Annotated in this window: 44 protein-coding genes; 26 read left to right on the top strand and 18 right to left on the bottom strand. The window is 69.4% G+C overall.

Annotation, left to right across the window (positions count from 1 at the left end; translation table 11 throughout):
• Nucleotides 1-135: 135 nt before the first annotated feature.
• The 3 genes from tsaB to tsaD are packed head-to-tail and all read left to right on the top strand — an operon-like array spanning nucleotide 136 to nucleotide 2319.
• Entirely contained in the window at nucleotides 136-816 is a 681-nt protein-coding gene (gene tsaB, locus IEY88_RS41255; RefSeq protein ID WP_189160340.1) for a tRNA (adenosine(37)-N6)-threonylcarbamoyltransferase complex dimerization subunit type 1 TsaB, read from the top strand.
• A complete protein-coding gene (rimI, locus tag IEY88_RS41250; RefSeq protein WP_189160339.1) occupies nucleotides 813-1271 on the top strand; it encodes a ribosomal protein S18-alanine N-acetyltransferase in 459 nt (152 codons plus the stop codon). Before tsaB ends, rimI begins: the two co-directional genes overlap by 4 nt.
• Nucleotides 1264-2319 (top strand): tRNA (adenosine(37)-N6)-threonylcarbamoyltransferase complex transferase subunit TsaD, encoded by a 1056-nt coding sequence (gene tsaD, locus IEY88_RS41245; RefSeq protein ID WP_189160338.1) that lies wholly within the window; start codon nucleotides 1264-1266, stop codon nucleotides 2317-2319. Before rimI ends, tsaD begins: the two co-directional genes overlap by 8 nt.
• 42 nt (nucleotides 2320-2361) lie before the next feature.
• Here tsaD and IEY88_RS41240 read toward each other — a convergent pair whose 3' ends face one another.
• Nucleotides 2362-3867 (bottom strand): alkaline phosphatase D family protein, encoded by a 1506-nt coding sequence (locus IEY88_RS41240; protein WP_189160337.1) that lies wholly within the window; start codon nucleotides 3865-3867, stop codon nucleotides 2362-2364.
• A 176-nt stretch (nucleotides 3868-4043) separates the two neighbouring features.
• On the opposite strand from IEY88_RS41240, the gene groES reads away from it, so the two are divergent.
• Together groES and groL are read left to right on the top strand one after the other, a co-directional pair.
• Nucleotides 4044-4337 (top strand): co-chaperone GroES, encoded by a 294-nt coding sequence (gene groES, locus IEY88_RS41235; protein ID WP_030478362.1) that lies wholly within the window; start codon nucleotides 4044-4046, stop codon nucleotides 4335-4337.
• Nucleotides 4338-4421: 84 nt separating this feature from the next.
• Nucleotides 4422-6047: a chaperonin GroEL gene (groL, locus tag IEY88_RS41230; protein ID WP_189160336.1), complete on the top strand. Its 1626-nt coding sequence runs from the start codon at nucleotides 4422-4424 to the stop codon at nucleotides 6045-6047.
• A gap of 132 nt (nucleotides 6048-6179) precedes the next feature.
• Here groL and IEY88_RS41225 read toward each other — a convergent pair whose 3' ends face one another.
• Entirely contained in the window at nucleotides 6180-6476 is a 297-nt protein-coding gene (locus IEY88_RS41225) for a WhiB family transcriptional regulator (RefSeq protein WP_086663892.1), read from the bottom strand.
• A gap of 180 nt (nucleotides 6477-6656) precedes the next feature.
• Here IEY88_RS41225 and IEY88_RS41220 point away from each other — a divergent pair, with 180 nt between their 5' ends.
• The 5 genes from IEY88_RS41220 (at nucleotide 6657) to IEY88_RS41200 (ending at nucleotide 10956) form a co-directional block, all read left to right on the top strand.
• On the top strand, nucleotides 6657-7595 hold the full coding sequence (locus IEY88_RS41220; protein WP_189160377.1) for a MerR family transcriptional regulator: 939 nt from the start codon (nucleotides 6657-6659) through the stop codon (nucleotides 7593-7595).
• A 14-nt stretch (nucleotides 7596-7609) separates the two neighbouring features.
• Nucleotides 7610-8506 carry a hypothetical protein gene (locus IEY88_RS41215; protein WP_189160335.1) on the top strand — a complete coding sequence of 299 codons (897 nt, stop codon included), beginning with the start codon at nucleotides 7610-7612 and terminating at the stop codon, nucleotides 8504-8506.
• 81 nt (nucleotides 8507-8587) lie between these two features.
• Nucleotides 8588-9184 carry a response regulator transcription factor gene (locus IEY88_RS41210; RefSeq protein WP_030471988.1) on the top strand — a complete coding sequence of 199 codons (597 nt, stop codon included), beginning with the start codon at nucleotides 8588-8590 and terminating at the stop codon, nucleotides 9182-9184.
• A gap of 308 nt (nucleotides 9185-9492) precedes the next feature.
• Nucleotides 9493-10065, top strand: a complete 573-nt coding sequence (locus IEY88_RS41205) for a sigma-70 family RNA polymerase sigma factor (RefSeq protein WP_030471987.1) — start codon at nucleotides 9493-9495, stop codon at nucleotides 10063-10065.
• Nucleotides 10066-10956, top strand: a complete 891-nt coding sequence (locus IEY88_RS41200; protein WP_189160334.1) for an anti-sigma-D factor RsdA — start codon at nucleotides 10066-10068, stop codon at nucleotides 10954-10956.
• A 138-nt stretch (nucleotides 10957-11094) separates the two neighbouring features.
• Here the strand turns inward: IEY88_RS41200 and IEY88_RS41195 are convergent, their stop codons facing one another.
• Nucleotides 11095-11478 (bottom strand): DUF5319 domain-containing protein, encoded by a 384-nt coding sequence (locus IEY88_RS41195; protein WP_229694246.1) that lies wholly within the window; start codon nucleotides 11476-11478, stop codon nucleotides 11095-11097.
• A gap of 142 nt (nucleotides 11479-11620) precedes the next feature.
• Between IEY88_RS41195 and guaB the strand changes: the two genes are divergently transcribed.
• The 7 genes from guaB to IEY88_RS41160 all read left to right on the top strand — a co-directional run bounded on the left by guaB (nucleotide 11621) and on the right by IEY88_RS41160 (nucleotide 19052).
• Nucleotides 11621-13132, top strand: a complete 1512-nt coding sequence (gene guaB, locus IEY88_RS41190) for an IMP dehydrogenase (RefSeq protein WP_189160376.1) — start codon at nucleotides 11621-11623, stop codon at nucleotides 13130-13132.
• A gap of 52 nt (nucleotides 13133-13184) precedes the next feature.
• Nucleotides 13185-14318 (top strand): GuaB3 family IMP dehydrogenase-related protein, encoded by a 1134-nt coding sequence (locus tag IEY88_RS41185; RefSeq protein ID WP_189160332.1) that lies wholly within the window; start codon nucleotides 13185-13187, stop codon nucleotides 14316-14318.
• Nucleotides 14319-14328: 10 nt separating this feature from the next.
• Nucleotides 14329-14727 carry a hypothetical protein gene (locus IEY88_RS41180; protein WP_229694245.1) on the top strand — a complete coding sequence of 133 codons (399 nt, stop codon included), beginning with the start codon at nucleotides 14329-14331 and terminating at the stop codon, nucleotides 14725-14727.
• Nucleotides 14728-14766: 39 nt separating this feature from the next.
• Nucleotides 14767-15003, top strand: coding sequence for a hypothetical protein (locus IEY88_RS41175; protein WP_189160331.1), 237 nt, complete (start codon nucleotides 14767-14769; stop codon nucleotides 15001-15003).
• Nucleotides 15004-15150: 147 nt separating this feature from the next.
• Nucleotides 15151-16827, top strand: a complete 1677-nt coding sequence (locus IEY88_RS41170) for an FAD-dependent oxidoreductase (RefSeq protein ID WP_189160330.1) — start codon at nucleotides 15151-15153, stop codon at nucleotides 16825-16827.
• Nucleotides 16828-16839: 12 nt separating this feature from the next.
• The gene (locus tag IEY88_RS41165; protein WP_189160329.1) at nucleotides 16840-17799 is read left to right on the top strand and encodes an MBL fold metallo-hydrolase; all 960 of its coding nucleotides are present in this window, start codon (nucleotides 16840-16842) and stop codon (nucleotides 17797-17799) included.
• On the top strand, nucleotides 17796-19052 hold the full coding sequence (locus tag IEY88_RS41160; protein ID WP_189160328.1) for an FAD-dependent monooxygenase: 1257 nt from the start codon (nucleotides 17796-17798) through the stop codon (nucleotides 19050-19052). The genes IEY88_RS41165 and IEY88_RS41160 overlap by 4 nt, the downstream gene beginning before the upstream one ends.
• On the opposite strand, the gene IEY88_RS41155 is transcribed toward IEY88_RS41160, so the two are convergent.
• Both IEY88_RS41155 and IEY88_RS41150 read right to left on the bottom strand, forming a co-directional pair.
• A complete protein-coding gene (locus IEY88_RS41155) occupies nucleotides 19043-20488 on the bottom strand; it encodes an aldehyde dehydrogenase family protein (RefSeq protein ID WP_189160327.1) in 1446 nt (481 codons plus the stop codon). The genes IEY88_RS41160 and IEY88_RS41155 overlap by 10 nt on opposite strands.
• A 10-nt stretch (nucleotides 20489-20498) precedes the next feature.
• Nucleotides 20499-21248, bottom strand: coding sequence for an aminoglycoside phosphotransferase family protein (locus IEY88_RS41150; protein WP_229694244.1), 750 nt, complete (start codon nucleotides 21246-21248; stop codon nucleotides 20499-20501).
• 19 nt (nucleotides 21249-21267) lie between these two features.
• On the opposite strand from IEY88_RS41150, the gene guaA reads away from it, so the two are divergent.
• Nucleotides 21268-22827, top strand: coding sequence for a glutamine-hydrolyzing GMP synthase (gene guaA, locus IEY88_RS41145; protein ID WP_189160325.1), 1560 nt, complete (start codon nucleotides 21268-21270; stop codon nucleotides 22825-22827).
• 39 nt (nucleotides 22828-22866) lie between these two features.
• Here guaA and IEY88_RS41140 read toward each other — a convergent pair whose 3' ends face one another.
• Nucleotides 22867-23061: a hypothetical protein gene (locus tag IEY88_RS41140; protein WP_229694243.1), complete on the bottom strand. Its 195-nt coding sequence runs from the start codon at nucleotides 23059-23061 to the stop codon at nucleotides 22867-22869.
• Complete coding sequence (locus tag IEY88_RS41135; RefSeq protein WP_229694242.1) at nucleotides 23054-24241, bottom strand: PspC domain-containing protein; 1188 nt, start codon at nucleotides 24239-24241, stop codon at nucleotides 23054-23056. Before IEY88_RS41135 ends, IEY88_RS41140 begins: the two co-directional genes overlap by 8 nt.
• Nucleotides 24242-24373: 132 nt before the next feature.
• Between IEY88_RS41135 and IEY88_RS41130 the strand changes: the two genes are divergently transcribed.
• Genes IEY88_RS41130 through IEY88_RS41120 form a run of 3 tightly spaced genes read left to right on the top strand, consistent with a single transcriptional unit; the run spans nucleotide 24374 to nucleotide 26787 of the window.
• A complete protein-coding gene (locus tag IEY88_RS41130; protein WP_189160372.1) occupies nucleotides 24374-25543 on the top strand; it encodes a PspC domain-containing protein in 1170 nt (389 codons plus the stop codon).
• Complete coding sequence (locus IEY88_RS41125) at nucleotides 25540-26190, top strand: response regulator (protein WP_189160324.1); 651 nt, start codon at nucleotides 25540-25542, stop codon at nucleotides 26188-26190. The genes IEY88_RS41130 and IEY88_RS41125 overlap by 4 nt, the downstream gene beginning before the upstream one ends.
• 6 nt (nucleotides 26191-26196) lie before the next feature.
• Nucleotides 26197-26787: a phosphatase PAP2 family protein gene (locus IEY88_RS41120; RefSeq protein ID WP_189160323.1), complete on the top strand. Its 591-nt coding sequence runs from the start codon at nucleotides 26197-26199 to the stop codon at nucleotides 26785-26787.
• On the opposite strand, the gene IEY88_RS41115 is transcribed toward IEY88_RS41120, so the two are convergent.
• Nucleotides 26771-28060: a serine/threonine-protein kinase gene (locus IEY88_RS41115; protein WP_229694241.1), complete on the bottom strand. Its 1290-nt coding sequence runs from the start codon at nucleotides 28058-28060 to the stop codon at nucleotides 26771-26773. The two genes, IEY88_RS41120 and IEY88_RS41115, sit on opposite strands and share 17 nt — an antisense overlap.
• An 85-nt stretch (nucleotides 28061-28145) precedes the next feature.
• Between IEY88_RS41115 and IEY88_RS41110 the strand changes: the two genes are divergently transcribed.
• Entirely contained in the window at nucleotides 28146-28667 is a 522-nt protein-coding gene (locus IEY88_RS41110) for a hypothetical protein (RefSeq protein WP_229694240.1), read from the top strand.
• Nucleotides 28668-29221: 554 nt separating this feature from the next.
• Here the strand turns inward: IEY88_RS41110 and IEY88_RS41100 are convergent.
• Entirely contained in the window at nucleotides 29222-29641 is a 420-nt protein-coding gene (locus IEY88_RS41100) for an SsgA family sporulation/cell division regulator (protein ID WP_189160321.1), read from the bottom strand.
• 121 nt (nucleotides 29642-29762) lie between these two features.
• The gene (locus IEY88_RS41095; RefSeq protein ID WP_229694239.1) at nucleotides 29763-30689 is read right to left on the bottom strand and encodes a DMT family transporter; all 927 of its coding nucleotides are present in this window, start codon (nucleotides 30687-30689) and stop codon (nucleotides 29763-29765) included.
• Nucleotides 30690-30770: 81 nt separating this feature from the next.
• Between IEY88_RS41095 and IEY88_RS41090 the strand changes: the two genes are divergently transcribed.
• Nucleotides 30771-31673 carry a LysR family transcriptional regulator gene (locus tag IEY88_RS41090; protein ID WP_189160320.1) on the top strand — a complete coding sequence of 301 codons (903 nt, stop codon included), beginning with the start codon at nucleotides 30771-30773 and terminating at the stop codon, nucleotides 31671-31673.
• Between the two features lie 9 nt (nucleotides 31674-31682).
• Here IEY88_RS41090 and IEY88_RS41085 read toward each other — a convergent pair whose 3' ends face one another.
• The 6 genes from IEY88_RS41085 to IEY88_RS41060 form a co-directional block, all read right to left on the bottom strand.
• Complete coding sequence (locus IEY88_RS41085; RefSeq protein WP_189160319.1) at nucleotides 31683-33332, bottom strand: serine/threonine-protein kinase; 1650 nt, start codon at nucleotides 33330-33332, stop codon at nucleotides 31683-31685.
• A gap of 120 nt (nucleotides 33333-33452) precedes the next feature.
• Nucleotides 33453-34781, bottom strand: coding sequence for a serine/threonine-protein kinase (locus tag IEY88_RS41080; protein ID WP_229694238.1), 1329 nt, complete (start codon nucleotides 34779-34781; stop codon nucleotides 33453-33455).
• Between the two features lie 147 nt (nucleotides 34782-34928).
• On the bottom strand, nucleotides 34929-35780 hold the full coding sequence (locus IEY88_RS41075; RefSeq protein WP_189160318.1) for a hypothetical protein: 852 nt from the start codon (nucleotides 35778-35780) through the stop codon (nucleotides 34929-34931).
• 205 nt (nucleotides 35781-35985) lie between these two features.
• Complete coding sequence (locus IEY88_RS41070) at nucleotides 35986-36825, bottom strand: hypothetical protein (RefSeq protein ID WP_189160317.1); 840 nt, start codon at nucleotides 36823-36825, stop codon at nucleotides 35986-35988.
• 172 nt (nucleotides 36826-36997) lie between these two features.
• Nucleotides 36998-37846 (bottom strand): hypothetical protein, encoded by an 849-nt coding sequence (locus tag IEY88_RS41065; protein WP_189160316.1) that lies wholly within the window; start codon nucleotides 37844-37846, stop codon nucleotides 36998-37000.
• A 103-nt stretch (nucleotides 37847-37949) separates the two neighbouring features.
• Entirely contained in the window at nucleotides 37950-38276 is a 327-nt protein-coding gene (locus tag IEY88_RS41060) for a hypothetical protein (RefSeq protein WP_189160315.1), read from the bottom strand.
• Between the two features lie 70 nt (nucleotides 38277-38346).
• Between IEY88_RS41060 and IEY88_RS41055 the strand changes: the two genes are divergently transcribed.
• Nucleotides 38347-39399, top strand: a complete 1053-nt coding sequence (locus IEY88_RS41055; RefSeq protein WP_189160367.1) for an arginase family protein — start codon at nucleotides 38347-38349, stop codon at nucleotides 39397-39399.
• A gap of 22 nt (nucleotides 39400-39421) precedes the next feature.
• Here the strand turns inward: IEY88_RS41055 and IEY88_RS41050 are convergent, their stop codons facing one another.
• The gene (locus tag IEY88_RS41050) at nucleotides 39422-39682 is read right to left on the bottom strand and encodes a chorismate mutase (protein ID WP_189160314.1); all 261 of its coding nucleotides are present in this window, start codon (nucleotides 39680-39682) and stop codon (nucleotides 39422-39424) included.
• A gap of 305 nt (nucleotides 39683-39987) precedes the next feature.
• Between IEY88_RS41050 and IEY88_RS41045 the strand changes: the two genes are divergently transcribed.
• Complete coding sequence (locus IEY88_RS41045; protein ID WP_189160313.1) at nucleotides 39988-40482, top strand: hypothetical protein; 495 nt, start codon at nucleotides 39988-39990, stop codon at nucleotides 40480-40482.
• 73 nt (nucleotides 40483-40555) lie between these two features.
• On the top strand, nucleotides 40556-42868 hold the full coding sequence (gene pcrA / locus IEY88_RS41040; RefSeq protein ID WP_189160312.1) for a DNA helicase PcrA: 2313 nt from the start codon (nucleotides 40556-40558) through the stop codon (nucleotides 42866-42868).
• Here pcrA and IEY88_RS44705 read toward each other — a convergent pair.
• On the bottom strand, nucleotides 42865-43058 hold a 194-nt coding region (locus tag IEY88_RS44705), incomplete at its 5' end, for a hypothetical protein (RefSeq protein ID WP_229694236.1). The two genes, pcrA and IEY88_RS44705, sit on opposite strands and share 4 nt — an antisense overlap.

The following is a 43058-nucleotide window of genomic DNA, read 5'->3' as shown; positions in this document are numbered from 1 at the left end:
GGCCGAACGAGCCCTTCGGCCATCCCCCACGGCGGACCTCCCAGGACAGCTCCCGTCCGGCGCCCCCCATGACCGCCATCTTGCGGCCAGAGGCCACCGGATGGCGGTCACGACCTAGTACTACGCTGGCCAATCGTGCTAGTGCTCGCCGTCGACACGGCCACCCCCGCAGTCACCGCCGGTGTGGTCGAACTCGCGCCCGATTCCCCGCCGCGCCTGCTCGCGAAGCGGGTGACGCTCAACGCCAAGGCGCACGGCGAGCTGCTCACCCCGCACATCAGCGACGCCCTGCAGGAAGCCGGCAAGACCTTCGCCGACCTCGACGCGATCGTCGTCGGCGCCGGTCCCGGGCCGTTCACCGGCCTGCGGGTCGGTCTGGCCACCGCCGCCGCGCTCGGCCAGGCGCTCAACCGCCCGGTCTACCCGGTCGCCACCACCGACGCCATCGCCAAGGACGCCGCCAGCGGTCACCCGCTGCTCGTCGCGACCGACGCGCGGCGCAAGGAGGTCTACTGGGCCGCCTACGACGCAGCCGGTCGCCGCACGGACGGACCGCACGTCGAGCGCCCGCAGGACCTCGCCGAGAAGCTGCCGGCGATGGGCGTGCACCAGGCCACGGGCGAGGGTGCCGAGATATACCGGGAGGTCCTCGGCCTAGAGATCCTCGGCGCGAAGCACCCGAGCCCCGAGGGCTTGGTGGCCGCGGCCGCCGCCGAGGTGCTCGCGAAGGCCCGCCCGGCCGCGCTCACCCCGCTCTACCTGCGCCGTCCCGACGCCGTCGAGCCCACCGGGCGCAAGAAGGTGACCAGGGCATGACCACCGGCACCGTCACGCTCGCGCCCCTGCGGCACGCCGACGTGCCCAGGTGCCACGAGATCGAGCTGGCGTTGTTCCCCGGCGACGACCCGTGGAGCGAGAACGCGTTCCACAGCGAGCTCGACAACGGCAACTACTACCTCGGCGCGTACGCGGACGGCGAGCTCATCGGGTACGCCGGTCTCGGTGCCGGTCCGCACGAGGCCAGCGTCCACACGATCGCCGTCATCGGGCACTGGCAGGGCAGGGGCGTCGGCAAGACCCTCCTGCGAGACCTGCTGGCCCGCGTCGACGAGATCGGCGTACCGGTCTTCCTCGAGGTCCGCACGGACAACGAGCCCGCGATCGCCCTGTACAAGGCGCACGGCTTCGAGCAACTCGGCCTGCGCCGCCGCTACTACCAGCCGTCGGGTGCCGACGCGTACACGATGGGAAGGCCTGCGCAAAGTGTCTGACCGCTTGATCCTGGGCATCGAGAGCTCGTGCGACGAGACGGGCTTCGGCATCGTCCGCCTCGGTCCGGACGGCTCGCTCGAACTGCTCGCCGACGAGGTCGCCTCCAGCGTCGAGGAGCACGCCCGCTTCGGCGGCGTCGTGCCGGAGGTCGCCTCGCGCGCCCACCTCGAGGCGCTGGTCCCGACCATGCGCCGCGCGCTCGACACCGCGAAGGTCGAGCTCTCCCAGATCCACTCCATCGCCGTCACCGCGGGCCCCGGTCTCGCCGGTGCGCTGCTGGTCGGCGTGTCCGCGGCCAAGGCGTACGCGGCCGCGCTCGGCAAGCCGCTCTACGGAGTGAACCACCTCGCGGGCCACGTCGCCGCGGACACGCTGCAGCACGGCCCGTTGCCGCAGCGCTGCCTCGCGCTGCTGGTCTCCGGCGGCCACTCGCAGCTGCTGCTGATCGAGGGCGGCCTGGCGAACTCGATCACCGAGATCGGGTCCACCGTGGACGACGCCGCCGGTGAGGCGTACGACAAGGTCGCGCGGCTGCTCGACCTGCCGTACCCCGGCGGCCCGCCCATCGACAAGCTCGCCAAGCAGGGCAACGGGTGCGCGATCGCGTTCCCGCGCGGCCTCACCGGCCCGCGCGACGCGAAGTACGACTTCTCGTTCTCCGGCCTGAAGACCTCGGTCGCCCGCTGGGTCGAACGCGCCGAGCGGGCCGGCGAGGAGATCCCGCTGGCCGACGTCGCCGCGTCGTTCCAGGAGGCCGTCGCGGACGTGCTGACCGCCAAGGCGATCCGCGCCGCGAAGGACCTCGACGTCGGCACGCTGGTCATCTCCGGCGGTGTCGCGGCGAACTCGCGGCTGAGCGGCCTGGCCGCCGAACGGTGTGCCGAGGCCGGCATCGAGCTGCGCGTGCCGCGCCCACGGCTGTGCACCGACAACGGCGCCATGATCGCCGCTCTCGGAGCGCACCTGGTGGCGGCGGGCGCGAAGCCGTCGTCGATGGACCTGTCGACCAACCCCGGCCTGCCGGTCAACGCGGTCCAGATCCTCTGACCCGGACCTGGGGGAGACCGGGCCTCACCAGGGTCAGCTCCGCTAGACCTCGTTGAGGCCCGGCCTCCCGTCCTCCACCGCGAAAGTCGCCTTCGTGCGCACGGGCGACCCCGGCGTCGTCACGTAGTCGAGGCCGCGGAAGTCCGTGCGCAGCTCATCGGGCGTGAACCTGGTGAGCGTGTAACCGCGGCGGTTGTTGAAGTACTTCACGTGCGGGTTCTCGCGCAGCCACAGCGGTGTCTCGGCGTACTCCTCCGAGCCGTCGCCACCGGCCGTGATCGAGGTGGTGACGAGCTCGGTCGCGAGGGTCTTCGACGACGGGTCGTCCCAGCGCTGCTTGACCTCCGCGCCCCACGCCGCGTGCACGTCCCCGGTCAGCACGATCGGGTTCCGCACGTCCGCGAGCCCCGCCACGACCCGGTCGCGGTCCGCCACGTAGCCGTCCCACGCGTCCAGCAGGAACTTGTCGACCTCGCCGGGGATGTAGTCGTACTGCGAGAAGAACACCTGCTGCGCGAGCACGTCCCAGCGGGCTTCGGAGCCGCGGAAGCCGTCGAACAGCCAGTCCTCCTGCGCGGCGCCGAGCATGGTGCGCTCGGGCTCCAGCCGTTCGGGACAGAGCTGCAGCCCGTCCCCGCAGGCCTGGTCGGTCCGGTACTGGCGGGTGTCGAGCATGTGGAACGTCGCGAGCGCACCCCACCCGATCCGCCGGTACAGCCTCGGTGACCTGCGCAGGGGCATGTTCTCGTAGTAGGCCTGGACGGCTGCGGCCCGGCGCGCGGGGAAGTTCGACTGCGGCTTGTCCGGCAGCAGTCCCGCCCAGTTGTTGTCGATCTCGTGGTCGTCCCAGATCACCGACCACGGCGCCACGGCGTGCGCCGCCTGCAGGTCGGGATCGGTCTTGTACTGCGCCTGCCGCCGCCGGTACCCCGCGAGCGTCACGGTGGTGGGGCCCTCGACCTGCCGGACGTTGCCGCTCGGGGCGACGTGGATGCCGCTCTCGTACTCGTACGTGTAGTCGCCGAGGTGCAGCACCAGGTCGGGCTCGTCCTCCGCGAGCCTGCGATAAGCCGTGAAGTACCCGTGCTCGTACTGCGCGCACGACGCGAAGGCCATCGTCAGCGGTACCTGCAGCACGGTCGGAGGCGGTGCCGTGCGCGTGCGGCCTGTCCGTGAGAGGTGGTTGAGGGCCTTGAAGCGGTAGAAGTACTCGCGACCGGCCGCCAGCCCGAAGAGTTCGACGTGGACGCTGTGCGCCTCCTCTGGTCGAGCCGTGGTGGAGCCGCGCTGCACGATTCGGGTGAACCGTTCGTCCTCGGCGACCTGCCAGAACACCTCGACCGGACGGTTCGGCATGCCTCCGAGACCGTCTTCGGCGAGCGGCTCGGGGGCCAGCCGGGTCCACAGGACCACCCCGTCGGGTGCCGGGTCGCCCGAGGCCACACCGAGTGTGAAAGGGTCGCTCGGCCGGGCGGACGCGGCGGCCGAGAGCGCTGTGACTCCTGCCACGCCTGCGAGCAGCAGCGTTCGGCGCGTCAAGGGGGACATGCACCTGAATACGGATCCCGGATGGTGATCGGTTCGGGGGGCTCGTTGAAGGCTTGGCACTCTCGTGGGTAGAGTGCCAACTGCACGGCACCAGCACCGCCCCGACCCCCGCGACGGCGGGGTGGCAGGAGCCGTTAAACAAACGAACCTGCCAACGACCCGTGGAGGTCATCCCGGTGAGCGTGAACATCAAGCCGCTTGAGGACAAGATCGTCGTTCAGGCCTCCGAGGCCGAGACGACGACCGCCTCCGGCCTCGTGATCCCGGACACCGCGAAGGAGAAGCCCCAGGAGGGCAAGGTCCTCGCGGTCGGCCCCGGCCGCATCGACGACAAGGGCAACCGCGTCCCGCTGGACGTGGCTGTCGGCGACGTCGTCATCTACTCGAAGTACGGCGGCACCGAGGTCAAGTACAACGGCGAGGAGTACTTGATCCTCTCCGCTCGCGACGTGCTGGCCGTCGTCAACTAAGACGCTCGGCTGTCATGACTGACGCCCCGGCGCCCCAACCGGGGTCGCCGGGGCGTTTCGCTACCCAGAGAGGCTTTGAGTTCAATGCCCAAGCAGATCAGCTTCGACGAGGACGCTCGTCGGGCGCTCGAGCGCGGCGTCAACAAGCTCGCCGACACGGTCAAGGTCACCCTTGGGCCGCGCGGGCGCCACGTCGTGCTCGACAAGAAGTTCGGTGGCCCGACGGTCACCAACGACGGTGTGACGATCGCCCGTGAGATCGAGCTCGACGACCCGTTCGAGAACCTCGGCGCGCAGCTCGCCAAGTCGGTCGCCACCAAGACCAACGACGTCGCGGGTGACGGCACCACCACCGCCACCGTGCTGGCGCAGGCGCTGGTCAAGGAAGGCCTGCGCAACATCGCCGCGGGTGCGAACCCGACCGCGCTCGGCCGTGGCATCCAGGCCGCCGCCGACGCCGTTGTGGACGAGCTCCGCGGCAAGGCCACCCCGGTCAAGGGCCGCGAGAACATCGCGCAGGTCGGCACGGTCTCGTCGCGTGACGAGTCCATCGGCGCCCTGCTCGGCGAGGCCATCGAGCGCGTCGGCGAGGACGGTGTCATCACCGTCGAGGAGTCGTCCACGCTCGCGACCGAGCTCGCGATCACCGAGGGCGTGCAGTTCGACAAGGGCTACGTGTCGACGCACTTCTCGACCGACCTCGAGGCGCAGGAGGCCGTCTACGAAGACGTCCGCATCCTGCTGCACCGCGAGAAGATCTCGGCCCTGGCCGACGTCCTCCCGATCCTCGAGAAGGTCGCGGAGTCCGGCAAGCCGCTGCTGATCGTCGCCGAGGACGTCGAGGGCGAGGCCCTGTCCACGCTGGTGGTCAACGCCGTCCGCAAGACCCTGAAGGTCGTCGCCGTGAAGGCGCCGTTCTTCGGTGACCGCCGCAAGGCGTTCCTCGACGACCTCGCGGTCGTCACCGGTGGCGAGGTGATCTCCTCGGAGATCGGCCTCAAGCTCACCGAGACCACGCTCGACCAGCTGGGCTCCGCCCGCCGCGTCGTCGTGACCAAGGACGACACCACGATCGTCGACGGCGGCGGCACCAAGGCCGACATCGCCGGTCGCGCGGAGCAGCTGCGCCGCGAGATCGAGAACACGGACTCCGACTGGGACCGCGAGAAGCTCCAGGAGCGCCTCGCGAAGCTCTCCGGCGGCATCGCCGTGATCAAGGTCGGCGCCGCCACCGAGACCGAGCTCAAGGAGCGCAAGCACCGCATCGAGGACGCGGTCGCCGCCACCAAGGCCGCGGTCGAGGAGGGCATCGTCCCCGGCGGTGGCTCCGCTCTCGTGCACGGCTCCAAGGTGCTCGACGGCGGCCTCGGCCTGACCGGTGACGAGGCCACGGGTGTCGCGCTCGTCGCGAAGGCCCTGTCCGCGCCGCTGTTCTGGATCGCCACGAACGCCGGCCTCGAAGGCGCCGTCGTGGTGAACAAGGTCCGCGAGGGCGAGTGGGGCTTCGGCATCAACGCGGCCTCGCTGGAGTTCGGTGACCTGCTGGAGCAGGGCATCATCGACCCGGTCAAGGTCACGCGTTCCGCCGTGGCGAACGCCGCCTCCATCGCGCGCATGGTGCTCACGACCGAGAGCGCCGTCGTCGAGAAGAAGGCGGACGAGCCCGCTGCCGCCGGTGGCCACGGCCACGGGCACGGGCACGGCCACTGAGAACCGACTGTCAGAGACAAAAGGACGGCACCTCGCGGTGCCGTCCTTTTGTGCTCAAATAGCATGCGCGAGGCAAGCTTGCGCCGGAGGCGCGGCAATGAACACATGCCGCCCTCTCCCTTGTTTTATCGTCTAGACAATTGCCAACTGCCGCTTTCGCGCCTTGATGATGTGGTCGCGCTCCGATTCCGAGAGCCCGCCCCAGATTCCGTACGGTTCCTGCACGGCCAGAGCGTGTCTGCGGCACATCTCCAGAACCGGGCAGGCGAGGCAGACAGCCTTCGCGCGAGCTTCCCGGCGTGATCTCGCCGGACCCCGTTCACCGTCGGGGTGGAAGAAGAACGCGCTGTCCATGCCCCGGCACGAACCGCGCATCTGCCAGTCCCACAAGTCTGCGTTGGGACCGGGGAGCCTTCGGGTGTCCGCCATCGAGACCGCCTCCGTGACGACTGCTCCATTCGGCTTAACGATGATCCACCGTAGAACCGCGTCAAAACTTGTTCAAGAGGCTGAAGACCCTTATCAACTGATGGGTGACGGCACGCGTGTTCGATCACTCACCGCCCGGAGTTGCCGCCCGGATGAGGTGAACGGAACATGGCTCTCGTGATGACACCGCCGGAGATCGAATCGACCGGTAGTCACACGAGTGAGCCCCTTCTCTCAGTGGCCGCGGTGGCCAGGCGACTCGGCGTGGCTCCCGCCACGCTCCGCACCTGGGACCGCCGCTACGGACTGGGCCCGACCGGCCACACCGTGGGGCGGCACCGGAAATACGGGCCACCCGACGTGGCTCGTTTGGAATTGATGCAACGCGCACTTCTGCGTGGCGCGTCCTCCGCCGAGGCGGCCCGTTTCGCACTAGACTCGAAATCGTCGGTGACACACGGAGTGGTTCCCGTCGCACCATCGGGTGGACGTGGACTGAAAATGCCCGGAGCGTCTCGTTTGGCGCGCGGTCTGGGCCGGGCCGCGGTCGCGATGGACTCGATCGCGGTGCAGGGGATGCTCGCCGACTCGCTGGCGTCCGACGGTGTGGTGGCGACCTGGAACGAGGTCGTCCGCCCCGTCCTGACGGCCGTCGCCGCCCGCTGGCAGCTCTCCGGCGCCGGCGTCGAGGTCGAGCACCTCTTGAACGAGTGCGTGCTCGCGGCGTTCGTGCGCGCCACACCGCTCGTCACCCTCGGGCGCAACCACCGCCCCGTGCTGCTGGCGTGCATGCCGGAGGAGAGGCACAACCTCCCTCTCTACCCGCTCGCCGCCGAACTGGCGCACCGAGGCGTGGTCGTGCGGCAGCTGGGGGCGGCGTTGCCGGTGGACGCCCTGGCTGCCGCCGTGCGCCGGACCGCACCCTCTGCGGTGGTGCTGTGGGCGCAGTTGCCCCGGTACGCCGATCCGGGGGTGATCGCGGCGCTGCCGAGGACCCGGCAGCAGGTGCGGGTGTTCGTGGGAGGGCCGGGGTGGCGGCGCGGGGTGGTGACCGCGCCGGCCGAACGGGTGGAGGACCTGGCGGCCGCCGTGGACGCGGTCGAGGCCGCGGTCACCTGAAAGACTCCCTCCTCGTGTTCGAAGAGGAGCTGCGCCGGGCCGCGTTCGGCGATTCACCCGGTCTCGACGTCTGGCCCGCGCTCTCGTCGCCCTGTCCCCGCGTCCGATGGCTGGCGGCCGTGGTGCTGGGCGGCCAGGGCCATTACGCCGCCGCGGCCACCGTGTTGGACGCGCTCCGTCACGACCCCGACCCGGTGATCGCTTCTCTGTCTCTCTCGACTCGCGCGTCGCACCACCGTCAGCTGGGTGCCCACCATCTCGCCCGGGCTCTCGACGGCGCCGCCTTGGCGCGCGTTCCGTTGTCGGCCCCGTGCGACCCCGACGGGATCGACGCCGCAGGCGCCCGGACCGACGCGCTGCTCGGCCTCGCCGCCGATTCGCTCGGTGCTCAACGCCTGGACGAGGCCCGCAGGTTGCTCGCACGAGTTGAGACGCGGTCCTGGCGTGGTGAGGTCCGCAAGGGCTGGGTGACCGCCGAGATCGAGCTGGCCTCCGGGCACGCGGACGCCGCCGTGGCACCGGCCGAGCACGCGTACGGCCTGGCGACGAGCAGAAAGGCGCTGCGGCACGAGCTCAAGTCGGCACTCGTCCTGGGCACCTCGTTGGTCGTGTGGGGGACCGCCGAAGGCCTGAATCGCGGGCTTGAACTAGTCGAGTGTGAGCTAAATCACAGTGCTGAGAACGGGCTCCAGCCGTTGATCTGGCCGAGCGCTCTCGTCCTGGCGGGCCATGCCACCACGGTGGGCGCAACCGCCATCGACCGGGCGACGGAGGCTCTGAGCTGCGTGTTACGCAGAGCTGATCCCGTCAGCCGACAGGTCGCACTTGACTCCCCCTGGGTGCCGACCGGGCTGCTCCGTTCCGGGGAACCCCCGAACGCAGACCCTCAGGCGAACTTCTTGACGGATTAAGCACCGGATCGTGTCAAGGTTTGGCCGCCAGCGTCCGATAGGGGAGATGGAACGTCACTCGGCTGCAGGAAAGGAGTCCCCGTGACCACGGTCCTTATTTGCGACGACCGGCGCAGTGTGCGTGAGGGTCTCACCCGCGTGATGTCGGCTGTCCCAGGGGTCAGCCGCATCGACTGCGTAGCGCACGGTGACGAGTTGTTGGCTCGCTTTTCAAGGCAGCCGGTCGACGTCGTACTGGTGGGAACCCAGCGCGCCGTCCCGACCGGGGTTGAAGCAACCCGTCGGCTCGTCTCCGCGAACCCCCAGGCAAACGTCATCGTCTTCGGCGCGCCCGACGACGCCGGGAGCATCGCCGCGGCGATCGCCGGTGGTGCTCGTGGCTACCTGAGGTGGGACGCGTCGCGTCCCGAGCTTGTGGCAGCCCTCGCGCACACGCTCGCCAGCACCTCGGTGCCGGCGCCTCGTCAGCCCTCCGACCCCGGCGTGCAGCTCACGGAGCGTGAGCTCCAGGTGCTGCGGGGCATGAGCCAGGGCAAGAGCAACGGCCAGATCGGCCGCGAGCTCTACCTGTCGGAGGACACGGTGAAGACGCACGCACGTCGTCTCTTCCGCAAGCTCGGTGTCCGTGACCGCGCTCAGGCGGTCGCGCACGGCTTCCGGCGAGGCCTCGTCCAGTAGGTGGTTCTTGCCGCACCGGCCCCGTGTCCTCATATGCCGCATGTGGGGAAGCGGGGCCGGTGGCGTGAGACGGCTCACCTGTCCGGCCGGTGATCCTCCAGGTCGCGCATTTAGCCCAGCCCGGTGACAATGTCGCCGGGCTGTAAGCCGTTCGGTGTGTCCGCTGTTCACTCGGGGTGTCCATACCCCACCTATGAACAGAAGGCCTGGAGACCGGTACGGTGAAGCTGCTGCGACGGGTCGCTGTGAGTGACTCGTGTTGTTCCGTGTCGGTACGCCAACGAGTAACACCAGGGCTGTTGTCTGCGATGACCAACTTGGGGGACGGACTGGACGCCGAAGTGGGCGCGGCCGTCGACGGCGACCGCCAGGCGATCGAACGCCTGCTGGCCTCCATTCGTCCTCTTGTGGTGCGGTACTGCCGCGCCAGAGTTGGAAGGCAGGAGCGAAGCTTCGCTTCGGCGGACGATGTGGCCCAGGAGGTGTGTCTCGCGGTGCTCACGGCATTGCCCAGCTACCGCGATCAGGGTCGGCCCTTCCTCGCGTTCGTTTACGGGATCGCGGCGCACAAGGTCGCCGATGCACATCGGTCTGCCGCCAGGAACCGCTCCGAGCCCGTTCCCGAAGTCCCGGACGCGCCGGAGACCGAAGCTGGTCCGGAGCAGCGGGCGATGCAGGGCGAACTCTCCGACCGGATGGCTGTGTTGCTGCGCGTCCTGCCGGAGAAGCAGCGGGAGATCCTGCTGTTGAGGGTGGTGGTCGGACTCTCCGCCGAGGAAACTGCCGAGGCGGTCGGTTCGACGCCGGGTGCGGTACGGGTGGCGCAACATCGTGCGCTGGCCCGGCTGCGCAAGTCGCTGGCAGCGGAGGAGGTGGTCTGAGTGGCCGACGAACACGGGAAGGACGACGGAGAAGTGCGCGGACAGGACGATAGAGCCCCGCACGAACCCGTCGCAGATGATCTTTCGGCTGTACAGGCTGATGACAGGCTGCTGGACGCGCTGGGGTCGGCGACTCCGGGTGCGGCCGGCGCGTTGGGCGACGACGATCTGAACGCGTTGCTGCTCGCGTGGCGCAACGAGGTGGAGACGGAGCCGTTCGGCGAGCTCGTCGACACCGAGACCGCCATCGCCACGATCCAGGCTGCCCGCCCGCAGCCGGTGAGCAGGCACCGCTTCCTGATCCCGCTGGCGAGTGCCGCGGCGGTCCTGGCCATCGCCTTCACCGGCGTGAGCCTCGTCGCCCGCGACGCACAGCCCGGCGACGCGCTCTGGGGCCTCACGCGAGTGCTCTACTCCGAGCACGCGAAGTCGATCGAGGCCGCGGCCATCATCAACACCGACCTCGAGTCGGCCCGCCTCGCCCTGCGCGAGGGCAAGGTCAACGAGGCCCGGGAGAAGCTGAACAAGATCGAGGCGAGCCTCGGTTCCGTCTCGACGGCCGACGGCAAGCAGCAGCTCGAGCAGAAGCACAAGGAGCTCGAGAAGGAGCTCGACACGAACACCTCGACGGCGCCGCCGACCCCGACGACGCCCCCGGTGACGCAGCCGAGCCAGACTTCGCAGCCCCCGACCTCGACGACCACGCCGTCGCCGGAGCCGACGACCACGGCGCCGTCCGTGCCGCCGTCGTCGGAGACCCCACCGCCGCCGACCTCGGGCGGCGAGGAGAACCCGCCGCCGCCTCCGCCGCCGGACCCCGGCCCAGGGGAGAACCCCGGGTCGACCGGGACGAACGGTGAGACCGTCGGGCAGTCGACCGGCACCAACTGAGACGCAGTGTGAACGGCCCCTGATCTTTCGAGGTCAGGGGCCGTTCACATGCTCGGGCGTTCACACGTCGGATGGAATGTGACCGGTGACGACGGACGAGTGCTGCATCTCACTCGTCCGCCGAGAACCCAGGTCAGGTCAGTGCGCCGACTCCGTCGCGGTCACGCCGTCCGCGTACCCGCGGCAGTACTCCCAGCTCACGTAGGCCCCGGGGTTCGGATCGAACGCCGGCTCGTGCGGGCGCATGCGGCCGTCGGCGAGCAGCTGCTCGAGTGAGGCTCGCAACAGTGCCCAGTCGTGGTAGTGCGGTTCCTGGCACTCGCCGCAGTCCACGACGATGCCTCTGACGCCGCGATGTTCGAGCAACGCCTGGTAGACGGCGAGGTCGCTCAGGTCGCTGACCAGCTCCGTCCGTTCGTCGTCGTCCATCGGGGGATGGTCGTGGTCGGGCTCGCCCAGAGAGAGTGCGGGGTCTTCTGGGTCGCCTGCGAAGGGGTCTGGTGGCAACGCGTCGTGCGGCACGACCCCGCACGGTACCCGCCGTACCCCCTCGGTCGTCCAGATACCATGGGGCGCACCGCCTCCGCCTGCGGAAACTGGACACGCAGGACCCCAAAAGGGCAGGCAGAGCGCAGACCGCACCACGGAAGGCATGTCACCCGCTATGACCAGCGAGCTCAACGCTGACGGAGTCCCGGGCAAGTTCGCCATGCTGGGACTGACCTTCGACGACGTGCTCCTGCTGCCTGCCGAGTCGGACGTCGTCCCGAGCGGCGTCGACACGAGCACCAGGATCTCGCGCAACATCTCCCTGAAGATTCCGCTGGCCAGCGCCGCGATGGACACCGTCACCGAGGGCCGGATGGCGATCTCGATGGCGCGTCAGGGCGGCATCGGCGTGCTGCACCGCAACCTGAGCGTCGAGGACCAGGCCCGGCAGGCCGAGACCGTCAAGCGGTCCGAGGCCGGCATGGTCACCGACCCGGTCACCTGTTCGCCCGACGCCACGCTGGCCGAGGTGGACGCGCTGTGCGCCCGCTACCGCATCTCCGGCGTGCCGGTGACCGACGGGAATAACAAGCTCGTCGGCATCATCACGAACCGCGACATGCGCTTCGAGCTCGACCACTCCAAGCGGGTGGTCGAGGTCATGACCAAGGGTCCGCTGGTCACGGCCCAGGTGGGCGTGTCGGCGGAGGCCGCGCTCGGCCTGCTGCGCCGCCACAAGGTCGAGAAGCTGCCGATCGTCGACGGTGACGGCAAGCTCAAGGGCCTGATCACGGTCAAGGACTTCGTCAAGACCGAGCAGTACCCGATGGCCACCAAGGACCCGGACGGCCGCCTGCTGTGCGCCGCCGCCGTCGGTGTGGGCGAGGACTCGTTCGTCCGCGCGATGACGCTCGCCGAGGCCGGTGTCGACGTGCTGATGGTCGACACGGCGCACGGCCACTCGCGCGGCGTGCTCGAGATGGTCGCCCGCATCAAGAAGGAGCTCGGCGACTCGGCGGACGTCGTCGGCGGCAACGTCGCGACGCGAGCCGGTGCCCAGGCCCTGGTCGACGCGGGCGCGGACGGCGTGAAGGTCGGCGTCGGTCCCGGCTCGATCTGCACCACGCGCGTCGTCGCCGGTGTCGGTGTGCCGCAGATCTCCGCGATCTACGAGGCCTCGCTGGCCTGCACCCCCGCCGGTGTCCCGGTGATCGGTGACGGTGGCATCCAGTACTCCGGCGACATCGCCAAGGCCATCGCGGCCGGCGCGTCCGCCGTGATGCTCGGATCGCTGCTCGCGGGCACCCAGGAGGCGCCCGGCGACCTGATCCTGGTCAACGGCAAGCAGTTCAAGACCTACCGCGGCATGGGCTCGCTGGCCGCCATGCAGTCCCGTGGCGAGAACAAGTCGTTCTCGAAGGACCGCTACTTCCAGGACGACGTCCTCAACGAGGACAAGCTCGTCCCCGAGGGCATCGAGGGCCGCACGCCGTTCCGCGGTCCGTTGTCCCAGGTCGTGCACCAGCTCAACGGTGGTCTGCGCGCGGCGATGGGCTACACGGGCTCCCACACGATCGCCGAGCTCCAGCAGCAGCAGCTCGTGCGCATCACGGCGGCGGGCCTGAAGGAAAGCCATCCGCACGACATCACGATGACCGTCGAGGCCCCGAACTACACCACCCGTTAGGGTGTTCGGGCTGCTAGACGCCCGTTCTTAGTGCTCTGGAGAGGAACCACAGGTGCGCGATCTGGTCGAGATCGGCATGGGCCGGACCGCGAGGCGGGCCTACGAGCTGGACGACATCGAGATCATCCCGTCGCGTCGGACGAGGTCGTCTAAGGACGTCTCCACGACGTGGCAGATCGATGCCTACCGCTTCGACATCCCGCTGATCACCCACCCGACCGATGCCATCGTGTCGCCGGGCACGGCGGTCGCGGTCGGCGAGCTCGGTGGCCTCGGTGTGCTGAACGCCGAGGGCCTCTGGGCCCGTCACGGCGACGTGGACGAGGCGCTGTTCCGCCTGGTCCGGGCGACCGAGGACAGCGACGACCCGGCGGCGGCGGTCAAGGTGCTGCAGGAGCTGCACGCGGCCCCGTTGCAGATGGACCTGGTCGCCGAGGCGATCAAGCAGGTCCGCGAGTCGGGCGTCACCGTGGCGGTCCGCGTCAGCCCGCAGCGCGCCGCGGAGCTCACGCCGGACCTGCTGGCCGCGGGCGTCGAGATCCTGGTCGTGCAGGGCACGATCATCTCGGCCGAGCACGTGTCCCGCGGTGGTGAGCCGCTGAACCTGAAGTCGTTCATCGCGGACCTCGACATCCCGGTGATCGCCGGCGGCGTCGGTGACTACCGCACCGCCATGCACCTCATGCGCACCGGCGCGGCGGGCGTGATCGTCGGCTACGGCTACACGCCCGGCGTCACGACCACCGACTCGGTGCTGGGCATCGGCGTGCCGATGGCCACCGCGATCGCCGACGCCGCGGCCGCGCGCCGCGACTACCTCGACGAGACCGGCGGCCGCTATGTGCACGTCATCGCCGACGGCGGCGTCACGACCTCGGGCGACGTGGCGAAGTCCATCGCCTGCGGTGCCGACGCCGTGATGCTCGGCGAGCCGCTGGCCGCCGCGACCGAGGCACCGGGCCAGGGCCTGTACTGGACGGCGTCGTCCGCGCACCCGTCCGTGCCGCGCAGCCTCGTCGCCGACGCGGTGGACCAGGAACTCGACCTGCGCAAGCTCCTGTTCGGCCCGTCCGCCGACCCGCGCGGCGTGACGAACCTGTTCGGCGCTCTCAAGCGGGCCATGGCCAAGACCGGCTACTCCGACCTCAAGGAGTTCCAGAAGGTCGGCCTGACGATCCGCGGCTAGAGGTCTTGTCGTGGAAGGGCGCGTTCCAGCCGGGACGCGCCCTTCTGCTTTGCTGGACGCCGTGCCGCTCGTCGAGATCACTTACGCGTCCCACGTGCCCACCCCAGTGCTCGAGGACCTCGCGGCGATGCTCCCGCACGCCGTCTCGCTGGCGGTGGAGTGCCCGGAGGAGCCCTACGACGGTGACCTCCAGCCCGGCGACGTGGACCTGCGCTTCCGCCAGCGCGGCCCGCTCGACTCGACCGGCATGGATCTCGTGGTCGAGGTCCGCTCCAAGTGGTTCGAGAGCCGTGCCCAGGGTCGCCAGGAGCGCGTCGACGACCTGTGCGCCGCCATCGCCGACGCCACGGGCCTTGCTGACGTGGGCGTTTACCTCAGTCTGCCGATTGCCGCATGGGCCCAAACCTGATCTTGCAACCAGACGGCTACCCCGTGCGTCCATGAGAGCGTGGAATTGGATGCCTTGTTCGGCGACGGCAAGAACAGTGATGTGGACACGATCGACCCGGACGCCGAAGTCCAAGAGTTCGAGGACGTGCCGGAAGACGTCGACGCGGTCGACGAGAGCGAGGGCGTCGGCGGCATCGGCTGGAAGATGCTGACCTTGTTCGTCCTCGGAGGTCTGGTGATCACGGCGCTGGCCGTGGCGTTCATGGTCTGGGTCATCGAAGGTCTGGTTCTGTGAGCTGAAGGGATGCGTCCGCGGGCGCAGGTCGCGGCGCTCAGCCTCGAACAGGCAGTGGACCTCTGGACCGCCTTCATGACCGCTCCTCGCCCCTCTGAACCGATAGGGGACTAGGCGTTACCGGAAGTAACGCCTACTCTCCGATCCATGGGTGAACTCGCCGGTAACTTCGATGTCGTCATCGTCGGCTCCGGGTTCGGCGGAAGCGTGGCCGCGCTCCGCCTGACCGAGAAGGGCTACCGCGTCGCCGTCCTGGAGGCGGGGCGCCGGTTCGCCGACGACGAGTTCGCCAAGACCAGCTGGGACCTCCGCAGGTATCTGTGGGCGCCGCAGCTCAAGTGCTTCGGCATCCAGCGCATCCACACCCTCCGCAACGTCATGGTGCTCGCCGGGGCGGGTGTCGGCGGTGGGAGCCTCGTCTACGCGAACACGCTGTACCGGCCCCTCGAGCCGTTCTACGAGGACCGGCAGTGGGCGCACATCACCGACTGGCAGGACGAGCTGGAGCCGTTCTACGACCAGGCGAGCCGGATGCTGGGCGTCGTCACGAACCCCACGACGACCCCGAGCGACGTCGTCATGCAGAAGGTCGCGAAGGACATGGGGGTCGAGGACAGCTACCACGCGACGCCCGTCGGCGTGTTTTTCGGCGAGCCCGGCAAGCGAGCCGCGGACCCGTACTTCGGGGGCGCCGGGCCGGAACGCACCGGGTGCACCGAGTGCGGCAGCTGCATGTCGGGGTGCCGGGTCGGCGCCAAGAACACGCTGGTCAAGAACTACCTCTACCTCGCGGAGAAGCTCGGCGCCCAGGTCTTCCCGCTGACCACGGTGACGCGGCTCAACGAGTCCGGCGGCACCTGGACCATCGACACCAGGATGACCGGTGGCAAGGCGACCAGGACCTTCACGGCCGACCAGGTCGTGATCGCGGCCGGCACGTGGGGCACGCAGCAGTTGCTGCACAAGGCGAAGGCGACCACGCTTCCGAAGATCTCGAACAAGCTCGGCGAGCTCACCCGCACCAACTCCGAGTCGATCATCGGTGCCGCGCGGTACACGGTCGACCCGGACACCGACTTCACGCAGGGCGTCGCGATCACGAGCTCCATCCACCCCGACGCGATCACGCACATCGAGCCCGTCCGGTACGGCAAGGGCAGCAACGCCATGGGCATGCTGCAGACCCTCGCCACGGACGGAGCGCTGAGCACGCCGCGATGGCTGCAGTTCATCAAGCAGGCCGTGAGGCACCCGCTCCGGTTGCTGCGACTGCTCAGCGTGCACCGCTGGAGCGAGCGGACCGTGATCCTGCTGGTCATGCAGAGCCTCGACAACTCCATCACCACGTTCCTCAAGCGCGGCAAGCTCACCAGCAAGCAGGGGCACGGCGAGCCGAACCCGGCGTTCATCCCGGCCGGTCACGCGGCGAACCTGCTGGCGGCCAAGCACATCGACGGCATGGCCGGCGGCACGTGGGGCGAGCTGTTCAACATCCCGCTGACCGCGCACTTCATCGGCGGCTGCGCGATCGCGGACAGCCAGGCGGGCGGCGTGATCGACCCGTACCACCGGGTGTTCAACTACCCCGGACTGTCCGTTGTGGACGGTTCGGCGATCAGCGCCAACCTCGGCGTGAACCCGAGCCTCACGATCACCGCGCAGGCCGAGCGGGCCTTCTCGCTGTGGCCGAACAAGGGCGAGCTGGACCAGCGGCCCGCCCAGGAGCAGCCCTACCGGCGGATCAACCCGACGAAGCCGAAGAACCCGGCGGTTCCCGATCAAGCTCCAGCCGCATTGCGGTTGCCGATCGTGAAGGCGTCCTGACACGGTGGAGGCATGGCCAAAAAGCCGTTCGCCTCCAGCGCTGACCTCGCCCCCAAGGACGAGGTCTTCGTCGAACTCGCCGATGGTGTCTACACCCTGACCGCCGAAGGCGATCCCAACGTCGCGGCCATCGAGGCCGAGGACTTCCTGATCTGCTTCGAGGCGCGGGCCACCCCCGCGGCGGCGCGCAGGTGGCTCACGCAACTGCGCAAGCACACTCGCAAGCCCGTCCGGTACCTCGTGCTCAGCCACTACCACGCCGTGCGCACGCTCGGGGCCAGCGCGTTCGAGGCCCAGGAGATCGTCGCGCACGAGATGACGCGCGTGCTGATCGCCGAACGCGGCCAGCAGGACTGGGACAGCGAGTTCGGCCGGATGCCGCGGCTCTTCGAACAGCCGGAGGAGATCCCCGGCCTGACCTGGCCGACGCTGACGTTCTCCGACCGCATGACGATCCCGCTCGGCGACGAACGCGGTGACCTGGTGCTGCAGTTCCTCGGGCGCGGGCACACGGCCGGAGACATCGTGGCGTGGCTGCCGCAGCAACGCATCCTGTTCGCGGGTGACCTGGTCGAGTCGCAGGCCGCGCTCTACACCGGCGACGCGTTCCACGACGAGTGGGCGACGTCCACTTTGGACGAGATCGAGGATCTGGGCGCCGAGGTCCTGGTCGGCGGGCGCGGCAAGGTCGCCCGCGACCGCATCGAGGTCGAGGCCGCGATCAACCAGAGCAGGCACTTCCTCGACGAACTGCGCCGCACGGTCGGCGGGGTCCACTCCGAGGGCGGCACGCTCAAGCAGGCGTTCGAACTGGCGCACAGGACGCTCGAAGGCCGCTACGGGCGCTGGCCGATCTTCGAGCACTGCCTGCCGTTCGATGTGCAGCGCTACTGGGACGAGTGCGACGGCAAGGACTGGCCGGAGATCTGGACCGCCGAACGCGACCGCGCCGTCTGGGATGCCCTGCAGTGACGGTCCTGGTGGTCGGGGCCGGACCGGTGGGGCTGGCTTCCGCGCTGTTCCTCGCGAGGGCCGGCGTGCCGAGCATCGTGCTGGAGAAGGAGCCGATGCGCACGCGGACGGGCAGCCGTTCGATCTGCGTGCAGCGCGACGTCCTGGAGGTCCTCGAACGGATCGGCGTCGGGCAGGCCGTCGCCGACGCGGGTGTCACCTGGTACACCGGCCGCACCTACCACCGCGACCGCGAGGTGCTGACCCTCACCTTCCCGGAGGGCACGGGTTTCCCGCCGTTCGTGAACACCCCGCAGACCGTCGTCGAGCGGCTGCTGGAGGAACGGGTCCGCGCCGAACCGCTGATCGAACTCCGCTACGGGCACGCCCTCGAAGCCCTCGTCCAGGACGCCGACGGAGTGTCCACACAGGACGGAATCAGGGCGAGTCATTGCATCGCGGCGGACGGCGTTCACTCGAAGGTCAGGCAGCTCCTGGGCATCCCGTTCGAGGGCTTCTCGTTCGAGGACCGGTTCATCATCGCCGACGTCCGCGTCGACCTGGACTTCGAGACGCCCGAGCGCCGCTTCTACTTCGACCCGCCGTGGAATCCCGGCCGCCAGGTCCTCCTGCATCCCCAGCCGGACGGCGTGTGGCGGATCGACTGGCAGGTCGCCGAGGACGTCCAGCTCACCGACGCCCACGTCCGCGCGATCGTCGGCGACAGGCCGTACGAGGTCGTCTGGCAGTCCACCTACCGCTTCCACCAGCGCCGGGCGAAAATCCTGCGCGACAACAGGGTCCTGCTCGCGGGTGATGCCGCCCACGTGATGAGCCCGTTCGGTGCTCGCGGGCTGAACTCCGGGATCTGCGACGCCGACAACGCCGCGTGGAAGATCGCCGCCGACCGCGCCGGCGAGGCAGGTCCGCACCTGCTCGCCTCCTACGACGCCGAACGCGGTGCCGCCGCCGACGAGAACCTCCGCATCACCGGCGACACCATGCGGTTCCTGGTGCCGGGTACTCCCGCGGAACGGGCCCGCCGGGCCGAAGCGCTCGTAAAGGGCGAGGGCATCGACTCCGGCAAGCTCTTCACCCCGTTCGTCTACACCGACTCCCCGCTGACGACCGAGGGCGGTGAGCTCGTGGCCGGATCACGCACCGCCGGACCGGGTTTCACGGTCGCGGGCGGGCGCCTGATCCGGCCCGACGGCCACGTCGCCGGTGCCGCGGACGACGACGGGGTGCTGCGCAGGGCGTTGGGCTACAGCTGAATCCCGGTGAGCACGGTGATGCGTTCCTCGGTGAAGTCCTCCATCGCCGACCGGACGCCCTCACGTCCGGTGCCCGACCCCTTCACGCCGCCGTACGGCATCTGGTCGGCGCGGTAGGACGGCACGTCACCGATGATCACGCCACCGACCTCCAGCTCGGCCGCGGCCTCGAACGCCACCTGCACGTCGCGGGTGAACACCCCAGCCTGCAACCCGTACTTGGAGTCGTTGGCCTGCGCGAACGCGTCCTCGACGCCGTCCGCGACGGACACCACGAGCACCGGCCCGAAGATCTCCTCGGTCCACACCTTCGCGGTCTTCGGCACGCCGGTGAGCACGGTCGGCTCGACCGTCGCCCCGGTCCGCTTGCCGCCCAGGAGCACGCGAGCGCCGACGTCGGTGGCCATGTTGACCCACTCCTCGACGCGCCGTGCGTTGTCCTCGTCGATCAACGGACCGACCTCGACCTCGGGGTCGTGCGGGTCGCCGGTCTTCAACGCTGACACCGCCGCCACGAGCTTCGGCACGAACTCCTCGGCCTTCGACCGGTCCACGATCACCCGTTGCACGGCGATGCACGACTGCCCGGCCTGGTAGTTGCCGAACGTCGCGATCCGCTGCGCCGCGTGGTCCAGATCCGTCCAATCAGGACAGATGATGGCGGCCGCGTTGGAACCCAGCTCCATCACGACGTGCTTGCGCGGCGCGGCATCCATCAACGACCAGCCGACCTTCGTCGACCCGGTGAACGAGATGACCGGCAGTCGTTCGTCCTGCACGAGGGCGTCCATGTCCTTGCCGCGCACGGGAAGGATCGAGAACGCGCCCTCGGGCAGATCGGTCTCGGCCAGGACCTCGCCCAGCAACAGCGCGGAAAGCGGTGTCGCGGACGCAGGTTTCACGATCACCGGCGCGCCCACCGCGAGCGCCGGCGCGACCTTGTGCGCCACCAGGTTCAGCGGGAAGTTGAACGGCGCCACGGCCAGCACGGGCCCGCGCGGCACGTGCCGGACGATCGCCATCCGCCCCACACCACCGGCCTCGGTGTCGAGCCGCTGCAGCCCGCCGGTGAACCGCCGCGCCTCCTCGGCGGCGAAGCGGAACGTGTTGACCGCGCGGGACACCTCGATCTCGGCCCACTTCAGCGGTTTGCCGTTCTCCGCGGTGATCGTCTCGGCGATCTCCTCGGCGCGTTCGGCCAGCGAACGCGAGACCTGCAGCAACGCCTCCGCCCGCACGTGCGCGGGTGTCCGCCGGAACTCCTTGGCGACGGCCGCGGCCGCCGCCACCGCGCGTTCCACCTGATCTCTGCCCGGCACGGCCACCGAGGCGACCTCGGTGCCGTCGAAGGGGTGGAGAACCTCCAACGCCCGCTCGCCCTGCTCGGGGCGGCCGGCGACCCAGCACGGCCTGGGTTGCGGCGTGAACGCGTCCATGAGGCCCACGTTAAGCCCTAGTGGCCTGCACGTACCTGACGAGACGCAAGTAGTGGTCGACATGCCCTTCGGCCCGCTGGAGCACGAACGCCGGATGTGTCCGAATCGTGTGGATCATGTCGTCCAGGCGGATCAACACGTGCTCGGCGTCGTAGTCGATCCCGTAGGTCTCGCAGAACAGCCGGGTGCGCCGTTCGCGGTCGTCCGGCAGCGCCAGCACGAACTGGATCACCGCCCAGCTCACGTCCCACCAGCGCGGACCCGGATGCGCGCCGTCCCAGTCGAAGACGCCCGTCGGGCGGCCGTCCGTGAACACGATGTTGTACGGCGCGAAGTCACCGTGCAGCACCACCTCCACGGGCTCTCTCGCCGCGAACTGCCACCCGTCCAGGTCTAATCCGAGACGAGACGTCTCGTCTCGGGACTGCCGCCCGTCCAGGTCTAATCCGAGACGAGACGCCTCGTCTCGCAGGCTGTCCAGGAACGGAACCGACGCGTCGTGCAGGCGCCGCAGCAGCAGCGCCGACTCGATCAACGCCTGGTCGCCCGAAGGGTGCACGTGGCCAACCTCACCCGGCAGGTAGCTGAGCAGTTCGTGCTCGTCGTCGAGCCCGAGCGGAACCGGCGCGATCCCCAGCGGTGCCAAGCGTCGCAACAACTCGTGCACGCGGGGAGCCCACGGCCCGGCCGGCCGGCGCACCGCGTCACCCACCCTGAACACCTGGTTCAGCCCGCCACCGGTCAGCAGTTCCTCGTCCACGCATGAGATCCTTGGCGGCGTGTCCGACACCAGCAACCGCCCTGTTCTCGTCGTCGACTTCGGCGCCCAGTACGCGCAGCTGATCGCCCGCCGCGTCCGCGAGGCCCAGGTCTACTCCGAGGTCGTCCCGCACACCGCGACGGTCAGCGAGATCCTCGACAAGAACCCGCTGGCCATCGTTCTGTCCGGTGGCCCGTCGAGCGTCTACGCGGAGAACGCGCCGCAGGTCGACCCGAAGCTGTTCGAGACCGGCGTCCCGGTCTTCGGCATCTGCTACGGCTTCCAGGCGATGGCGCGCGCACTTGGTGGCGCGGTTGAACAGACCGGCACCCGCGAGTACGGCCGCACCGACCTGAGCGTGCCGTCCGAGGGCGGCTCGCTGCACCAGGAGCTCCCCGCGAGCCACCCGGTGTGGATGAGCCACGGCGACGCCGTCACCGAGGCGCCCGAGGGCTTCACCGTCACCGCGACCAGCGAGGGCGCGCCGGTCGCCGCGTTCGAGGACACCGAGCGCCGCTTCGCCGGCGTGCAGTACCACCCCGAGGTGCACCACTCGCCGCACGGTCAGGAGGTGCTGCGCCGGTTCCTGCACGACGTCGCGGGCATCCGTCCGCAGTGGACGACGTCGTCCATCGTGGACGAGCAGGTCACCCGGATCCGCGAGCAGATCGGTGACGGCAAGGCGATCTGCGGCCTGTCCGGTGGCGTCGACTCCGCGGTCGCGGCGGCCCTGGTCCAGCGCGCCATCGGCGACCGCCTCACGTGCGTCTTCGTCGACCACGGCCTGCTCCGCTCCGGCGAGCGCGCCCAGGTCGAGCGCGACTACGTGGCCGCCACCGGCATCCGCCTGGTGACCGTCGACGCCCGCGAGCGCTTCCTGAACGCGCTGGCCGGCGTCACGGACCCGGAGGAGAAGCGCAAGATCATCGGCCGCGAGTTCATCCGCGTGTTCGAGCAGGCGGAGCGCGACCTCAAGGCCGAGGGCGACTACAAGTTCCTCGTGCAGGGCACGCTCTACCCGGACGTCGTCGAGTCCGGCGGCGGCGCGGGCACCGCGAACATCAAGTCGCACCACAACGTCGGCGGCCTGCCGGACGACCTGCAGTTCGAACTGGTCGAGCCGCTCCGCGCCCTGTTCAAGGACGAGGTCCGCCGCGTCGGCACCGAGCTCGGCCTGCCCGAGACGATCGTGCAGCGCCAGCCGTTCCCCGGCCCGGGCCTCGGCATCCGCATCATCGGCGAGGTCACCCAGGACCGCCTCGACACCCTGCGCCAGGCCGACGCCATCGCTCGTGAGGAACTGACCCTCGCGGGCCTCGACCGCCAGATCTGGCAGTGCCCGGTCGTGCTGCTCGCGGACGTCCGCAGCGTCGGCGTGCAGGGCGACGGCCGCACCTACGGGCACCCGATCGTGCTGCGCCCGGTGTCGTCCGAGGACGCGATGACCGCGGACTGGACGCGCCTGCCGTACGAGGTGCTGGAGCGGATCTCGACCCGGATCACCAACGAGGTGGCGGAGGTCAACCGGGTGGTGCTGGACGTGACGTCCAAGCCGCCGGGCACCATCGAGTGGGAGTAAGACCAAGAAGAAGGGCCCCGGGAGACCGGGGCCCTTCTCTCATTCGTGGGTCTTGCGTCTGAGCGAGTTCGTCAGCAGCACCAGGCCGACCACGATGGCCGTCCCCCCGAGCGCCCACCGGAAGTCGAACCAGAACGACCCGCCGCTCAGCACGTAGGCCGCCGTCAGCCCGCCGCCGATCCCGAAGACCAGCGTCACGGGGTCGATCCGCCTGCGCATTCCCTGCTCAGTCACGGAGCACCCTCACCTCTCCGACGCTCGACCGCACGTCGAGCTCGATCTCCAGGCCACCCTCGCCGTTCTCGCCGAGGTCGCGGCCGCTCACCTCGACGCTGCTGCCCTCGGCCCGCTTGCCCAGGCAGTCGAGGTCGCCGATGGACGACGCCTCGCACGTGAACGTCACGTCCGCGTTCTTCGGCACCCGCACGACCGCCTCGCCGAGGTCGACGTCGATCGCGGTCTTCACCGAACCGGAGTCCGGCAGCTGGCGCAGGTCCAGCCGCACGCTGCCGACGCTCGTCTCGTAGCGGTCCCGCAGTTCGGACACGGACTTCGGCGTCTCGTCGTAGTTGCTCAGCCGGGTCGGGCTGCCGTCGAAGTCGACGGCGGTCATGCCGAACCCGACCACCGACGCCGGGACCAGCAGCCAGATCAGGCCGCGGCCGCCGCCGGTGAACGAGCCGACCAGCAGGCCCGCCGACAGCACCGCGATCACCAGGCCGATCGTGTGCGGCACCGTGAACCACGGCACCCAGGCGCCGGCGATCGCGGAGGCGGCCACCACCAGGGTCGCCACGCCCATCGTCATCAGGCCGATCCGCGGCTTGCGCTGGCGGGGTGCCGGCGGCTGCGCCTGCGGTGCGGGGGCGGGTTCGGGCAGGTCCCACGCGAACGGGGCGGCGCCCAGCGGGTCCCAGGCCGGCGCTCCCGGTGCCAGTGGCACGGCGGGCGCGGCGGGGTCGGCGAGCGTCGCCGGCTGCAGGTGCCCGCGGTTCTTCTGCAGCAGGTAGATGCACGCGATCGTCGCCGCCAGCGTCACGAAGACCTGGAACCCGCTGTTCCCCCCGAAGGTGAAGGCGAGCGTCGGGAACATCAGGATGCCCAGCAGCACCGTCTGGCCCTGCGACATCGAGCTGGAACCCTTGTTCGTCAGGGCCTCCAGCGGAGACACCTCGTCGCCCTCCTCCGGCAGCAGCAGCCAGCCCGCGAGGTACAGCGGCAGGCCGACGCCGCCCGACAGCGCGAGCGCCACGAACGCGATCCTGACGATCACCGGGTCGATCCGGTAGCGCAGGGCGATCCCGGTGGCGACGCCTCCGAGCTTGCGCCCTGCACGGGGCCGCACCGGACGGTGCGCCCAGAACTCTCTGAGCGTGTCCGCCACGCCCTGCATTGCCTTCTCAGTCCCGCTCACAACGACAAGGTTGCGCGAACGCCCCCTCCGCCACATCAGGGACCAGCCCTGATTCACGGAACCGGGGTCATCCCTGATGAACAACTCGCGAGGACGTGTGACGATCGGTCGGTGAGTGCAGGGATTGAGCCGATGCGCCGGCGTCGCACCGGCCGGGTGGTCGCGGGTGTCGCGAGCGGACTGGCGGAGCACCTGGGTGCGCCCGTCTTCTGGGTGCGCGCGATCTTCGCCCTGTTCGGGGCGTTCAGCGGGGTCGGGATCATCGCCTACGCGTTGCTCTGGATGTTCGTCCCGCAGTCGGCGGTCGCGGAACCGGAGACCGACAAGGACCGCAAGGAGTGGCAGCAGGCCGTCGGCCTGGCCGCCCTCGGCATCGGCGTCGCGGTGTTCACCGGCCTGCTCGGGGGAGCGTGGAGCGGGTGGATCACCGGGCCGATCGCCGTGGCGCTCATCGGTGCCGCGGTCGTGTGGCGCGAGGCGGACGAGGCCCAGCGACGCCGCTGGCGGGACGGGGCCTTCTCGCAGGGGAAGACGGGGATCGTGCGGACGGTGGCGGGAGGCGCGCTGGTCGTGGCGGGGGTCGCCGCGTTCCTCGTGGTGAACGACTCCGTCCAGAACCTGTCGACCGTCGTGCTCTCCGTCGTCGCGACGCTGGTCGGTGTCGCGGTGCTGACCGTGCCGTTGTGGATGCGGTTGGTCCGCGACCTCGACACGGAACGGCGCGCGCGCATCCGCACCGAGGAACGCGCTGAGATCGCCGCCCACCTGCACGACTCGGTGTTGCAGACGCTGGCCCTGATCCAGAAGCAGTCGGAGTCGTCGCGCGAGGTCAAACGCCTGGCCCGCAGCCAGGAACGCGAGCTGCGCAGCTGGCTCTACGGCCGTGAGGTGGGGGAGCAGCCGCACTCGATCAGCGTGGCGATCGCCCAGGTGTGCGCGGACGTGGAGGACGACTTCGCCATCGCCGTCTCCCAGGTCGTGGTCGGGGACTGCGAGCTGGAGGACGGCATGTTCGCGCTGGTCCAGGCGTCGAAGGAGGCGATGGTCAACGCCGCCAAGCACGCGGGGGTGGGCGAGGTGAGCGTCTACGCCGAGGTCGAGCCGGACAAGGTGACGGTGTTCGTGCGCGACCGGGGCAAGGGTTTCGACCCCGAGGCGGTGCCGGAGGACCGGCATGGCCTCGCGGGCAGCATCCGGGGGAGAATGACGAGGCACGGCGGGGAGGTGCGACTGCGCACGGCTCCGGGAGAGGGGACCGAGGTGCAGCTCGAGATGCCGAGGAAGCAGGAGGCCAGGACGTGAGTGTGAGGGTGTTCCTGGTGGACGACCACGCGTTGTTCCGCGCGGGGGTGCGGGCCGAGCTCGACACGATCACCGAGGAGATCGAGGTGGTCGGCGAGGCCGGCGGCGTGGGTGAGGCGGTGGCGGGCATCGCGCACCACAAGCCGGACGTTGTGCTGCTCGACGTGCACATGCCCGACGGCGGCGGTGCCGAGGTGCTGAGGCAGATCCGCACCAAGATCCCCGAGGTCACGTTCCTCGCCCTGTCGGTCTCCGACGCGGCCGAGGACGTCATCAACGTCATCCGCGCCGGCGCGCGCGGGTACGTGACCAAGACGATCTCCAGCCAGGAGCTGGTCAGGGCCGTCGTGCGGGTGTCGGAGGGCGACGCGGTGTTCTCGCCGCGCCTCGCGGGGTTCGTGCTGGACGCGTTCGCCGACCGGCCGGGTGCCGCGCCGATCAGCGACCCCGAGCTCGACCTGCTGACGCCGCGCGAACGGGACGTGCTGCGGCTGCTGGCCCGCGGTTACGCTTACAAGGAGATCGCGTCCGAGCTGTTCATCAGCGTGAAGACGGTGGAGACGCACGTGTCGAGCGTCCTGCGGAAGACCCAGCTCTCCAACCGGTACGAGCTCTCCCGCTGGGCCACGGATCGCAGACTGGTCTGAGGGGCTTTGGTCGAAAAGGTCGCCCGCGGTGCCACCGAGGTGCTGGCGCCGTGGGTCTGGGTGATTCTGCTGCCGTTCGCAGTGGCGTATGCGACGGAAAGCGTCTGGATGACGCTGCTGTGGGGGTTCGTGGTCGCCTTGACGGCGTCCGTCATCCCGATGGCCGTCATCGTGCGTGGGGCGCGCAAGGGCAAGTGGGACGGCCACCACGTGACGAACCGTGAGGGCAGGGTCGTTCCGCTGGTCACGGCGGGCGCGTCGCTGGCAGCGGGCACAGTGATCATGTTCCTGGGTGACGCGCCGAGGAACATGCTCGCACTGGCGGGCAGCATGTTCGCCTCGCTGATCGTCAGCATGGCGATCACGTTCGGGCTGAAGTGGAAGATCTCGCTGCACGCCGCCGTCGCGTGGGCGGCCGTCGTGACGCTGGCGATCGTCTACGGGCCGTGGTGGTGGCTGCTCGCGCTGCCCGCTGTGTTCGTGGCGTGGTCGCGCGTCGAGCTCGGTGACCACACGACGGCGCAGGTGCTGGCCGGGTCGGTCATGGGCGTGGTCGTGGGTGGCGGGAGCTTCTGGCTGCTCAGCGCATCTGCGTGATGCTCGTGATCTTCATTTCGCTGTTGACCGCGGCGACCTCGACCTCGTAGACACCGTTCTTCGACTCGCCCACGTCCGTCACGAGCGCGAGGTCCACGGTGACCACCCAGTTCGGGCCGTGCGACCGCACCGGCACGCTGGACAGCGTGCACTGGACCGAGGTGTAGCCCCTCCACCGCGCGACGTACTTCTCCTGCGGTTCGCTGGCCCGTTCCCAGAGGTTCCCCCACGCCACGTCGGGGTTGCCGGGGAGCTGGCCGTAGTGCTGCAGCACGAACGCGGCCGCCTCCTCGGCGGAGTAGTAGCGGGGCTGCTGCTGCGGCTGGAAGTCGGCCTGGGTGACCGGGCTGCCACCGCCGCCCGTGCCGCCCCAGTACGCGGCGGCCGCGCCACCACCGACCGCCAGCAGCGCGATGACCGCCAGGATCACCAGGATCCGCTTGTTCGGCGGCTTGAGCCCGCGTCGCGGCTCCGGGATCTGCAGCGGCTGCGACGGCTGCGGCTCGGAGGCCAGCAGGTCCGCGGCCTCCTGCGCGGTCGGCCGGTCCTTCGGGTCCTGCGAGAGCAGCCGCATGAGCAACGGCGTGAGCTCACCGGTGTTCTTGGGATCGCGGACCTGCCCGCTGGCCGCGCGGTAGATGAGGCCGAAGCTGTTGTCGCTCGGTCCGAAGACCGACTCGCCCTCGATGGCCGTGTAGATCATGGCGCCGAGCGAGAACACGTCGGACGCCTCGTCGGGCTGCTCACCACGAGCGACCTCGGGGGCGAGGTAGGCGGGGGTGCCCGAGATCATGCCGGTGTCGGTCATCGTGCCGTCGCCGCTGGCCTTGGAGATGCCGAAGTCGGTGAGCTTGACCGTGTCGTCGTGGCCGATCAGGACGTTGCCGGGCTTGACGTCGCGGTGGACCAGTCCGGCGGTATGCGCGGCGGCCAGCGCGGAGGCGACCTTGGCCCCGATGCTCGCGGCATGGGCCGGCTTGAGCGGCCCGCGCTCGGCGATCAGCGCCGAAAGACTGTGCGACGCCAGGTACTCCATGACGATCCACGGCTCTTCGTCGTCGCTGCCCACGACGTCGAACACCGCGATCGCGTGCTGGTGGTGCAGCCGCGCGGCGTTGCGCGCCTCCCGCATCGCCCGCTGGTGATCGCCGGTGATGAGCTCCTTGACCGCCACCTCGCGGGCCAGCACCTCGTCGCGTGCCCGCCAGACCACCCCCATCGCTCCGCTGCCGATGCGCTCCAGCAGCGTGTAGCGGCCCCCGATGGTTGTCACACCCTGAGACTAATCAATCGCGGAGACGGGCATCCCGGGTTCCCCTCACACGGGGTGGCGCAGATCGCGCCGGGTGTCACAGCCGGTGGCGAAGCGGCTAGTTTTCAAGTACTTTGAAAGTATGTCCACTGTCTCAGGGACCAACTTCAGCGAACTGCTCAACAAGCCCAAGGACTCGGTGCGGAAGCTCCACGAGTCGCCCGCCCAGACCCTGCTACTGCACCGCCGCGATGCCGAGGATCTTGTGCTGACCACGGCCAGCAGGGCCGAGGAGGTGCGAGAGGTCGTCTCGGCCACGACCACCCTTTTCGTCGCCTTGATGCAGCACCACGCCGAAGTTCGTGATCTGGTCACCGAGGTGATGCCCAAGGCGTTCCCGTGGGTTCGGTTCTTGCCGCGGGAGGACATGCAGGCGTTCGTCGTCGAGCTCGTCGACACGCTCGAAGCCGCTAACTCCCTCGGCACTCCGGCTCCCGTGTCGCAGCTGATCGGTCAGTGGCGGCGCACCGCCGAGGCGCATGCCGATCCGAAGCTGGTTGCCATCCTCACCGGGGATCACGGCGAGGACTTCGGCGAAGTTCCCATGCCTGGGGCTGCCGCGCAGTGAGTCCCAAGAAGAACGATCCGGTGGCTCCGCCGCCGGTCAACGGGGAGTGGCAGATCCGGTTTCGCACCAGCGAGTCCGCCAAGGGTTGGCAAGAACTGGAGAACAGGGCCGCCGGCAACCTGCGTCGAGCGTGGGACGCCATGCGTGCAGATCCGGGACCGGCCGTGCAGACAAGTCGGCATGAACGGCTGAAAGGTGTCCTGTCGACTGGAACCCACGGTGGGCGGCTCATGCCCCGCTGGCAGATCGAGGTCACCGGTGGAGACCGCGTCTGGTACTTGATCGACGTCGAGAAACACACGGTGTGGATCGACTACGCCGGTGCGCACCCCAAGGCGACCGACTAGCGATCAGCGCATCGAGCCGAGTTCCCCGGTGGGGACTCACGTCAGGAACCCGCTCGTCCTGTTGAGACATGTGCCCGCGCCGCTGCCCACGACATCGAAGCACCGCGTTCCGGGTGGTCTCCGGTGACGAGCTGGTCGGTCACGCTGCCCCGCGTGCCGGCACCTCGCCCCGCGCCCGTACGACCACCCCGGTCGCCGCTCAGGCGACTAGTCGATCGTCGAGACCAGCTTCTGCAGCTCCCGGTCGAAGTCGATCCACAGGTCCTCCTCGCCCGGCTGGACGACGTCGTAGGAGTTGTCCAGGAACTCCGCCACGTCCTCGGCGACGGCGCTGAGGATGGCGAAGCCGGTCGGGGCGTTCAGCTCGACCAGGACGCGCTCCGGGTCGTCGGAGGCCGGTCGGACCAGGATGTCGCCCTCACCGGACGGCGTCAGCAGACCGTCGGCCAGCAGATCGCGGGCGAACATCCACTCGACGCGGCCGGAGCCGGTGAAGAAGACGACGGCGACCGCGTAGGGGTCTTCCGGGTCGTAGACGAGTTCGGCCTCGACGGGCGCGGGGGCCGCGCCGGGTGCCAGGAGTTGAAAAGTCGTCCGGGTGGTGACCTTCAGGTTCTCGTTGTTCATGTCGATGTCCTTTCCGGGCTGGTCTCCATGTCCGCTCACAAAGAGGAGACGGCCAACCAGTCCGATAAGGACGCGATTCGTCTCGGAACCATCCTATTGGGGGAGACGTGCGTCTCACCCCTCAGCGTTTGACCAGGTCGCGCGTCTCGTTTGGTGAGACGGTCTGACCTGCCGCGACGGGCCTCCTGCGGGTCAGCGCGACGCCCAGGAGCACCACCAGCATGCCCACGACGACCCTTGCGTTGAGTTGCTCTCCGAGGAAGATCGCTCCAAGGAGTACCGAGACGACGGGCAGAAGGTAACCGACGGTAGTCGCCGTCGTGGCGCCCTCGTCGGCGATGACGCGGTAGTTGAGGATGAACGCGACGCCGGTGCCGAACACGCCGAGGACGATCACGGCGACGACGCCGACCCAGTGCAGGTGCAACGGCTGCAGGCCGCCGAACGGCGTGGCAAGGAGCAGCATCCCCATCGCGGTCGTCAGCTGCATGGCGGCGAGCTGCGTCGACGTGGCACCCGTGCCGACCAGGTAGCGGCCGGCGTAGGAGTAGCCGATGGCGTAGCTCGCGGCGCCGATGAGGCACAGCACCGCACCCCAGCTCGCGATGCTGTTGGCCGACTGCCACGGCGCGAAGATCAGCAGGACGCCCGCGAAGCCGAGCCCCAAGCCCAACATCCGCACCATGTTGCTGATCTTCTCGCTGCCCAGCACGAGGCCGATGGCCAGCGCGAACAGCGGAGTCGTCGAGTTGAGCACCCCGGAGACGCCCGAGTCGACGGTCTGGCCGCCGAACGCGAACAGGGTGAACGGGATGGCGCTGCCGAACAGCGCCACGAAGAGCATGTGACCCCAGATCCTGCGATCGCGCGGCAGGCTCATCCTCGCCAGGGCGAGCACGACGAACAGCACGAGCGCCCCGAAGAACGTCCGCACGAGCGAGATCTGCAGGGGCGCGAGACTCCCGAGCGCGAGCTTCATCCACAGGAAGCTGGATCCCCACAGCAGGGCGAGCACGCCCATCCTGATCAACGTTCCGCGTTGGTTCACGGGTCAACCATGCGCCTGCGAACACGTGAAAACAATTTAATTGTTGTGCCGAACCTTTAAGCATCGCTGTAAGGTCGAGGCATGTTGGACGTGCGACGAATGCAGGTGCTCAGGGCCGTCGTGAGCACGGGCTCCATCACCGCCGCGGCGACGAACCTCGGCTACACGCCGTCCGCCATCTCGCAGCAGGTGGCGGGACTGGAGAAGCAGGCGGGCCTGCCGCTGCTCGAACGCGTCGGCCGGGGCATCAGGCCCACCGCCGCGGGCCGCCTGCTCACCGAGCACGCCGCCCGGCTCGCCGAGCAGCTGGCCGAGGCCGAGAGCGCCCTCACCGCACTGCGCAACGGCTGCGCGGGCACCCTGCGCGTCCGCTACTTCGCCACGGCCGGTGCCGCTCTCGTGCCGCCCGCGGTGGCCACGTTCCGCGCCGAGCGCTCGGGCGTCGAGCTGGACCTGAAGCTGACCGAGCCGACCGACCCGTTCGTCGAACTGGCTGCGGGCCGCGCGGACGTGGCGATCACCGTCCTGGAACCGGACGCCCCCGCCATCGAGGGCATGGTCGCGCGGCACCTGCTCGCCGACCCGCTGTACGCCGTGCTCCCGCGGGGCCATGCCTTGGCGCGCAAACGCGTGATCGACCTCGCTGAACTGGCCGACGAGCCGTGGATCGACGCGGAGTGCGGCGCCTCCGCCCTGTGCGCGAACTTCGTGCGGAACGCCTGCGCGGGTGCCGGGTTCTCGCCGAAGGTGGCCGTGGAGAGCGACGACTACGCGACCGCGCAGGGATTCGTGGCGGCAGGGCTGGGCGTCACGATCATCCCGCGGCTCGGGCTGGGGTACGCGCACCCCGGCGTCGTCGTGCGCAAGGTGCGCAATCCCGAACCCGTCCGGCACATCCACGTCGTGTACCGCGAGGATGCCGCGTGGAATCCGGCCGTGCTGACCTTGGTGGAAGCCCTGGAGAAGGCCGCACGGGCCTCCTGACCTGGACCTCTAAGCGCTGCCGAAAGGCTTGTCGTAGCTCAGCAGGAAGTTGGGGCTCCGCCATTCCAGCGAGATCTGACGCTGCAGCGTCGACTTCGACCCGTCCTTCTTCGTGAGCTCGAGAGTGATCACGAAGTAGAAGTCGTCCCGCTCTTCGGCGCTGACGATCTTCACCTGCTTGTAGGAGCCCCAGAAGGTCTTGAAACCGGTGGCTCCGCCGGCGTAGGTGCCCTGGAAGTTGGCGTTGCCCATCTGCCACGCGTTGTCGGGCGAGGTCACCGCCGCGTTGAAGTAGTCCTCCAGCATGGCGCGGCGATCGCTCTCGGACGGCGTCTCCGTCCACTTGCCCGCCTTGTCGGCGAGCTTGGGCTTGTTCGAGGCGGGCGGGCCACCGTCCTGGGTCTGCTGCGCCGAGGTGCTCGGGCCCGCGTTGGCGTTCGTGTTGTCCTTGCCGCCGGCGCCGCTCGAGATCATGCTCGCGAACACGATGCCGATGACCGCCGCCGCCACGATGGCGAGCGCGGTGAAGACCGTCGACTTCTTGTTCTTCGAGACCGACGCGAGCGCCGAGGGCTTCGGGGACCTGGGCCGCTGCGAGTACTGCGGTGCGGCGGCCGGACGGTGGTTCGAGGGCCCCTGCTGCGTCGACACGGCGCGCGGCGGCGTGTGCATGTCCACCCGCGTCGCGTTGGGCTGCGGCGGAGGAGGAGGTGCCTGCTGCTGGGGCGGTGTGAGGGCGCGCGTGGCGGCCTGCTGCTGCGGCTGCTGGATCGGGGCACCGCGCCACGACGGCGGGTGGGTCGGAGCGACGACCGCGGGGGTGAAGGCGGGGGCGGCCTGGCCGTTGGCGACGGCGGCGAGCGCGTCGCGGGCCTCGGCCATGGTCGGGCGGTCTTCCGGCTCGGCACGCAGCAGGCGCATCAGCAACGCGGTCAGCGGACCGGCGTTGCGCGGCGGGTTGACCTTGCCGGACGCGACCTTGTGCAGCAGCGCGATGGTGTTCTCGCTCAGGCCGAACGGCGGTTCGCCCTCGATCGCGGCGTACAGCGTCGAGCCCAGCGAGAACACGTCGGAGGGCGAGCCCGGGTCGTACCCCTTCGCCACCTCGGGTGCGAGGTAGGCGGGGGTGCCCGCGAGCATGCCCGTCGCGGTGACCGTGACGTCACCGGTCGCGCGGGAGATGCCGAAGTCGGTGATCTTCACCGTGCCGTCGTCGCCGAGCAGGATGTTGCCGGGCTTGATGTCGCGGTGCACGATGCCGGCGTTGTGCGCGGCGGCCAGCGCGGAGGCGACCTGCATGCCGATCGACGCCACGTCGCGTGGCGGCAGCGTGCCCCGTTCGGAGAGCACTCCGGAGAGGCTCTTCGACGGCAGGTACTCCATGATCAGCCACGGCTGGCTGTCGTCCTCGGCCACGTCGTAGACGGCGACGGCGTGCGGGTGCTGCAGGCGCGCCGCGATGCGGCCCTCCCGCATGGCTCGTCTCTTGGCCTCGTCCGTGTCAGCTTCGGCCAGTCCGGGCTGCAGGAGCAGTTGCTTGACCGCGACGGTGCGGTGCAGGCGTTCGTCGTGTGCCGTCCAGACGACGCCCATGGCGCCGCTGCCGATCCGCTGGCTCAATCGGTAGCGACCAGCGACCAATCGGCCATCGTCGGTCACAGTTGCTCCCCGCTGTGCGGTCACTTGCTCTCTGTTCAACGGCTGATCACACCTTCGGGTTCAGATCACCCCATCAGGTGTGAGTACCCACCTTACGAGATTTCTACGGCGTAACGACGCTTAGCCCGCTGGAGGCGGCGGGACGGTCGTCGTGGTCGTCGTAGTCGTTGTGGTCGTAGTCGTGGTCGTCGTCGTCGTAGTGGTGGACGGCGGCGGCGGTGGAGTGGTTGTGGTCGTCGTGGTCGTCGTCGTAGTGCTAGACGTCGTTTCGGGCTTTGTCGTTGCCTCGGGCGTGGTTGTCGTCACCGCGGGCAACGAGCTCGTGGGCTCCACCGTTTGCGAGCTGCTCGCAGGCGGGGCCGACGGGGTCTTCTGCTCCTTGGTGAACACCCCGAGCGCAACCAGCAAACCACCAATGACCAGCAACAACGCCAGCACGACTGCGGCGATGACCAGCGGCCGGTTGTTCTCCGGCCCTCGCGCGGGAGCCATCGGCGGTGCCGTCCGCGGCGGCATGGTCCGCGGCACCGCCCGAACCACGCGGGTCCGGTCCGGCTCCACGATCGCCGTCGGGTCGGGTCCGTCGACCACGGCCAGCCCGCTGAACGACGGCGAACGGCCGTGCGCGACGGCGTTGAGCACCTCGCGCGCCTGCGTCATGGTCGGCCGGTCGGCCGGCTCGAAGTTCAGCAGGTACATCAGCGTGTCGGCCAGCGGATGGTCGACGGTGGGCGGGTTGATCCGCCCGGCCGCGACGGCGTGCAGAACACCGAGAGTGTTCTCGCTCACTCCATAGGGCGGTTCGCCCTCCATCGCGGCGAACAGCGTCGAGCCGAGCGAGTAGACGTCCGAGGCCGGCGTCGGGTCCTGGCCCCGCGCGATCTCCGGCGCGAGGTACGCGGGCGTGCCGGCGATCAGGCCGGTCTTGGTGACCGTGATGTCGTCGGACGCGCGCGAGATGCCGAAGTCGGTGATCTTGACGACGCCGTTCTCGGCGATCAGCACGTTGCCGGGCTTCACGTCGCGGTGCACGATCCCCGCCGCGTGGGCCGCGGCCAGCGCCGCCGCGCACTGGGAGCCGATGCTGGCGACCTCGAGCGGGTCCATCGGCCCGCCCTCGGCCAGCGCGTCCGCGAGGCTGTAGGACGGCAGGTACTCCATGACCAGGCACGGGACGCCGTCTTCCTCGACGACGTCGTACACGGCGATGGCGTTCGGGTGGTGCAGCTTGGCGGCGATGCGGCCCTCGCGCATGGCGCGCTGGATGGCCTCGTCCTGCTCGGCCTCGTCGAGACCGGGCGCGAGCAGCAGCTGCTTGATCGCGACCTCACGGCCGAGGCGTTCGTCGTGGGCGCGCCAGACGATGCCCATCGCGCCGGAGCCGATGCGGTCGAGGAAGCGGTAGCGGTCGGCGATCAGACGGCCGTCCGAGGTGCCGGACGTCGTCACAAGCCCACCTCGGGGGTGCGCGAAGGCGTGACTGCGGCTGTGGCAGCAGATCCCACGCTCGTGCTCCTCGTGCGGTAGTCAGCGGGTCGTCCGGAATGCCCGCACAGGGTACCTGCCGTGAGCGGCCGCTGAGCTACCTGTCGTGCGTCAGTTCGCCGGGGCGAAGAAGTCGAATCCGCCGACGGTGTCGCCCACGGTGTTCAGCACCGGGTCGAGGATGCCGAGGTCCACGCTCACGTCGACCGGGTTGGACGTGGGCGGCAGCGGGGTGGTCGAGGTGGGCGGCGGCGTGCTGTCGCTCGGCGGGGGAGTCGTGGAGGAGGTCGGCGGCGCGGGCGTCTCGCTCGACGGCGGCGGCGTGCTCGGCGTGCTGGTCTCCGTGGGCGTCGACGGCGTGGTCGAGGTCTCGGAGCTGGGCTGCTGCGCCGGCTGCGTCGGCTGCTGGGTCTGGGGCTGCTGCGCCGGACGCTGCTGCTGGGTCTGGACGTACGGCGCGACGCGCGTGGTCGGGTTCGTCGTCGTGGGGTCCGCCTGCTGCGTCTCGCTCGCGTCGGACTGCTGCGTCTTGTTCGACGGCAGCTTCACGACGCCTTCGGTGCCGGCACTGGCGCCACGGGCCTGGGCGCGCTCGTCGAACCGCACCTCGGCGAGGGGGCGCTCGTCGGGCGAAGACAGCCAAGAGGAGGCGGCGAACGCCACGGAACCGCAGATGATGACGCCACCGCTGGCCGCGGCGGCCAGCTTGCCGACGGTGAACCCGCCGCGCTGGGTGTCGTCGGCACGGCCTTCACGGCGCAGCAGCTCGGTGATGTGCAGCTCCTTCATGGGCTGCTTCTTCTTGCCGCCCGGAGCCCTGACCGGCTTGAACTTCACGGTCGGCTCGAACGCCTCGGGGGTGATGTCGTCGGTGATCACCGGGATCTCCACGGTTTCCGCCTCGCGGCGGGCGATCAGCTCGGCGACGGACAGCTGGCCGGTCGACTCAGCCGATCCGGTCAACCGCCGACGATGGTCCTCAATCGACACCGCTCGTTCACCCTTCCAAGTTCGCGTATGCGTACTGGCGGGAACATGGATACCGAATCGTGACCCGAGATGTAACCCCTATGGGGGAATTTTCACGACCGAAACCCGGTTTTCGCGACGAGCGGTCACCGTTCGACTGCGAACGGCGAACCGGTTGGGTGCGGCCTAACTTCCCGGCCTAACTGCGCTGCGCCGAAAGGACTTCAGTTCCGACGATGCGCGGCTGCGTCGTGCTGGTCAGCCAGAAGAGCTGCTCGATGCGCAGCCAGCTGCCGTCCGCCTCCTGCATCGAGACGACCGCGAGCACCGATCCGTCCGGCCGCACCGACGTCTGGTCGACGTTGACCGTCTTGATCCGGCCCCAGGACCGGGCGAACTCCGCGGGGTTCGCGCCGACCAGGTCGGGTGTCAGCAGCTTGGCCGCCGAGTTCGGCTTGGTCGTGAGCAGCTCATAGAACTTCTTCACCACGTCGACCTGCGGCAACGGGCCGACGGAGACCTCGGGCGTGGCCGTCTCGGGGGACTGCGCGGCGGCGGTCTCCAGCAGCAGCGCGGACGGCTGCGGCATCGGCATCGCAGCGATGGGACTCGTCTGCGCCGGCGGGTGCTCGTGCGGCAGCTGGGCCGACAGGACGTCGGGCCGCAGGGCGCTCGAGCCGGACAGCGCGACGGGCCGTTCGGAATCCGGGACGCCGACGTTCGCCGGGCGCTTGCCCGCGAGGATCGCCGCTCCCGCGATGGACGAGACGAGCACGACCGCGCCGGTCACCAGGCCCGCGATCCGCGCGACGCGGCCCGACCCCGTGCGCCGGCGGCGGCCGGGCACGACCGGGATCACGGTCGTCGTCGCGGTCATGTTCTCGGTCGGGCCGAGCAGGGAGGTGACGAGAGCGTCGGTGGCGGCTTCCTCGGTCGACAGGATGCGCATCGGAGCCGGCTGCTGCTTCATCAGCTCGGCCACGCTGATCGAGCCGGCGCGGGTGTGCCGCCGTCCGGTCGTCGCCGCGGGACGCTGCACTGCTCTGGCCCTCCGTACTGTCCGTGTTCAGCTGAAGACGTACCGTGGCCACGCCTGAAGATGCCAGTTTCTTGGTGGACTTCACTCGTCCGTGGCGGTCAGCGGTGCTCAGGGTTCGCTCGATGGTGTCACCTACTACGTTCGGTAACTCCAGGCCCGACCTTGAGCCACTTCAGCCGCCGAGCTTCAACCGTTCACTGTTGATCAGCGGTACGTCGCCGAGCGTGAAGCCGAGCTCGCGCTTCTCGGTGCTGACCGTGCCGTCCTTCTTCGTCACCTGCAGCAGGCTCACGGTGAGGCCCCTGCCGGGGTCGACCACGATCTCCTTCACCTCGATCAGCGAGATGTCGGCGAGCCTGCCCTCCAGCAAAGCGTCGGCGTTCGAGCGCACGGTGTCCGTGGTCAGGGCGAGCGCCGTGTCGGCGTTCGTCGCCATCTCGCGGTAGAAGTGCTCGGTCTGCTCGGCGATCTTGCCGCCGTCGACGACGGGGGCCTGGGTGATGGGCACGGTCGTGATGACCGGCGGCACCGTTCCGGACGGCTTGGCGCTCGTCGGGGACGCCTGCCCGCTCGTGCCCGGCACACTGCCGGACCGCGTGCCCGGCACGGGGGCGCCCTGGCCGGTCTTCGCGGCGGACGGCCTGGAACCGCCGGTGGGCGAAGAGCTCGTGCCGCCCGTGGGCAGCGCGGCGATCGTCGGCACGCCCGAGGGGTAGCCGGGCAGTTCGACCGTCTCGACCTCGCCGCCACCGCCGACCAGCTTGGCCGCGGCGACGCTCAGTCCGACCAGCACGAGCACCGACGAGACGACGGCGAACCAGGCCGCGCGCTTCCAGGTGCGCGGCGGCGTGACCGAGGCGGGCACCAGCCCGATGTTGAACTTGCGCAGGCCGTCGGTGTCCTGCAGCGGGTCGATCTGGCGGCGGCGGGGCAGCGGGATGCGGTCGCCCCCGACGACGGGCCGCGCTCCCAGCGGCTGTGGCCCGTCGTCCAGACGATGTTTGCCCGGCAGTTCGTCCATCCCGACACCCCTCTGCGACGCAATCAGGGTAGGGCCGTCCGGAGGTGCCGAAGCAACCAAAAGGGGGTGTTCAGGACGAGTGACACTCTTTTGTGTGAAGTTGCTAGCGGGGCGGAAGTTGCGCTTGACCGCTGTTCAACTGCTTGCGCGTGTTCTGCACGCCGTTGAGCGCGGCCAGGCCGCTGCCACCCGCGATCAGCGCGCCGATCACGTCGGCGCCCAGGGTGTCGCCGTTGGTGATCAGCAGGCCGATCACCGCGCCGGCGGTCGTGATGATCGCGGTCTTCCAGCGGCTGCGGACGAACTGCGAGACGGGTGCCCCGGAGAGCCCCTTCTTGTTCGCGGCCGATCCGAGCAAGCCCAGGTAAGCGTCGTGCGCCAAGGCGGCCAGCAGGCCGGCGATGGCGATCAGTGCGGCAATGAGGCCCATGCCTCCAGTGTGCCCCCAGATTTTTTCGGTGGACCATCCGTGATCGCCCTGATATCCGATTCGGGTGGACATGTTCTGGCACGACGACTGCCTCGAGCACGACGCCGGTGAGGGCCTGTGGGAGCTGCCGGGCTCCTGGCCGTGGCTGGACGTTGCCGAACCGCACCCCGAGACGGCGGCACGGCTGCGCACGTTCCGGCACGCGCTGACGCACGGTCCGGTGGCGCCGCACCTGAAGTGGCACGAGGGACGGCATGCGTCCGTCGACGAGCTCCTGCGCGTGCACACGGCGGGATACCTCGACTCGTTGCGCGTCTCGGAGCGTGTGGCGCTGGAGGTGAACACCGTCGTAGGCCCCGAGACGTGGCGTGCAGCGTCTGCGGCGGCGGGGACGGCGTTGGCGGCGCTGGAGTCCGGTGCGCCCATCGCCTACGCGCTCGTGCGGCCGCCAGGGCACCACGCCCAGCCGGACATGGCGGACGGCTACTGCTTCGTGAACAACGCGGCGCTGGTGGCCGAGACCGCACGGCGCCAAGGGATGCGGGTCGCCGTCCTGGACTGGGACGTGCACCACGGCAACGGCACGCAAGAGGTGTTCTACGACCGGCCGGACGTGCTGACGATCTCGGTGCACATGCGGCACGGCTCGTGGGGAACGAACCACCCGCAGACGGGCGCGCCTTCAGAAGTGGGCGCCAACGGCAGGAACGTGAACATCGAACTCTCGCTCGGTGCGGGCGACACGACGTACATGCGCGCGCTCGACGAGATCGCCTTCCCACTGCTGCGCGACTTCGAGCCGGACCTGCTGGTGTGCGCGTCCGGGTTCGACGGGTCGGCGTTCGACCCCAACGGGCGCCACAACCTCACGGCAGGCGGGTACCGCGAGATCGGACGGCGGGTGGCGTCGTTCGGCCCACGGGTCGTGCTCACCCAGGAGGGCGGCTACCTGCGCGGGTATTCGGCGCTGTGCCTGCACGCGCTGGCCGAGGGCCTGCTGCGGCTGCCCGAGCCGTTGATCGAGGACCCGCTGGCCTACGTGCCGGACGACTCCCAGCTCGCGGACGCCGACTTCGAGCACGTCCGCAAGGCCCTGAAGCCTTTTTGGCCCGGCGTGCTCTGACGCCGGGCCCGTCTTCCGCGAACTACCTGCCGAGCGGGCCGCGACCCATCTTGAGCAGGATCATCGCGAGGTCCTTGCCCTCCGGGCCGAGCGGCTTGTAGCGGTTGAGCACGTCGATCTCGCGGTTGTGCACGATCTTGGTGCCGCCGGCCGCCATCCGGGCCGCGCCGATGATCTTGGATACCTCGACGCGCCGTTGCACGAGGCGAAGGATCTCCGCGTCGAGGTGGTCGATCTCCTCGCGCAGCACGTTGATGTCGGGTTCGGTGGTGGTGTCCATCATCAGTGACCTCTCGAGAACTTCGAGTCCTGGCCCGGAAGCGACGAAGCCCCGGGGTCCGAGGACTCCGGGGCTTCGTGGTGGCTTTTCAGCGCTAGACGACCACGGGAGCCGGAGTCCGGGTCCCGTAGAAAAACTCGAAGAACGTCGCGCGCATGGATCGAGTGTCGCACAGAACCGCCCGCACCCGCCAAGCCCGCGCGGTGAGCGGGCCCACCAGGTGGGACGTCGCTCTGAGATTCCCCCTTCTGATGGAGGCGCACACGACTTATGGTCTGCGGGTACTCGTTCCAAGACCTGGGGGTCCCATGAAGTACGTGCTCGGGATGACGGCTGCCCTGACGCTGTCTCTCGCGGTCGCTCCGCCCGCATCCGCGGAGCCCGATTTCGCCACCGTCACGCTCACGAAGGTCTCCGGCTGGTCCGGTCCCGCCGGCGGCACCTGGACGACCAGAGGCGGCACCAGCGGCAGGCAGAAGTTCGACCTCGTCGTCACCAACGTCGTGGGCCACGACGAGCAGGGCCTGTCCGTCTTCATCTCGTTCCCGATCGACCGCCTGGAGGTCACCGGCTACGAGGGCGACGGCTGGGACTGCTGGGACGTCGCCGGAGGTCCTGGCGCGGAAGGCGTCGAGTGCACGCAGGATCACCTGATCGTGCACGAGGAGGCGTGGCCGACGCTCACCGTCGAGACCAGGGCCGGTTCCATCCACACGCAGGACAGCATCGACGTGTACGCCGAGGCAGGCGGCCACGACGCGGTGCACGCGGGTCAGTCGTTCTTGATCGACACCAGCACCTGATCGAAGCCGTTCCTCGAACACATGGTCGGGCGGTACCGGATTTGTCGGTGCCGCCCGGTACCGTGGATGAACGATGAGCGCCTTGTTCGACTTGCCCTCAAGTCCCCCCGTTTCCCGCGCGGGCCATCTGCTCGACGACCTGAACCCCGCGCAGCGCCGTGCCGTCGAGCACGCCGGTTCACCGCTGCTCGTGGTCGCGGGCGCCGGCTCCGGCAAGACGCGCGTCCTCACCAGGCGGATCGCCTACCTGCTCGCGGAACGTGACGTGCACCCCGGCGAGATCATGGCCATCACGTTCACGAACAAGGCCGCCGCCGAGATGAAGGAACGCGTCGCCGACATGGTGGGCGCCCGCGCCCGCTCGATGTGGGTGTCGACGTTCCACTCGATGTGCGTCCGCGTGATGCGCAGGGACGCGAAGACCCTCGGCATGTCGTCGAACTTCTCGATCTACGACAGCGACGACTCGCGCCGCCTCATCACCCTCGTGGCCAGAGACCTCGACCTGGACCCGAAGAAGTACGCGGCCCGCACCCTCGCCGTGCACATCTCGAACCTCAAGAACGAGCTGATCGACCCGGAGACCGCGGCGGCCCAGGCCACGAACGACCTGGAACGCCGGGTGGCCGAGGTCTACGCCGTCTACCAGCGCCGCCTCGGCGAGTCGAACTCGCTCGACTTCGACGACCTCATCATGAGGACGGTCGAACTCCTGCAGCGCTTCCCGGACGTGGCCGAGCACTACCGCCGCCGCTTCCGCCACGTGATGGTCGACGAGTACCAGGACACGAACCACGCGCAGTACACCCTCGTGCGCGAGCTGGTCGGCAAGGCGGGCGGCGAGATCCCCCCGGCCGAACTCTGCGTGGTGGGCGACGCGGACCAGTCCATCTACGCCTTCCGGGGCGCCACGATCCGCAACATCGTGGAGTTCGAGCGCGACTACCCGGACGCCACCACGATCCTGCTGGAGCAGAACTACCGCTCCACCCAGAACATCCTCACGGCAGCGAACGCGGTGATCTCCCGCAACCCGAACCGCCGCGACAAGTCGCTGTGGTCCGACCTCGGCGAGGGCGAGAAGATCGTCGGCTACGTGGCCGACAACGAACACGACGAAGCCGCCTTCGTCGCCAACGAGATCGACCACCTCGTCGACAGCGGCGAGGTCAACAACTCAGAGATCGCCGTCTTCTACCGCACCAACAACCAGTCGCGCGTCTTCGAAGAGATCTTCATCCGCCTGGGCCTCCCGTACCGCGTGGTCGGCGGCGTCCGCTTCTACGAGCGCCGAGAAGTCCGAGACGCCCTCGCCTACCTGCGAACCCTCGCAAACCCGGACGACACGGTCTCGCTACGCCGAATCCTCAACGTCCCCAAGCGAGGCATCGGCGACAGAGCAGAGGCCTGCGTCTCGGCCTACGCGGAACGCGAGCGAATCAGCTTCGCAGCAGCCCTCCGCGAAGCGGTGGAAGACCGAGTCCCACTGCTGAACCCACGCTCCCGCAACGCAATCGCGGGCTTCGTGGAAATGATGGACCAACTCGGCGAGATGGTCGCCCGCGAAGACGACGTGGCCGACATCCTCGAAGCAGTCCTCGACAAGACCGGCTACCGCACCGAACTGGAAGCCAGCGAGGACCCGCAGGACCACACGAGGGTGGAAAACCTCAACGAACTGGTCACCGTCGCCCGGGAGTTCACCGAACTGGAACTCCCAGAAGGCGCGGACCCGGTCCCGTCCCTCCCGGCATTCCTGGAACGAGTCTCCCTAGTGGCAGACGCGGACTCGATCCCAGACGCCGAGTCAGACGGCGTGGTCACCCTCATGACCATCCACACGGCCAAGGGCCTCGAGTACCCGGTCGTCTTCAGCACGGGCTGGGAAGACGGCGTCTTCCCGCACATGCGAGCCCTGGGCGACCCAGCAGAACTGGCAGAAGAACGCCGCCTCGCCTACGTGGGCATCACCAGGGCCCAACGCCGCCTCTACCTCTCCAGAGCACTGGTGAGATCAGCCTGGGGCCAGCCCTCAGCAAACCCGGCCTCCCGCTTCCTGGGCGAAATCCCCCAGGACCTACTGGACTGGCGCCGAGTAGAACCCTCCCGCTCAGGCCCAGCGGCAGCCACAACGTGGGGCCGCTCAGCCTCAGGCGGCATAGCCTCCCGAGGCCTGACCCGCCCAGCCCCAGGCAAAGCGGGCTGGAAGGACGCCCCGGCAATGAAGCTGGACGTGGGCGACCGAGTAACCCACGACAAGTACGGCCTGGGCCGAGTAGTAGCGGTAGACGGCGCAGGCCTACGAGCAACAGCCACGATCGACTTCGGCGGCTCAGGCACAGTCCGCCTGATGCTGATCGGCAGCGTCCCAATGACAAAGCTCTAGCCACACAGCACCACCACCACCACCACCACCACCACCACCCACACGGCCCCGGCACGCCGGATCGCACGCGACGCCGAAGGCGAGCCGTCCTTCAGCAAGCGATGCCGCAGGCGAGCCGTCCCTCGGCCTTGCGATGCCGCAGGCGAGCCGTCTTTACCAAACACACTGGGTGGGGTGGCTTCGTCACGAG

It is taken from the genome of Lentzea pudingi (genome assembly GCF_014646255.1).
GTDB lineage: Bacteria > Actinomycetota > Actinomycetes > Mycobacteriales > Pseudonocardiaceae > Lentzea > Lentzea pudingi.
Note: the sequence above shows the minus strand (reverse complement) of the source record. Positions and strands in the feature narration are given on the sequence as shown.

Bases quoted from the DNA above. Each gene is read 5' to 3' on its own strand.
- IEY88_RS41220 (WP_189160377.1), top strand. From the start codon at position 6,657: ATGACACCGCCGGAGATCGAATCGACCGGTAGTCACACGAGTGAGCCC.
- IEY88_RS41060 (WP_189160315.1), bottom strand. From the start codon at position 38,276: ATGGGCCTCATTGCCGCACTGATCGCCATCGCCGGCCTGCTGGCCGCC.
- IEY88_RS41240 (WP_189160337.1), bottom strand. From the start codon at position 3,867: ATGTCCCCCTTGACGCGCCGAACGCTGCTGCTCGCAGGCGTGGCAGGA.
- IEY88_RS41225 (WP_086663892.1), bottom strand. From the start codon at position 6,476: ATGGCGGACACCCGAAGGCTCCCCGGTCCCAACGCAGACTTGTGGGAC.
- IEY88_RS41100 (WP_189160321.1), bottom strand. From the start codon at position 29,641: ATGAACAACGAGAACCTGAAGGTCACCACCCGGACGACTTTTCAACTC.
- pcrA (WP_189160312.1), top strand. From the start codon at position 40,556: ATGAGCGCCTTGTTCGACTTGCCCTCAAGTCCCCCCGTTTCCCGCGCG.
- IEY88_RS41090 (WP_189160320.1), top strand. From the start codon at position 30,771: ATGTTGGACGTGCGACGAATGCAGGTGCTCAGGGCCGTCGTGAGCACG.
- IEY88_RS41170 (WP_189160330.1), top strand. From the start codon at position 15,151: ATGGGTGAACTCGCCGGTAACTTCGATGTCGTCATCGTCGGCTCCGGG.
- IEY88_RS41130 (WP_189160372.1), top strand. From the start codon at position 24,374: ATGCGCCGGCGTCGCACCGGCCGGGTGGTCGCGGGTGTCGCGAGCGGA.
- IEY88_RS41155 (WP_189160327.1), bottom strand. From the start codon at position 20,488: ATGGACGCGTTCACGCCGCAACCCAGGCCGTGCTGGGTCGCCGGCCGC.
- IEY88_RS41055 (WP_189160367.1), top strand. From the start codon at position 38,347: ATGTTCTGGCACGACGACTGCCTCGAGCACGACGCCGGTGAGGGCCTG.
- IEY88_RS41165 (WP_189160329.1), top strand. From the start codon at position 16,840: ATGGCCAAAAAGCCGTTCGCCTCCAGCGCTGACCTCGCCCCCAAGGAC.
- IEY88_RS41205 (WP_030471987.1), top strand. From the start codon at position 9,493: ATGACCAACTTGGGGGACGGACTGGACGCCGAAGTGGGCGCGGCCGTC.
- groL (WP_189160336.1), top strand. From the start codon at position 4,422: ATGCCCAAGCAGATCAGCTTCGACGAGGACGCTCGTCGGGCGCTCGAG.
- rimI (WP_189160339.1), top strand. From the start codon at position 813: ATGACCACCGGCACCGTCACGCTCGCGCCCCTGCGGCACGCCGACGTG.
- IEY88_RS41065 (WP_189160316.1), bottom strand. From the start codon at position 37,846: ATGGACGAACTGCCGGGCAAACATCGTCTGGACGACGGGCCACAGCCG.
- IEY88_RS41045 (WP_189160313.1), top strand. From the start codon at position 39,988: ATGAAGTACGTGCTCGGGATGACGGCTGCCCTGACGCTGTCTCTCGCG.
- IEY88_RS41050 (WP_189160314.1), bottom strand. From the start codon at position 39,682: ATGATGGACACCACCACCGAACCCGACATCAACGTGCTGCGCGAGGAG.
- guaB (WP_189160376.1), top strand. From the start codon at position 11,621: ATGACCAGCGAGCTCAACGCTGACGGAGTCCCGGGCAAGTTCGCCATG.